Annotated in this window: 51 protein-coding genes, 3 tRNA genes, 1 other RNA gene and 1 pseudogene (1 of these 56 only partly in view); 42 read left to right on the forward strand and 14 right to left on the reverse strand. The window is 73.2% G+C overall.

What is annotated here, in order from left to right:
- The first annotated feature begins 63 nt into the window (after nt 1-63).
- Nucleotides 64-993 (forward strand): biotin--[acetyl-CoA-carboxylase] ligase, encoded by a 930-nt coding sequence (locus ACMXGY_RS07680; protein ID WP_483776260.1) that lies wholly within the window; start codon nt 64-66, stop codon nt 991-993.
- A gap of 64 nt (nt 994-1,057) precedes the next feature.
- Entirely contained in the window at nt 1,058-2,146 is a 1,089-nt protein-coding gene (locus tag ACMXGY_RS07685) for an adenylate/guanylate cyclase domain-containing protein (protein ID WP_483776261.1), read from the forward strand.
- Nucleotides 2,147-2,170: 24 nt separating this feature from the next.
- Here ACMXGY_RS07685 and ACMXGY_RS07690 read toward each other — a convergent pair whose 3' ends face one another.
- Nucleotides 2,171-2,938, reverse strand: a complete 768-nt coding sequence (locus tag ACMXGY_RS07690) for an SOS response-associated peptidase (RefSeq protein WP_483776262.1) — start codon at nt 2,936-2,938, stop codon at nt 2,171-2,173.
- A gap of 120 nt (nt 2,939-3,058) precedes the next feature.
- On the opposite strand from ACMXGY_RS07690, the gene ACMXGY_RS07695 reads away from it, so the two are divergent.
- The 3 genes from ACMXGY_RS07695 to ACMXGY_RS07705 all read left to right on the forward strand — a co-directional run bounded on the left by ACMXGY_RS07695 (nt 3,059) and on the right by ACMXGY_RS07705 (nt 8,106).
- Nucleotides 3,059-4,294, forward strand: coding sequence for a multidrug effflux MFS transporter (locus tag ACMXGY_RS07695; protein ID WP_483776263.1), 1,236 nt, complete (start codon nt 3,059-3,061; stop codon nt 4,292-4,294).
- A gap of 84 nt (nt 4,295-4,378) precedes the next feature.
- Nucleotides 4,379-6,616: an esterase-like activity of phytase family protein gene (locus tag ACMXGY_RS07700; RefSeq protein WP_483776264.1), complete on the forward strand. Its 2,238-nt coding sequence runs from the start codon at nt 4,379-4,381 to the stop codon at nt 6,614-6,616.
- A 164-nt stretch (nt 6,617-6,780) separates the two neighbouring features.
- On the forward strand, nt 6,781-8,106 hold the full coding sequence (locus ACMXGY_RS07705) for an LCP family protein (protein WP_483776265.1): 1,326 nt from the start codon (nt 6,781-6,783) through the stop codon (nt 8,104-8,106).
- Between the two features lie 75 nt (nt 8,107-8,181).
- On the opposite strand, the gene ACMXGY_RS07710 is transcribed toward ACMXGY_RS07705, so the two are convergent.
- Entirely contained in the window at nt 8,182-9,408 is a 1,227-nt protein-coding gene (locus ACMXGY_RS07710) for a pyridoxal phosphate-dependent aminotransferase (RefSeq protein ID WP_483776266.1), read from the reverse strand.
- 188 nt (nt 9,409-9,596) lie between these two features.
- On the opposite strand from ACMXGY_RS07710, the gene ACMXGY_RS07715 reads away from it, so the two are divergent.
- The 16 genes and pseudogenes from ACMXGY_RS07715 to ssrA all read left to right on the forward strand — a co-directional run bounded on the left by ACMXGY_RS07715 (nt 9,597) and on the right by ssrA (nt 22,674).
- A complete protein-coding gene (locus ACMXGY_RS07715) occupies nt 9,597-10,883 on the forward strand; it encodes a TadA family conjugal transfer-associated ATPase (RefSeq protein ID WP_483776267.1) in 1,287 nt (428 codons plus the stop codon).
- Nucleotide 10,884: 1 nt separating this feature from the next.
- A complete protein-coding gene (locus ACMXGY_RS07720; RefSeq protein ID WP_483776268.1) occupies nt 10,885-11,745 on the forward strand; it encodes a type II secretion system F family protein in 861 nt (286 codons plus the stop codon).
- A complete protein-coding gene (locus ACMXGY_RS07725) occupies nt 11,742-12,683 on the forward strand; it encodes a type II secretion system F family protein (RefSeq protein ID WP_483776269.1) in 942 nt (313 codons plus the stop codon). The genes ACMXGY_RS07720 and ACMXGY_RS07725 overlap by 4 nt, the downstream gene beginning before the upstream one ends.
- 72 nt (nt 12,684-12,755) lie before the next feature.
- Nucleotides 12,756-12,962: a hypothetical protein gene (locus tag ACMXGY_RS07730; RefSeq protein ID WP_483776270.1), complete on the forward strand. Its 207-nt coding sequence runs from the start codon at nt 12,756-12,758 to the stop codon at nt 12,960-12,962.
- Nucleotides 12,963-12,976: 14 nt separating this feature from the next.
- Nucleotides 12,977-13,360, forward strand: coding sequence for a TadE/TadG family type IV pilus assembly protein (locus ACMXGY_RS07735; RefSeq protein WP_483776271.1), 384 nt, complete (start codon nt 12,977-12,979; stop codon nt 13,358-13,360).
- Nucleotides 13,357-13,854: a TadE/TadG family type IV pilus assembly protein gene (locus ACMXGY_RS07740; protein ID WP_483776272.1), complete on the forward strand. Its 498-nt coding sequence runs from the start codon at nt 13,357-13,359 to the stop codon at nt 13,852-13,854. Before ACMXGY_RS07735 ends, ACMXGY_RS07740 begins: the two co-directional genes overlap by 4 nt.
- Nucleotides 13,855-13,913: 59 nt before the next feature.
- Nucleotides 13,914-14,339: a hypothetical protein gene (locus ACMXGY_RS07745; protein ID WP_483776273.1), complete on the forward strand. Its 426-nt coding sequence runs from the start codon at nt 13,914-13,916 to the stop codon at nt 14,337-14,339.
- A gap of 188 nt (nt 14,340-14,527) precedes the next feature.
- Entirely contained in the window at nt 14,528-15,142 is a 615-nt protein-coding gene (locus ACMXGY_RS07750; protein WP_483776274.1) for a hypothetical protein, read from the forward strand.
- Between the two features lie 282 nt (nt 15,143-15,424).
- On the forward strand, nt 15,425-16,471 hold the full coding sequence (locus ACMXGY_RS07755; RefSeq protein WP_483776275.1) for a hypothetical protein: 1,047 nt from the start codon (nt 15,425-15,427) through the stop codon (nt 16,469-16,471).
- An 80-nt stretch (nt 16,472-16,551) separates the two neighbouring features.
- Nucleotides 16,552-17,676, forward strand: a complete 1,125-nt coding sequence (prfB, locus tag ACMXGY_RS07760) for a peptide chain release factor 2 (protein ID WP_483776276.1) — start codon at nt 16,552-16,554, stop codon at nt 17,674-17,676.
- Between the two features lie 162 nt (nt 17,677-17,838).
- Nucleotides 17,839-18,519, forward strand: a pseudogene (gene ftsE, locus ACMXGY_RS07765) (cell division ATP-binding protein FtsE); the annotation flags it as partial.
- A gap of 215 nt (nt 18,520-18,734) precedes the next feature.
- Nucleotides 18,735-19,646 carry a permease-like cell division protein FtsX gene (ftsX, locus tag ACMXGY_RS07770; RefSeq protein WP_483776277.1) on the forward strand — a complete coding sequence of 304 codons (912 nt, stop codon included), beginning with the start codon at nt 18,735-18,737 and terminating at the stop codon, nt 19,644-19,646.
- A 1-nt stretch (nt 19,647) separates the two neighbouring features.
- Nucleotides 19,648-21,009, forward strand: a complete 1,362-nt coding sequence (locus ACMXGY_RS07775) for a peptidoglycan DD-metalloendopeptidase family protein (protein WP_483776278.1) — start codon at nt 19,648-19,650, stop codon at nt 21,007-21,009.
- Nucleotides 21,010-21,151: 142 nt separating this feature from the next.
- Complete coding sequence (gene smpB / locus ACMXGY_RS07780; RefSeq protein ID WP_483776279.1) at nt 21,152-21,622, forward strand: SsrA-binding protein SmpB; 471 nt, start codon at nt 21,152-21,154, stop codon at nt 21,620-21,622.
- A gap of 115 nt (nt 21,623-21,737) precedes the next feature.
- Nucleotides 21,738-22,151 carry a hypothetical protein gene (locus ACMXGY_RS07785; RefSeq protein WP_483776280.1) on the forward strand — a complete coding sequence of 138 codons (414 nt, stop codon included), beginning with the start codon at nt 21,738-21,740 and terminating at the stop codon, nt 22,149-22,151.
- Between the two features lie 156 nt (nt 22,152-22,307).
- Nucleotides 22,308-22,674: a transfer-messenger RNA gene (ssrA, locus tag ACMXGY_RS07790) on the forward strand.
- Between the two features lie 61 nt (nt 22,675-22,735).
- Here ssrA and ACMXGY_RS07795 read toward each other — a convergent pair.
- On the reverse strand, nt 22,736-23,101 hold the full coding sequence (locus tag ACMXGY_RS07795; RefSeq protein ID WP_483776281.1) for a hypothetical protein: 366 nt from the start codon (nt 23,099-23,101) through the stop codon (nt 22,736-22,738).
- Nucleotides 23,094-24,080, reverse strand: coding sequence for a DUF4349 domain-containing protein (locus tag ACMXGY_RS07800; RefSeq protein WP_483776282.1), 987 nt, complete (start codon nt 24,078-24,080; stop codon nt 23,094-23,096). The genes ACMXGY_RS07795 and ACMXGY_RS07800 overlap by 8 nt, the downstream gene beginning before the upstream one ends.
- Before the next feature lie 109 nt (nt 24,081-24,189).
- Between ACMXGY_RS07800 and ACMXGY_RS07805 the strand changes: the two genes are divergently transcribed.
- The 9 genes from ACMXGY_RS07805 to ACMXGY_RS07845 all read left to right on the forward strand — a co-directional run bounded on the left by ACMXGY_RS07805 (nt 24,190) and on the right by ACMXGY_RS07845 (nt 34,098).
- Nucleotides 24,190-25,059 carry a PfkB family carbohydrate kinase gene (locus tag ACMXGY_RS07805; RefSeq protein ID WP_483776283.1) on the forward strand — a complete coding sequence of 290 codons (870 nt, stop codon included), beginning with the start codon at nt 24,190-24,192 and terminating at the stop codon, nt 25,057-25,059.
- Nucleotides 25,060-25,130: 71 nt separating this feature from the next.
- Complete coding sequence (locus ACMXGY_RS07810; protein WP_483776284.1) at nt 25,131-26,291, forward strand: ROK family protein; 1,161 nt, start codon at nt 25,131-25,133, stop codon at nt 26,289-26,291.
- 258 nt (nt 26,292-26,549) lie between these two features.
- Nucleotides 26,550-27,878, forward strand: a complete 1,329-nt coding sequence (locus ACMXGY_RS07815; RefSeq protein WP_483776285.1) for an extracellular solute-binding protein — start codon at nt 26,550-26,552, stop codon at nt 27,876-27,878.
- A 103-nt stretch (nt 27,879-27,981) separates the two neighbouring features.
- A complete protein-coding gene (locus ACMXGY_RS07820; RefSeq protein WP_483776286.1) occupies nt 27,982-28,947 on the forward strand; it encodes a carbohydrate ABC transporter permease in 966 nt (321 codons plus the stop codon).
- The gene (locus tag ACMXGY_RS07825) at nt 28,944-29,861 is read left to right on the forward strand and encodes a carbohydrate ABC transporter permease (RefSeq protein ID WP_483776287.1); all 918 of its coding nucleotides are present in this window, start codon (nt 28,944-28,946) and stop codon (nt 29,859-29,861) included. The genes ACMXGY_RS07820 and ACMXGY_RS07825 overlap by 4 nt, the downstream gene beginning before the upstream one ends.
- A 1-nt stretch (nt 29,862) precedes the next feature.
- Nucleotides 29,863-30,903 carry an ROK family protein gene (locus ACMXGY_RS07830; RefSeq protein WP_483776288.1) on the forward strand — a complete coding sequence of 347 codons (1,041 nt, stop codon included), beginning with the start codon at nt 29,863-29,865 and terminating at the stop codon, nt 30,901-30,903.
- Nucleotides 30,903-31,685 (forward strand): glucosamine-6-phosphate deaminase, encoded by a 783-nt coding sequence (nagB, locus tag ACMXGY_RS07835; protein WP_483776289.1) that lies wholly within the window; start codon nt 30,903-30,905, stop codon nt 31,683-31,685. Before ACMXGY_RS07830 ends, nagB begins: the two co-directional genes overlap by 1 nt.
- A gap of 212 nt (nt 31,686-31,897) precedes the next feature.
- On the forward strand, nt 31,898-32,233 hold the full coding sequence (locus tag ACMXGY_RS07840; protein ID WP_483776290.1) for a DUF3039 domain-containing protein: 336 nt from the start codon (nt 31,898-31,900) through the stop codon (nt 32,231-32,233).
- Between the two features lie 89 nt (nt 32,234-32,322).
- Nucleotides 32,323-34,098 carry a DEAD/DEAH box helicase gene (locus ACMXGY_RS07845; RefSeq protein ID WP_483776815.1) on the forward strand — a complete coding sequence of 592 codons (1,776 nt, stop codon included), beginning with the start codon at nt 32,323-32,325 and terminating at the stop codon, nt 34,096-34,098.
- A 403-nt stretch (nt 34,099-34,501) separates the two neighbouring features.
- Here ACMXGY_RS07845 and ACMXGY_RS07850 read toward each other — a convergent pair whose 3' ends face one another.
- Nucleotides 34,502-35,914 (reverse strand): nicotinate phosphoribosyltransferase, encoded by a 1,413-nt coding sequence (locus ACMXGY_RS07850; protein ID WP_483776291.1) that lies wholly within the window; start codon nt 35,912-35,914, stop codon nt 34,502-34,504.
- Nucleotides 35,915-36,027: 113 nt separating this feature from the next.
- Here ACMXGY_RS07850 and clpS point away from each other — a divergent pair, with 113 nt between their 5' ends.
- The 6 genes from clpS (at nt 36,028) to rdgB (ending at nt 40,234) form a co-directional block, all read left to right on the forward strand.
- The gene (gene clpS, locus ACMXGY_RS07855) at nt 36,028-36,315 is read left to right on the forward strand and encodes an ATP-dependent Clp protease adapter ClpS (RefSeq protein ID WP_483776816.1); all 288 of its coding nucleotides are present in this window, start codon (nt 36,028-36,030) and stop codon (nt 36,313-36,315) included.
- On the forward strand, nt 36,312-37,019 hold the full coding sequence (locus ACMXGY_RS07860) for a DUF2017 family protein (RefSeq protein WP_483776292.1): 708 nt from the start codon (nt 36,312-36,314) through the stop codon (nt 37,017-37,019). The genes clpS and ACMXGY_RS07860 overlap by 4 nt, the downstream gene beginning before the upstream one ends.
- Before the next feature lie 107 nt (nt 37,020-37,126).
- Nucleotides 37,127-37,930, forward strand: a complete 804-nt coding sequence (murI, locus tag ACMXGY_RS07865; protein ID WP_483776293.1) for a glutamate racemase — start codon at nt 37,127-37,129, stop codon at nt 37,928-37,930.
- Entirely contained in the window at nt 37,930-38,760 is an 831-nt protein-coding gene (locus tag ACMXGY_RS07870; protein ID WP_483776294.1) for an MBL fold metallo-hydrolase, read from the forward strand. The genes murI and ACMXGY_RS07870 overlap by 1 nt, the downstream gene beginning before the upstream one ends.
- A gap of 44 nt (nt 38,761-38,804) precedes the next feature.
- Nucleotides 38,805-39,578: a ribonuclease PH gene (gene rph, locus ACMXGY_RS07875; protein WP_483776295.1), complete on the forward strand. Its 774-nt coding sequence runs from the start codon at nt 38,805-38,807 to the stop codon at nt 39,576-39,578.
- Nucleotides 39,575-40,234 carry an RdgB/HAM1 family non-canonical purine NTP pyrophosphatase gene (rdgB, locus tag ACMXGY_RS07880; RefSeq protein ID WP_483776296.1) on the forward strand — a complete coding sequence of 220 codons (660 nt, stop codon included), beginning with the start codon at nt 39,575-39,577 and terminating at the stop codon, nt 40,232-40,234. Before rph ends, rdgB begins: the two co-directional genes overlap by 4 nt.
- Before the next feature lie 79 nt (nt 40,235-40,313).
- On the opposite strand, the gene ACMXGY_RS07885 is transcribed toward rdgB, so the two are convergent.
- Nucleotides 40,314-40,775: a DUF3054 domain-containing protein gene (locus ACMXGY_RS07885; RefSeq protein WP_483776297.1), complete on the reverse strand. Its 462-nt coding sequence runs from the start codon at nt 40,773-40,775 to the stop codon at nt 40,314-40,316.
- 76 nt (nt 40,776-40,851) lie between these two features.
- Here ACMXGY_RS07885 and ACMXGY_RS07890 point away from each other — a divergent pair, with 76 nt between their 5' ends.
- Nucleotides 40,852-42,474, forward strand: coding sequence for an ABC-F family ATP-binding cassette domain-containing protein (locus ACMXGY_RS07890; RefSeq protein ID WP_483776298.1), 1,623 nt, complete (start codon nt 40,852-40,854; stop codon nt 42,472-42,474).
- A 37-nt stretch (nt 42,475-42,511) separates the two neighbouring features.
- Here ACMXGY_RS07890 and ACMXGY_RS07895 read toward each other — a convergent pair whose 3' ends face one another.
- The 5 genes from ACMXGY_RS07895 to ACMXGY_RS07915 all read right to left on the reverse strand — a co-directional run bounded on the left by ACMXGY_RS07895 (nt 42,512) and on the right by ACMXGY_RS07915 (nt 47,535).
- Entirely contained in the window at nt 42,512-43,054 is a 543-nt protein-coding gene (locus ACMXGY_RS07895) for a flavodoxin domain-containing protein (protein WP_483776299.1), read from the reverse strand.
- 124 nt (nt 43,055-43,178) lie between these two features.
- Nucleotides 43,179-43,883, reverse strand: coding sequence for a Pr6Pr family membrane protein (locus ACMXGY_RS07900; RefSeq protein ID WP_483776300.1), 705 nt, complete (start codon nt 43,881-43,883; stop codon nt 43,179-43,181).
- Nucleotides 43,880-44,449 (reverse strand): NUDIX hydrolase family protein, encoded by a 570-nt coding sequence (locus ACMXGY_RS07905; protein WP_483776301.1) that lies wholly within the window; start codon nt 44,447-44,449, stop codon nt 43,880-43,882. The genes ACMXGY_RS07900 and ACMXGY_RS07905 overlap by 4 nt, the downstream gene beginning before the upstream one ends.
- Nucleotides 44,450-44,486: 37 nt before the next feature.
- Nucleotides 44,487-46,154: a pyridoxal phosphate-dependent decarboxylase family protein gene (locus ACMXGY_RS07910; RefSeq protein WP_483776302.1), complete on the reverse strand. Its 1,668-nt coding sequence runs from the start codon at nt 46,152-46,154 to the stop codon at nt 44,487-44,489.
- Nucleotides 46,117-47,535 (reverse strand): MFS transporter, encoded by a 1,419-nt coding sequence (locus tag ACMXGY_RS07915; protein ID WP_483776303.1) that lies wholly within the window; start codon nt 47,533-47,535, stop codon nt 46,117-46,119. The genes ACMXGY_RS07910 and ACMXGY_RS07915 overlap by 38 nt, the downstream gene beginning before the upstream one ends.
- Before the next feature lie 121 nt (nt 47,536-47,656).
- Between ACMXGY_RS07915 and trxA the strand changes: the two genes are divergently transcribed.
- The gene (trxA, locus tag ACMXGY_RS07920) at nt 47,657-48,040 is read left to right on the forward strand and encodes a thioredoxin (RefSeq protein WP_483776304.1); all 384 of its coding nucleotides are present in this window, start codon (nt 47,657-47,659) and stop codon (nt 48,038-48,040) included.
- 60 nt (nt 48,041-48,100) lie between these two features.
- Here trxA and ACMXGY_RS07925 read toward each other — a convergent pair whose 3' ends face one another.
- The 3 genes from ACMXGY_RS07925 to bcp form a co-directional block, all read right to left on the reverse strand.
- Complete coding sequence (locus ACMXGY_RS07925; protein WP_483776305.1) at nt 48,101-51,364, reverse strand: glycosyl hydrolase; 3,264 nt, start codon at nt 51,362-51,364, stop codon at nt 48,101-48,103.
- Nucleotides 51,365-51,594: 230 nt separating this feature from the next.
- Nucleotides 51,595-51,679: transfer RNA gene (locus ACMXGY_RS07930), tRNA-Leu, on the reverse strand.
- Nucleotides 51,680-51,781: 102 nt separating this feature from the next.
- A complete protein-coding gene (bcp, locus tag ACMXGY_RS07935; protein ID WP_483776306.1) occupies nt 51,782-52,258 on the reverse strand; it encodes a thioredoxin-dependent thiol peroxidase in 477 nt (158 codons plus the stop codon).
- 75 nt (nt 52,259-52,333) lie between these two features.
- On the opposite strand from bcp, the gene ACMXGY_RS07940 reads away from it, so the two are divergent.
- From ACMXGY_RS07940 to ACMXGY_RS07955, 4 genes are all read left to right on the forward strand, one after another.
- The gene (locus tag ACMXGY_RS07940; protein ID WP_483776307.1) at nt 52,334-52,726 is read left to right on the forward strand and encodes a GroES family chaperonin; all 393 of its coding nucleotides are present in this window, start codon (nt 52,334-52,336) and stop codon (nt 52,724-52,726) included.
- Between the two features lie 161 nt (nt 52,727-52,887).
- Nucleotides 52,888-52,963: transfer RNA gene (locus ACMXGY_RS07945), tRNA-Lys, on the forward strand.
- Nucleotides 52,964-53,089: 126 nt separating this feature from the next.
- Nucleotides 53,090-53,162: transfer RNA gene (locus ACMXGY_RS07950), tRNA-Lys, on the forward strand.
- Between the two features lie 233 nt (nt 53,163-53,395).
- On the forward strand, nt 53,396-56,744 hold the 5' portion of the coding sequence (locus ACMXGY_RS07955; RefSeq protein ID WP_483776308.1) for a metallophosphoesterase. The gene runs 482 nt beyond the window's last position; 3,349 of the gene's 3,831 nt are visible here — the first part of the coding sequence; it begins with the start codon at nt 53,396-53,398; its stop codon lies off the right edge, out of view.

Genomic DNA, 56,744 nt, shown 5'->3' on the forward strand with positions numbered 1-56,744 from the left:
CGGTACGTGGTGTCGGTCGGGTCCGGGTGGGGTGGGCGGGGTGCGTGCGGAAGGATGGCGGGCATGACGAGCCAGAGCAGCGACGAGACCCGGGTCGACGGCGAGGAGCGTCCCGCGCTGCGGGCGGAGTTCCTGCGGGAGCTGCTCGTGGCGCCCGCCGGGCCGCTCGCGCGGCTCGAGGTCGTCGCCGAGTCCGGGTCGACGAACGCGGAGCTCGCGCGCGCCGTCGCCGCTGATCCTCAGGCGTGGCCCGCGCCCTCGCTGCTCGTCGCCGAGCACCAGCCTGCGGGGAAGGGGCGGCTCGGGCGGTCGTGGGGAACGCCCCCGCGGGCTGCGCTGCTCGGGTCGCTCCTGCTGCGACCCGACGTCCCCCGCGAGGCGCTGAGCTGGCTGCCGCTGCTCGCCGGGCTCGCCACCGCACGCGCCCTGCGCGCGACGGCCGGGGTGGACGCCGTCGTCAAGTGGCCCAACGACGTCCTCGTCCCCGACCCCGACGCACCTGCGGTCTCCGGAGGCACTGCGCTCGCGAGCGGAGACGGCACCGATCCCGGAGGTGCGCCGCCGCTGCGCAAGGTCGCCGGGATCCTCGCGGAGGTCCTGCCCGACGGCGGCGTCGTCGTCGGCGTGGGGCTGAACGTCTCCCAGTCCCGCGACGAGCTGCCCGTGCCCACCGCGACGTCGCTCGCGCTCGCGGGCGCCGCCACGACCGACCGGGAGGTGCTCCTCGTGGCGCTCCACGAGGCCTTCGGCGAGGTCCTCGCGCGCTGGCAGGACGCGGGCGGCGACGCGGGCGCCTCCGGGCTCGACGCCGACTGCGCCGAGATCAGCGCCACGCTCGGCACCCGCGTGCGCGTCGAGCTCGTGGACGGAACGGACGCCGTCGGGCTCGCAGTCGGGCTCGCCCCCGACGGCGGACTCGTCGTCCGCCACGACGACGGTACGACCCGCGTGCACCGCAGCGGCGACGTGCACCACCTGCGCCCGACGGACTGAGCGCTCCCGGCGCCGGTGCTGACGAGGCCGACCTCCCGCCGCGGCCGAGGACTAGGATCGCCGCGTGCCAGTGGACCCTGAGGAGAACGAGCTCGTCGAGGCGCCGCAGCCGGACGAGGACACCGCGGAGGACGTGGCGACCGACGGACCGGTCCCGACCGAGGCGGCGCTCGACGAGGCCCTGCTCGGCGGTCCTCGCACCCTCACCATCGAGCGGCTCGCGGAGCGCGCCGGCGTCGACGAGGACCGTGTCCGCGCCTACTGGCAGGCCCTCGGGCTGCCGCTCACCGAGGGCGAGGAGCACGCGTTCACCGAGAGGGACGCGCAGGCGCTCGCGGACGTGTTCGCGTTCTCGGAGGCGGAACGGCTCGACGAGCGGGCGCTGACGACGCTCATCCGGTCGACGGGGCACACGACCGAGCGGCTCGTGCTCTGGCAGGTCGAGGCGCTCGTCGAACATCTCACGCGGCGTTTCGACCTCGACGACACCAGCGCGCGGCTGCTCGTCCTCGACCGGCTGCCGGAGCTCGCTCCGGTGCTCGAGGAGCAGCTCCTGCACGCGTGGCGACGTCAGCTCGCGGCGGTCGCGGGGCGGTTCGCGGTCGAGTTCTCCACCGCGCGGACCACCGCGGTCGACGAGCACGAGCTGCCGCTCCCGCGCGCCGTCGGGTTCGCGGACATCGTGTCGTTCACGCAGCGCACGCGCGGCCTCGGGTCGAGCGAGCTCGCGGAGTTCGTGCAGCTCTTCGAGACGAGCGCGCGCGACGTCATCACCGCCGCGGGCGGCCGGGTCGTCAAGACGATCGGCGACGCGGTGCTGTACGTGGCCGACGACGTCGCGACCGGCGCGCGCGTCGCGCTCGGCCTGGCCGCGGCCGGGGGACGGGAGGAGGACGTCGACGTCCCGCCCGTGCGCGTGAGCCTCGTGTGGGGTCGCGTGCTCTCGCGGTTCGGCGACGTGTTCGGGCCCAGCGTCAACCTCGCGGCGCGCCTCGTCGACATCGCCGACCCGACGACCGTCCTCGTCGACCGCGACACGGCGGGCATGCTCGCGCGGGACCCGCGGTTCGCGCTCACCGCGCAGCCCGAGACGGAGGTGCAGGGCCTCGGCACGATCGAGCCCGTGCGCCTGCAGTGGGCGTACCGGGGCTGACGAGCACCCGGAGCGCCGGGGCGGTCAGACCGCCTCGAGCAGGCCGGGGCCGTCGTTCGTCACGGAGCTGACCAGGGGCGAGACCCTGCGCGCGACCATCGGCACGTCGTCGCGCGGGCCGCCGAGCCCGAGCAGGTCCGCGGCGCCGCGCGCGTCGACCGCCGGGTCGAGCCACGCGTCCCACGCGTCGGGCGGCAGGACGAGCGGCATGCGGTCGTGGATCTCCGCGAGGTAGGGCGCGGCGTCGGTGGTGAGGATCGTCGTCGACACGAGCCAGCGGTCGGGGTCGTCGTCCGCCTTCGTGCGGTCGCGCCAGAACTCGTAGAGCCCGGCGAACGCCGCGCTGCGGCCGTCGCCGGGCGCGATCCAGTACGGCTGCTTGGCGACCTTGCCCTTCCGCGCGGGCGCGCTCCCGGCGCCGACCGGGGACTCGCCGTCGGGCAGCACGCGCCACTCGTAGTAGCCGTCCGCCGGGACGAGGCATCGGCGCACGCCGAACGGCTTGGCGAACGCGGGCTTGTCCAGGACCGACTCGGCGCGCGCGTTGATCATGCGAGCACCGCCCTTGGGGTCCTTCGACCATGACGGCACGAGCCCCCACCGCGCGACGCGCAGCGAGCGGCTGATCGCACCCGTCTCCTTCGCGGCGCGCTCGACGACGATGCGCACCGGGTCGGTGGGCGCGAGGTTCCACGACGGCGGCAGGAGGCGAGCGTCGTCCGCCACATCTGCGACGGCGAACTCGTCCGCGAGGTCCTGGGCGTCCCGGAAGGAGGCATAGCGTCCGCACATGGGACCAGCCTGCCGCACGCCACCCACACCGGGCGCGGTGGTCCTTACCTCGCCGAAGGAGAGGCGGCTCACGTCCTCCGCGGCGGCGACCACACGGATCGAATCGATACGATGGGAGCCATGCCCTCCTCCTCGGTCGACCCCGTCATGCCCCGACCGAGGACCTCCGCGCGCTGGGTGCTGCTCCTCGGGGCGCTCGCGACGCTGCCTGCGCTCACCGTCGACATGTACCTCCCGCTGCTCCCCGAGGTCGGCGCGGACCTCGGCGCCCCGGACTCGTTGGCGCAGCTCACGCTCTCGGCCATGCTCATCGGCGGGGCCGTCGGGCAGCTCGTCATCGGCCCGCTCTCGGACCGGTACGGGCGCCGCCTACCGGTCCTCGTCGGCCTGTCGCTGCACGTCGTGACCTCCATCCTGTGCGCGATGGCACCCAACATCGGGATCCTCATCGGCCTGCGCGTGCTCCAGGGCTTCTTCAACGCGTCCGCGTCCGTCGTCGCGATCGCCGCCATCCGCGACCGCTTCACCGGCTCCGACGCCGCACGCGTCCTCTCGCGGCTCATGCTCGTCATCGGCCTCGCGCCGCTCCTCGCCCCGTCGCTCGGGTCGTTCATCGGCGCGCACGCCTCGTGGCACGCCGTGTTCTGGGTGCTCGCGATCGCCGGCATCGCGCTCGGCGCCGTCGTCCTTCTCTGGATGCCGGAGTCGCTGCCGGTCGAGCGCCGCCGGCCCGCCGGAGCCCGAGTCGTCCTGCGGGGCTACGCGAGCCTTCTGCGAGACAAGCACTTCGTCGCCCTCGCGGTCCTGCCCGGCCTCGGGCAGGCGGTGCTCATGAGCTACGTCGTCGGGTCGCCGTTCGTGCTCCAGGAGGGCTACGGGCTCAGCCACAGCCAGTTCGCGCTGCTCTTCGCGATCAACGGCATCGGCCTCGTGCTGTCCGCGCAGGCGAACGCCTCCCTCGTGCGCCGTGTGGCGCCGGTACGCCTGCTCCGGGTCGCGCTCGTCGTGCAGTGCGTGTTCGCCGTCGGCCTCCTGGTCGTCGCCGTGACCGGCGCTGGCGGCATCGTCGGCATCGTCGCCGCACTGTTCCTCGTGCTGTCGATGCAGGGACTGATCCCCGCGAACGCGTCAGCGCTCGCGCTCACGCGGCACGGCGAGATCGCGGGGACGGCCGCCGCCGTCATCGGGGCGTTCCAGTCGGGCGTCGCCGGCCTGGTCAGCCCGCTCGTCGGCGTGCTCGGCGGCGACGCGGTCGCGATGGCGACCGTCATGCTCGGTGCCGTCGTCGCGTCGCTCCTCGTGCTCGCGCTCGCCACCCCGGCCTTCCGCCGCGGGGGCTGGCACACGCCGGTCTGAGGTCGACGGGCGTTCACGCGACCGACACCTGACGGTCCTCCCGTGTGCATGCGAGCGTCCCGGTCCGGGACTTCGATGGGTCGTATGAGACTCACAGGAGCACGCCGGGCCACCGCCGCCCTGGTCGCCGCAGCACTGACGCTGCCGGTCACCGCAGCCGTCGCCTCGTCCGCACCCGCCCACCGCCCGTCCGACGAGCGGCGGAGCACCGCCGTCGTCCCGACGCTCGTCGCCCGCGCGACGCTGTCGGCCGACCACCTCGAGGAGGGACCGCCGTCGGGCGCCCTCGTGACGCCCGCCAACGGTCGCCAGGGGCCGTTCCCCGGGCAGGTGATCCCCGGATTCTCGGCCATGGTCGACAACGGCGACGGGACGTTCTGGGCCCAGCCCGACAACGGGTTCGGCGCCAAGGGCAACTCCGCCGACTTCCTCCTGCGGCTGTACCGCGTGACGCCGCAGTGGCAGACGGCGGACGGCGGCCCCGGCGAGATCGAGGTCGGCGAGCACCTCTCGCTGCGCGACCCCAACCACCACGTCGACTTCCCGATCGTCCACGAGGACACGCCGGAGCGGCTGCTGACCGGCGCCGACTTCGACATCGAGTCGCTCGTCCGGGCGAAGGACGGCACCTTCTGGATCGGGGAGGAGTTCGGGCCGTTCCTCCTGCACGTCGACGCGACCGGTGCGCTCCTCGCACCGCCCGTGCCGTTCCCCGACGGCAAGTCGCCCGCCAACCCGTACCTCGCGCCGGGGGAGACGCCGCTCGTCGGGTCGAGCCGCGGTTTCGAGGCGCTCGCCGGGTCCCGTGACGGCCGCTACCTGTACCCCGTCCTCGAGGGCGCGCTCGTGGGCGACGACCCGCGCGACCGCGTCGTGCGTCAGCTCGACACCCGCTCGGGCCGCTACACCGACCGCACCTGGACCTACCGCGTCGACACCGACGCGAACGTCGTCGGCGACGCGTTCATGGTCGGCCAGGACGAGCTGCTCCTCGTCGAGCGGGACGACTTCGACGGGCCGCAGTCCGTGACGAAGCGCGTCTACCGCGTCGACCTCAGCGAGAGCGACCGGTCGGGCCACCTCGAGAAGGAGCTCGTGCTCGACACCCTGAAGATCGCGAACCCGTACGGCATCGGGGCCGGCGACGGCTACGGGACCGGCGACCCGTTCTCGCTGCCCGTGCAGTCGTTCGAGACCGTCGTCCAGCTCCGCGACGGGCGCCTGCTCATCGGCAACGACAACAACTACCCCGGCAACGACGCGCGCGTGCCCGGGACGCCGGACGACACGGAGATGGTGCTCGTCGACCTGCGTCGCGAGCGCGTCGCGACCGACGACGTTACGGTCGTCGGGCACCGCGGTGCGAGCGGCTACCGCCCCGAGCACACGCTCGCCGCGTACGAGCAGGCGATCCTGCAGTGCGCCGACTACATCGAGCCGGACGTCGTCTCGACGAAGGACGGCGTGCTCGTGGCCCGTCACGAGAACGAGATCGGTGGCACGACGGACGTCGCGAACCACCCGGAGTTCGCCGACCGCCGCACGACGAAGACGATCGACGGGACGGCCGTCACCGGCTGGTTCACGGAGGACTTCACGCTCGCCGAGCTGCGCACGCTGCGCGCGAAGGAGCGCATCCCGGCTCTGCGCCCGCAGAACACCGCGTTCGACGGCCTCTACCCGATCCCCACGCTCGCCGAGGTGCTCGACCTCGCGCGCCACTCCGTGACGTGCGACGGGAAGCAGGTCGGCGTCTACCCGGAGACCAAGCACCCGACGTACTTCGACTCGGTCGGGCTCTCGCTCGAGGAGCCGCTCGTCGCCGCGCTCCAGGCCGCCGGGCTCGACTCCCGCAGGGCGCCCGTCATCGTCCAGTCCTTCGAGACCGGCAACCTGCGCGAGCTCGACCGGATGACGAAGGTCGACCTCGCCCAGCTCGTCAGCAGCTCCGGCGCTCCGTACGACCTCGTCGCCGCGGGCGACCCGCGCACCTACGCCGACCTCGTCACGCGCACGGGCCTGCGCGAGATCGCGCGGTACGCGGACGGGGTCGGGCTGGAGAAGAACGTCATGATCCCGCGCGAGGCCGACGGCACGCTCGGCGAGCCGACGTCGGTCGTCCGCGACGCGCACCGCGCGGGCCTCGAGGTGCACGGGTGGACCTTCCGGGCGGAGAACCAGTTCCTCCCCGCCGAGTTCCGCTCAAGCGCCGACCCCGCCGCGTACGGCGACCTCGCGGGCGAGATCCGCGTCTTCCTCGACGCCGGCATGGACGGCTTCTTCACCGACCAGCCGGACCTCGGAGTCGCCGCGGTGGGCTGACCGTCTCGGGTACGGGGCGCCGTCGGGCAGCGTGCCCGACGGCGCCCCGCGCGCGTCCCACGATGCCGTTCGCGGGCTTCCGGCGGTGCGATCTTCGCGGTGCCTTCACGTTCCCGCCCGGTCGTCGCGCGCGGTGCTCCGCACGAGGGCTCTACTCTTCTCGGGTGCCATCGTCCCGCAAGCCGTCCGCGGACCGTCCCGCGGTCGGCCCTCACCATGCACGTGCGCTGCGCTCGCACCGCGTCGCGCGGACCGTCGGGCTCGTTCTGACCGGAGCCCTCGCCTTCGTCGCGGTGGGTGCGGGTGCCGTGTACCTCGACCTCAAGTCGAAGATCACCGTGAGCGACGTGTCCGGGCTCGTCGTCGGCGGCCCGACGCAAGAGCCGCCCAAGGATCCGTCCGACCCGTTCGCAGGCAGGGCGCTCAACATCCTCGTGATGGGCACGGACTACCGCGACGCCGAGAACGCCGCGATCGCCGGCGACGAGCCCGGCATGCGCTCCGACACCACCTTCATCGTGCACGTGTCCGGGGACCGCACGCGCATGGAGGTCGTCTCCATCCCCCGCGACTCGCTCGTCGACCTGCCGGCGTGCAACCTGCCCGACGGGTCGATGTCGTCCCCCCGACGCAGCCAGATGTTCAACTCGGCGTTCGAGACCGGGTCCGGTGGCGTCGACGACCTCACCTACGCCGCCGCGTGCACGATCACCGCCGTCCAGGACCTCACGGGCGTCACGATCACCAATCACGTCGTCGTGAAGATGACCGGCGTCATCGGCGTGGTCGACGCGATCGGCGGCGTCCGGATGTGCTTCCCCGAGCCCGTCAAGGAGAACCCGAACTACGGTGAGCTCGACCTGCCGGCCGGTGAGGTGACGCTCAACGGCCGTACGTCGATCAACTACCTGCGGGCTCGCCACGGCACGGGAATGGGCCTGGACATCGGCTCCGACCTCACGCGTATCGCCCGCCAGCAGGCCTTCATCGACTCCGCGATCCGCGAGGTCCTCTCCAAGAACATCATCACGAACTCGCCCCAGCTCTACGGCGTCATCGAGGCCGTGCTGAGCTCCATCAGCGCCGACCCCACGATCGCCGACCCGACGGCCCTCGCCGGCCTCGCCTTCAGCCTGCGCGGCATCGACACGTCCCGGATCGCGTTCACAGAGCTCCCGGTCGTCCAGGCCGAGAGCGACCCGAACCGCGTCGAGTGGACGTCGGCCGCGGACGAGATCTGGCAGCGCATGATCGACGACACCCCGGCGCCCGGCCAGGAGGCCCCCGCCGACCCGCGCGACGACGCGACCGCGCCCGCGGACGGGACCGCACCGCCCGCCGACACCGGCGGCGAGGCGACGGACCCCGGTGCCGGTGCGGGCGACCCGGGCACGGCCGACCCGGGCACGACGGACCCGGGGACGGGGACGCCCGAGACGCCGGTCGCACCCCCGGTCGAGGAGCTGCTCCCCGGCGTCTGCCCCTCCTGAGCGGACGGAGGCGGGCGACCTCCGTCGCCTCGCATCGCGTCCCCTGGACGTGCCCGGGGCGTCCCCGCGGCAGCCTCAGCGCGTGCGGGACGCCTCCAGACGCGAGAGCCGACGGACCGCCTCGTGCAGGACGTCCTCGCGCTTGACGAACGTGAAGCGCACGCGCGAGGCCAGGGCGTGCGCCGTCGTCGAGCCGGGCGTGCAGAACGCGCTCACGGGCACGGCGACGACCCCCGCGCGCTCGGGCAGCTCACGGCACAGGGTCGTGCCGTCGTCGAAGCCCAGGGGAGCGCCGTCGGCGACGACGAAGTACGTGCCCTGGGGGACGACGACCTCGAACCCGGCCCGGACGAGGCCCTCGCACAGCAGGTCGCGTCGTGACGCCAGGGAGTCGGCGAGCGCGCGCGGCGTCTCGTCGTCGGAGAGGGCGTCGGCGATCGCCGGCTGGAACGGCGCGCCCGACGTGTAGGTGAGGAACTGCTTCACGGTCCGCACCGCGGTGACGAGGCGCTCGGGACCGTGCAGCCAGCCGATCTTCCAGCCGGTGAACGAGAACGTCTTGCCCGCCGACGAGATCGTGATCGTGCGGTCGCGCATGCCCGGGAGGGTCGCGATCGGGACGTGCCGGACGTCGTCGAACGTCAGGTGCTCGTAGACCTCGTCGGTGACGACGAGGGTGTCGTGGCGGCGCGCGACGGCGGCGATCGCGTCGAGCTCGTCGAGGTCGAGCACCGTCCCCGTCGGGTTGTGCGGGGAGTTCACGACGATCATCCGCGTGCGGTCGGTGACCGCGGCGCGCAGGGCGTCGACGTCGAGCCGGAACCGCTCGCGACCGGGGACGAGCGGGACGGTGACGTGGTGCGCGCCCGCGAGCGCGATGCACGCGGCGTACGAGTCGTAGAACGGCTCGAGCGTCACGACGTCGTCGCCCGGGCCCGCGAGCGCGAGGATCGTCGCGGCGAGCGCCTCCGTGGCGCCGGTGGTCACCAGGACCTCGGTGTCGGGGTCGGGGTCGAGCCCGTAGTGGCGGTACTGGTGGCTCGCGACGGCGTTGCGCAGCTCGAGGATCCCCGGCCCCGGCGGGTACTGGTTGTGCCCGTCCTCGATCGCACGGATCGCGGCGTGCTTCACGGTCGCGGGGCCGTCGACGTCGGGGAAGCCCTGCCCGAGGTTGATCGCGCCGGTGCGGCGCGCGAGGTCGGTCATCTGCGCGAAGATCGTCGCCTCCGCCGTGCCGTCCGGGGCGAGCAGGCCCGTGGCGCGCGCCGCGTCCTGCCAGCGGCCGGGCGGGAGGTCGGTCATGGCCCGACCCTAGCCGTGCGCGCGCCCACGATGTGGGACGTCCGGGAAGGGTTTCGGCGCTGCGACGAGGATTCCGCGCCGTCGTCCACAGGGACGGTTCCCGTGAGGCGTCGGATGCCCTACTCTCTGGCACGGAACTTCGGTCCCGGCGACGACGGCCGGCCGATGGAGCAGGGGGATTGCTCGACATGTCTGTGGACGCACACGCCGTCGGCGTGCTCGAGAGCGAGGTGCGCGAGCTCGTGCGCCGCCGGGGCGTGGACCCCGCACGCGACCGGGCGGCGGTCGACCAGCTCGTCGCCGACGTCGTCGCGGACTACGAGACGCGCAGCGCGATCGGCGTGGTCACGCCGCTGGCCGACCCGGACGCCGCAGGACGCGCCGTGATCGACGCCGTCGCCGGGCTCGGGCCGCTCCAGCCCTACCTCGACGACCCGGAGATCGAGGAGATCTGGATCAACTCTCCCTCCCAGGTGTTCGTCGCGCGCGGGGGACGGTCGGAGCTGACGACGACCATGCTCACCGCCCAGCAGGTGCGTGACCTGGTCGAGCAGATGCTGCGCTCGTCCGGCCGTCGTCTCGACCTCTCGAGCCCGTTCGTCGACGCCTCCCTGCCCGGCGGCGAGCGGCTGCACGTCGTCATCCCGGACGTCACCCGGGCCGAGATGGCCGTGAACATCCGCAAGCACGTGGTGCGGGCCGCGCACCTCGACGACCTGGTGCGGCTCGGGTCGCTGACGCCGCAGGCCGCGCTCTTCCTCGACGCGGCCGTCCGGGCCGGGCTCAACGTGCTCGTCGCGGGCGCGACGCAGGCGGGCAAGACGACGATGCTCAACGCGCTCGCCGGGTCCATCCCGGCGACGCAGCGTGTCATCACGTGCGAGGAGGTGTTCGAGCTGCGGTTCGCGGTCCGGGACATCGTCTCGATGCAGTGCCGGCAGCCGAGCCTCGAGGGGACGGGAGAGATCCCGTTGCGACGCCTCGTCAAGGAGGCGCTGCGCATGCGCCCGGACCGCATCGTCATCGGCGAGGTACGCGAGGCGGAGAGCTTCGACCTGCTCATCGCTCTGAACGCAGGGGTTCCCGGCATGTGCACGATCCACGCGAACTCCGCGCGTGAGGCGATCTCGAAGATGTGCACGTTGCCGCTGCTCGCTGGCGAGAACGTGTCGGACCGCTTCGTGGTCCCCACCGTAGCGTCGGCGGTCGACCTCGTCGTGCACCTCGGGGTCGACGTCGAAGGCCGCCGCGGGGTGCGCGAGATCCTCGGGGTCTCGGGCCGGGTCGAGGAGGGCGTCGTCGAGGCGTCGGAGCTGTTCGTGAGGCGAGGCGACCGCCTCCTGCGTGCCGACGGCTTCCCGCCCGGCACCGACCGGTTCGCCCGCGCAGGGATCGACCTCGCCACCATCCTGCGGCCGGAGCGGCCCCACGAGCAGCTGCCGCTGCCCGACGGCGCGTGGTCGGGGGTGCGCTGACATGGGCGTCGTCGTGGGGTTCCTCCTCGGGGCCGGGCTCTTCTGCGTCTGGTGGTCCTTCTGGGAGCCCGGACCGCGGCGGGAGCGCAAGACCGACGGGTGGTCGGCGCGCACGCAGGATCTGCTCGTCCAGGCCGGCGCTCCGGCGGTGACGCCCGGAGCGCTCGTAGTGACCAGCATCGGGGTGGGTCACGTCGTGCTGCTCGTCGCGACCGTTCTCACCGGGTCGGTGACGATCGCCGCGTGCTTCGCCGCCATCGCCGCGTCCGCGCCGTCCGTCCTCGTGCAGTCCCGGGCCCGACGACGTCGCGCGCTCCTGCGCGACGTCTGGCCCGAGATCCTCGACCACCTCGCGTCCGGCGTACGGGCGGGTCTCGCGCTGCCCGAGGCGGTCGGGCAGCTCGGCGACCGCGGCCCCGTCGAGCTGCGAGAGCCGTTCGCCAGGTTCGCGCAGGACTACCGGGCCTCCGGGCGGTTCGGGGACAGCCTCGACGCCCTCAAGGAGCGCCTCGCCGACCCGGTCGCGGACCGCATCGTCGAGGCGTTGCGGCTCACGCGGGACGTCGGCGGCACCGACCTCGGCCGACTCCTGCGCACGCTGTCGACCTTCCTGCGCGACGACGCCAGGACGCGCGGCGAGCTCGAGGCACGCCAGTCCTGGACCGTCAACGGTGCCAGGCTCGCCGTCGCAGGCCCATGGGTCGTCCTCGGCTTCCTTGCGACGCGCCCTGAGACGGCGGCGGCGTACAACTCCGTCACGGGTGCGCTCGTGCTCGCCGGCGGTGCCGTGTGCTCCCTCGTCGCGTACCGCCTCATGATCCGGATCGGGCGGCTGCCCGAGGAGGAGCGGGTGCTGCGATGACGGGGATCGACGTCTCCTGGCTGGGTGCCGGGGCCGGAGCGCTCGGCGGGCTCGGCGTGCTGCTCGTCCTGGCGGGCGTACGCGGCCGGGCCATCCGCCTCGACGAGCGCCTGGCGCCCTATCTGCGCACGCAGGACTCGACGTCCGTGCTGCTGCGCGACCAGCCCGTCAGGACGCCGTTCCCCACCTTGGAACGGCTCGTCACCCCGTGGCTCGCCGACGCCGGGCGCGCGCTCGAACGGCTCGGCTCCACGGGGTCCGACGTCCGGCGGCGTCTGGACCGCGCCGGGTGGAACCGCACGGTGGACCAGTTCCGCGCGCGCCAGCTCGTGTGGGGCGTCCTGGGCCTCGCGGCGGGCACCTTCCTGGCCGTCGTCCTCGCGGCGACCCGCGGGTCGTCCGTCGTCTCGCTCGTCCTGCTCGCCCTGCTGTGTGGGGTGGGCGGGGTCCTGGCCTGCGACCAGATGCTCTCGCGCGCGGTGCGTCGGCGTGAGGAACGGATGCTCGCGGAGTTCCCGACGGTCGCGGAGCTGCTCGCGCTCGCGGTGGGTGCGGGCGAGGGGCCCGTTGCCGCGCTCGAGCGTGTGGCGTCGACCGCGCACGGCGAGCTGTCCGGCGAGCTGGCGGCGACGCTCGCGTCGGTACGGGCGGGCACGCCGCTCACGAGGTCGCTCGAGCAGCTTGCCGATCGTACCGGCCTGCCGAGCCTGACGCGGTTCGCCGAGGGGGTCGCCGTGGCCGTCGAACGCGGTACTCCCCTCGCCGACGTGCTGCGCGCCCAGGCGCAGGACGTCCGCGAGACCGGGCGCCGTGCACTCATGGAGGCCGGCGGCAAGAAGGAGGTCGCGATGATGGTTCCGGTGGTCTTCCTCATCCTGCCGGTGACGGTCGTGTTCGCGGTCTTCCCGTCGATCGCGACCCTGCGGATCGGTTTCTGAGCAGCTCGACGACATGAGACGACACCAGCACGTCCAGAGACGACACGACGAAGAGGGAGACCGATGCGGGGGATGGTTCGTTGGGCAGGGAGCACGCGGCGGGTGCTGCGGGGCGGGGTGCGACGGCTGGTCCAGGGCGCGCCCGAGCGCGGGGACGTGCCCGGCTGGGTGCTCATCACCCTCATGACCGCCGGGCTCGTCATCGCGCTGTGGGCGGTCGCGGGCCCTGCTCTGACGCAGGCGTTCAGCAACGCGATCAAGAGCGTCGGCGCGCCCTGACCGTGGGGTGTCGCGTGCTGGTCGAGGACCGTGAACGGGGGTCGGCCGTCGTGGACTTCACGCTCGTGTCGATCCTGGTCCTCGTGCTGTTCCTCGGCGTCCTCCAGGTCGCGCTCGCGGTGCACGTGCGAGCCACGCTCGTCGACTGTGCGGCAGAAGGCGCGCGCGTCGCCGGGCGTGCCGACCGCGGCCCGGCCGACGGCGTCGCCCGGACCCGGGAGCTCGTCATCGCCTCGCTCTCGGCCCGCTACGCGCAGGACGTCGTGGCGCGACAGACGGTCGTGGACGGCCTGCCCGTCGTCGAGGTGACGGTCTCCGCGCCGCTCCCGGTCGTCGGGCTCCTCGGTCCGACGGGGATGGTGACGGTGGAGGGCCGAGCGCTCGAGGAGGCGCCATGACCCGCCGGTTCCGTGGGACGGTGCGCCGTGCGTGCGCTCGGCTCCGGGGGGAGGGCTTAGCCGATCAGCGTGGCAACGCGATCGTCGAGTTCCTCGGTGTCGCACTCGTCCTCCTCCTTCCCGTGATGTACCTCGTGCTGACGGTGGGCCGCATCCAGGCGGCGACGTTCGCCGTCGAAGGGGCGTCGCGCGAGGCGGCCCGGGCGTACGTCACGGCTCCCTCCGGTGCCGACGGCGCGCGCCTCGCGGCCGTGGCCGTCGCTCTCGCCTTCGAGGACCAGGGCTTCGACGACGCCGCGCCGGCGGAGTCCCTGACGATCAGCTGCTCGGCGTCGCGGTGCCTCGAACCTGGCAGCGAGGTCACCGCGCACGTGCGCCTCGACGTCTCGCTGCCGCTCGTGCCGGGCTTCGTGCGCTCGGCCGTGCCGCTGTCCGTCCCGGTCGAGGCGAGGCACGTCGCGTCCGTCGACGAGTACGCAGCGAGGCGACCGTGACCGGCCGCGCGCTGCGACGCCTCCGCGGATCCGAGCATGCGCGGGACGGCGGACAGATCATGCTGCTCACGACGGCGTTCGTGGCGTTCGCCCTGCTCCTCGTGACGGTCGTCGTGAGCGCGACCGAGGTGCACCTCGAGCGCAAGCGCCTGTACGAGCTCGCGGACGCGCTCGCACTCACCGCCGCCGACTCCATGACGCACGAGACGTTCTACGACGGGGCCGCCGACACGCCCGTCGAAGGCGCCGTGCTCACCCTGACGGACGCGTCGATCAGGGCGGACGTCCAGGACTATCTCGCGCGCAATCCCCAGGCGCTCAGCGGCCTGCACGACGTCGCGGTGACGGAGGCGTCGACGAGCGACGGGCGGACGGCGGGCGTCGCTCTCGCGGCGCGCGCACGACCCGCGATGATCAGCTGGGTGACCCAGCTCTGGAGTGATGGCATCATCGTGCGTGCAGAGTCACGTGCCAGAGCGTGGTGAGCACCTGTTGCTGTTCGACGACGAGCATCCGGGGAGGAATGGCCGCAACGACGCACGAGCGTGCTCCCGCGTCTTTGTTCACTTTCTTAACTTTGGATGGCCACTTCTGTCGTGACCCTGTGAAAACCCCAGGTTCGCCGCTATGGTGATCCGGTCCGACAACAACTCCAACGATGGAGAGCTACAACATGAACGCACGAGCAACGAAGAAGCTCGTCGCCGGGGGTGCCCTCGGTGCGATGCTCATCGGCACGGTCGCCCTGGCGTCCGCTGCCACCGCAGACCAGGTGGGCGACGACACGAACGTGGACGTCTCCGTCGAGATCGAGGGTGACGTCGACCCCGGCAACCTCGCCTTCAGCGTCGCCGCGGGCTCGACCACCCTGACGGAGGCGGAGGAGTCGACCGTCGAGGGGACCCGCGAGTTCAACGGCGCGCTCCCCGAGGTCACCGTTGCCGACACGCGTACCGAGGTGCCCGAGGGTGCCTTCTGGTACGTCCTGGGCAGCGCCTCGGACTTCACCGGTGACGCCGGCACCATCGGCGCGGAGAACCTCGGCTGGGCTCCGACCCTCGTCGACGGCGGCGAGACCGGTCTCGTCTCCGAGGGCGAGCCGGTCGAGCCGGTGCTCGAGGACGGCCCGGGTCTCGTCGACCAGGAGCTCCTGGTCTCCACGTTCGACTCGACCGAGGTGAACCCGGGCACCTTCACGGCTGGGGCCAACCTCACGCTCCGTACGGCCGAGGACGTCGCGCCCGGCGCGTACAACTCGACGATCACGCTGTCCCTGTTCGAGGACTGAGCCGTCCCGACGTCCCGGTGATCGGCTGCGGCCGAGCACCGACCGAGTAGTCATACGACGGGTCGCTCCGTCCGGCACGACCACGGTCGCGCCGGAGGGGCGACCCGTCGTCGTACGGAGAGAAGCAGCGTGATCCCCGCACCAAAGCACCCCGTCCACCGCCGTTCCCGTGCTCGTCGCCACCGTGCACGCCGGCTCCTCCTGTCGACGGCCGCCCTCGCCGTCGCTCTCGCGCCCGTCACGGTGCTGGCGGCTCCGGCCTCTGCAGTACCGGTGCCGGCAGTGCTGCACCTCGATACCGAGGACCGCATCACCTGGGGCGTCAAGCCCGCGAACGCGGACGGCCCCGACGGACGCCGCGGCGTCGACCTCGTCGCCGACCCGGGCGAGACGATCGAGGAGCACATCGCCGTCTCGAACTTCGGTGACGTCGCGGCGACGTTCGCCCTCAAGGCAGCGGACGGCTACCTCACGGCGAACGGGCGCTTCAACATGCTTCCGTCGGACCAGGAGTCCGTGGACGCCGGGACGTGGTTCACCGTCCAGGAAACGGTCGACGTCGGCCCGGGCGAGACGGTCGTCGTCCCGTACACGATCACGGTCCCCGAGAACGCGACGCCCGGCGACCACCCTGCCGGCATCGCAGCGTCGGTCACCAGTACGGGTACCGGCGAGGGAGGCACGAGCGTCGGCGTCGAGAGCCGCGTCGGGTTCCGGGTCACCACCCGCGTCACGGGCGAGGTCGAGCCCGTCCTCGCGGTGAACGACGTCAAGGCGTCGTACGCGCCGTCGTGGAACCCGTTCGCCGCGGGCGACCTGAGCGTGTCGTACGACGTCGCGAACGAGGGCAACGTGCGCCTCGGCGCACAGGGCGACGTGGCGACGTCGGCGTTCTTCGGTCTCGCGAGCGCGGACCGTGAGGCGGAGCCGCTCACCGAGGTGCTGCCCGGCGGGTCGTTGCGCAGCACGGTCGCGATCGACGACGTCTGGCCCCTGGGGCCCGTCACGACGACCATCACGGTCACACCGACCGCGGTCGCCGACGACGAGATCGACGCCCCGCTCGAACCGGTGACCGTCACGGTGACGACCTGGGCCATCCCGTGGCCGCAGCTCCTGCTCATCGCGATCGTCCTCGTCCTGGTCCTCGGCGTGCGTGACGATCGTCGCCGCCGCCGCAAGCGCCTCGAGGCGATGCTCGCCAAGGCGCGCGACGAGGGCCGCCAGCAGGCGAGCACCCCGGGGGCCGACGCGACGCCGTCGGGCACCACGTCGGGTGCCGCATCGTCCACCGCGTCGAGCGCTCCGAAGGGCGACCCGACGAGCTGACGCGCGCGTCCGCCGTCGGGCCTGGTACGACCCGGCCCGACGGCGCGGAACGCGCAGCAGGTCGCGTAACCTTGAACCTCGTGGCCACCATCGACTTTCCCGCCGAGATCAAGGCGCTGCGCAGCACGCTCGAGTCCATCGAGAGCGTGAGCGACCCGGAGGTCCTGCGCGCGAAGATCGCCGACCTGTCCGAGAAGGCGTCGGCGCCCAACCTGTGGGACGACCCGGACGCCGCGCAGAAGGTGACGTCCGCGCTGTCGGCGACGCAGTCGGAGCTGGACCGGGTGAAGAAGCTCGGGCAGCGCATCGACGACGTCGAGACGCTGGTCGAGATGGGCCAGGAGATGGGTGACGACCCGGACCTCGCCGCCGCGCTCGACGAGGCCGAGCAGGAGATCGCGGCAATCCGCAAGGACCTCGACCTGCTCGAGGTCCGCACGCTGCTGGCCGGCGAGTACGACGCGCGCGAGGCCGTCGTGACGATCCGCTCGGGCGCCGGAGGCGTCGACGCCGCGGACTTCGCCGAGATGCTGCTGCGCATGTACCTGCGCTGGGCCGAGCGCCACGGCTACCCGACGACCGTCCTCGACACCTCCTACGCGGAGGAGGCGGGCCTGAAGTCCGCGACGTTCGAGGTCAAGGCGCCGTACGCGTTCGGGCACCTGTCCGTCGAGGCGGGCACGCACCGTCTCGTGCGCATCTCGCCGTTCGACAACCAGGGCCGCCGCCAGACGTCGTTCGCCGCGGTGGAGGTCATCCCGCTCATCGAGCAGACCGACTCGATCGAGATCCCGGAGTCGGAGATCAAGGTCGACGTGTTCCGCTCGTCGGGCCCGGGCGGGCAGTCCGTCAACACGACGGACTCCGCGGTGCGCATGACGCACATCCCGACCGGCATCGTCGTGTCGATGCAGAACGAGAAGTCGCAGATCCAGAACCGCGCCGCCGCGCTGCGCGTCCTCCAGTCCCGCCTGCTGCTCGTGCGCCAGGAGGAGGAGAACGCGAAGAAGAAGGAGCTCGCGGGCGACATCAAGGCGAGCTGGGGCGACCAGATGCGCTCGTACGTGCTGCAGCCGTACCAGATGGTCAAGGACCTGCGCACCGAGCACGAGGTCGGCAACCCGTCCGCGGTGTTCGACGGCGACATCGACGACTTCATCGAGGCCGGGATCCGCTGGCGTCGCGGGGCGCAGCTCGAGGCCTGACCCGCTCCGCAAGGCCCGGAGCTGTTGTTCTGGGCAACGGATTGGAGTGCCCGGTGGCGGCGTGTCAGCCCGCCGTGACCGGATGCGCGTGCCTACCCTCGGGATCGTGCGACGAACCTCGTTCGTCCACGGATCGGTCCCCGACCCGAGGAACGTACCGCTGTGATCCGCTTCGAGAACGTGACCAAGGTCTACGCGCGCGGCGCCAGACCGGCCGTCGACGACGTGTCGCTGGAGGTCCGGCGCGGCGAGTTCGTCTTCCTCGTCGGGGCCTCCGGTTCCGGCAAGTCGACGTGCCTGCACCTCGTCCTGCGCGAGGAGCGCCCGACGAAGGGCAAGGTCTTCGTCGCGGGCCGTGACCTGGGGTCGCTGTCCAGCTGGAACGTGCCGAAGCTGCGCCGCCAGATCGGCGTGGTGTTCCAGGACTTCCGCCTCCTGCCCAACAAGACGGTGTTCGAGAACGTGGCGTTCGCACTCCAGGTGATCGGCAAGCCGCGGCACACGATCGCGATCACGGTCCCCGAGACGCTCGAGATGGTCGGGCTCGCGGGCAAGGAGAAGCGCCGGCCCCACGAGCTGTCCGGTGGTGAGCAGCAGCGCGTCGCGATCGCGCGCGCCATGGTCAACCGGCCGCCGATCCTGCTCGCCGACGAGCCGACCGGCAACCTCGACCCGACGACGTCCCTGGGGATCATGCGCCTGCTCGACCGCATCAACCGCACGGGCACGACCGTCGTCATGGCGACGCACGACGAGGAGATCGTCAACCAGATGCGCAAGCGCGTGCTCGAGCTCGAGACCGGCACGCTCGTGCGCGACCAGGCGCACGGCGCCTACGGCGCGCGCGGCCAGGTCATCCCCGACCCCGCGGGGACCGCCCCCACGTCGGTGCCGACCGCCGTCGTGCACCGCGCCGCGGCCGACCCGGGACACGACGACGCCCCGCACCCTGGCGACGTGCCCGTCCCCCTCCCGGGCGCGGACGACGAGCCGGCGGCCCTCCCGGCGCGGCGCTCCGTGCGCCGGCACGCCGAGGCGTCGGCGGGGGAGTGATCGGCGTGCGACTCCAGTTCATCCTCGCGGAGCTCGGGCAGGGCCTGCGCCGCAACGTGTCCATGACCGTGTCCGTCGTGCTGGTGACCTTCGTGTCCCTGACCTTCGTCGGCGCCTCGATGCTGCTGCAGGCGCAGATCGACAAGCTCAAGGACGACTGGTACGACAAGGTCGAGGTCTCCGTCTTCCTCTGCCCGGTCGGGTCGCCGTCGCCCACGTGCGCGGGCGGCGAGGCGAGTCCCGAGCAGATCTCGGCGCTCGAGGACGTCTTCGAGTCCGAGCTCGCCGACGAGATCCAGACGGTCTACTTCGAGTCGAAGGACGACGCGTTCGCGGCGTTCACCGAGCGCTACCCCGACGGGTACCTCGGCACGCAGCTCACGGTCGACGACATGCAGGCGTCGTTCCGGCTCAAGCTCACCAACCCGGAGAACTACGAGGTCGTCAACGACGTCGTGACCGGGCGGGCGGGTGTCGAGGTGGTCGAGGACCAGCGCCGCATCTTCGACTCCCTGTTCCTCGCGCTCAACCGGGCGTCGCTGCTCGCCGCGGGGCTCGCCGCCGTCATGCTGCTCGCGGCCGTCCTGCTCATCACGACGACGATCCGCCTGTCCGCGCTCAGCCGACGGCGGGAGACCGGCATCATGCGGCTCGTCGGCGCGTCGAACCTGTTCATCCAGCTCCCGTTCCTGCTCGAGGGGGCGATCGCCGCCGTGCTCGGGGCGCTGCTCGCCGTCGGCGGGCTGTGGGTCGGGGTGAAGTACCTCGTCACGGACTGGCTCTCGCAGTCGGTGACGTGGGTGGCCTACGTCGACGAGACGGACGTGCTGCGCATCGCGCCCGTCCTCGTCGGTATCGCGTTCCTGCTGGCGGCCGTCTCCTCGGTCGTCACGCTCAACCGGCACACGAGGGTGTGACATGACGTCGAAGCTCCGCCGCCACGTGGCGGCCCTGGTCGCCACGTCCCTGCTCGTCGTCGGGTGCGTCGCCTCGGCGTCCGCCGACGACATCGACGACCGCCGCGCCGCGGCTGAGCGGCGCCAGTCCGAGATCCTCGGCAGCCGCGAGACGCTGCAGTCCGAGCTCGAGGACACCGACGCCGAGCTCGCCCAGGCGGTCCTCGACCTCCAGGAGATCGAGGCCCGCCTGCCCGTCGCGCAGGCCGAGCTCGAGGCTGCCGAGGCGGAGCTCGAGCGCACCCAGCGCGAGGCCGAGCTCCTCGCGCAGCGGCTCGAGGCCGCGCTGGGGCAGGAGGCGGCGATCAGCGCGGAGATCCAGCAGGGCGCGACCGAGGTCGCGGACGCCAAGTCGAGCATCGCGGAGATGGCGCGCCAGGCCTACCGCGGTCAGGGTGACGTGTCGAGCCTCGGGATCGTGACCGGGGCGCAGAGCACCGAGGAGTTCATCGAGGAGTTCGCCGTCTCGTCGACGGCCGCCCGCAGCCAGTCCCGCTCGCTCGAGGACCTGCTCGAGGCGGAGTCCGTGGCGCGCAACCGCGAGGCGCGGCTCGCGGCGGTCCGCGAGACCGTCGCCGACCTCAAGAAGCAGGCCGACGAGAACGTCGTCGCCGCAGAGGCGGCACGCAAGGCCGCGGCCGACCGCAAGGCCGAGGTCGAGAACCTCATCGTCGAGCAGCAGGCGAAGAAGGCGACGATCGAGGAGCGCAAGGCCGCGGCGCAGGCGCAGATCGAGCAGAACGCGGCGGACCAGGCGGCGCTCGAGGCGGAGCTCAAGACGATCATCGCGGAGCAGGCCGAGCGCGACCGCAAGGCGGCCGAGGAGGCCGAGCGGCAGCGCCAGGCGCGGGCCGCCCAGCAGCAGCAGGGCGGTGGGGGAGGCGGCGGCAACGCGGCGCCTCCGCCGCCCCCGCCCCCGTCGAGCGGCACGACGCTCGGGTACCCGACGGCGGTCCCGCACGTGACGTCCAGCTACGGCATGCGCCTCCACCCCGTGCTCGGGATCTGGCGGCTGCACGCCGGCACCGACTTCCGGGCGTACTGCGGCACGCCGATCATGGCGTCGGCGTCCGGGACGGTCGTCCACGCGCAGCGTCGTGGCGGTTTCGGCAACCAGGTCCTCGTCAACCACGGCATCGTGGGTGGCGAGAGCCTCATGACGAGCTACAACCACCTGACGAGCTTCGCCGTCTCGTCCGGGCAGTGGGTCGACAAGGGGACCGTGGTCGGCTACTCCGGGAACACCGGTCTGTCGGGAGCGTGCCACCTCCACTTCGAGGTGTACGTCAACGGCGGGACCGTCAACCCCATGTCGCGCCTGTAGCGAACGCGACCGCAACCTGCGGGATAATCGGTACCGAGCGTCGTCGGGCCCCCGTACGCTGGGGCGCCGCGGGTGCGCCGCACGACGGCCGCACCGGCGGACCGCCAGACACGAGCACGGACCGAAGGACGGTAGGACACCGATGGCGAAGGACACGGGCCGCAAGGTCGTCGCCAGCAACCGCAAGGCACGTCACGACTACGTCATCGAGGACGTGTACGAGGCGGGCATCGTCCTGTCCGGGACCGAGGTCAAGGCGCTCCGCATGGGGCGCGCGTCGCTCGTCGACGGGTACGTCGCCGTGGACCGCGGCGAGGCCTGGCTCGAGAACGTGCACATCCCGGAGTACACCGAGGGCACGTGGAACAACCACGCGCCGCGGCGCAAGCGCAAGCTGCTCCTGCACAAGGAGGAGATCCTGCGGCTCGAGGCGAAGGTCCGCGAGAAGGGGCACACGATCGTGCCGCTGTCGCTGTACTTCCTCGACGGCCGGGCCAAGGTCGAGCTCGCGCTCGCACGCGGCAAGAAGGAGTACGACAAGCGCCAGGCGCTGCGTGAGAAGCAGGACAACCGCGAGGCCCAGCGGGCGATCCGCCAGCGCGAGCTGCGCTGAGGCCGGCCACCCCGAGCGTCGCGGCTCGGGCTGGTGGGAGGGCCCCGCTGGACGTACGGTCGAAGACGTGGCCGCGCCGCGCGCGGTCGTCCCCGCCGGTCGATCTGGAGGTCCCATGGTCAAGCTCCGCCAGTACATCCCGCGTGTCGCCGCAGGCGCCTACATCCTCAACTCCGGGCTGAACAAGCGCGGCGCCGACGAGCAGACGGCGCAGGGCATCCACGGCATGGCGGCCGGGACGTACTCGTTCCTCGAGGACGTCGAGCCGCAGCAGTTCACGAAGGCGCTCTCGACGGCCGAGATCGCCCTCGGGACGGCTCTCCTCCTGCCGTTCGTGCCGACAGGGCTGGTCGCCCTCGGGCTGGGGACGTTCTCGGCGGGGCTCGTCGGCATGTACCTGAAGACGCCGGGGATGACGCAGGACGACGGCGTACGCCCCACCGAGCAGGGCACCGGCCTCGCGAAGGACGTCTTCCTGCTGGGCATCGCCGGGGGGCTGCTCGCAGACTCCTTGAGCCGCAAGCGGTAGCGCCCGGAAATAACGGTGCGACCGGCGCTGTTGATCCCGTAGTCTGGACCTGCTGCACGCGCCGCACGGACCGTTCCGAGAGGGATGATCCGGTGGCACGGTTCCCGGAGCTCCTCGTGGGCGTCGGTCGCCGGTGCAGTGGGTGACAACTCCACAGGGGGTGATCGGTTTCGACGGTGGTCGTGCTTCGAGGAGAAGCGGGCCGAGGATGCAGGCTTATCTCGTAAACGATGTCTGCAAACCACAGGTGCCGATAACAAGCGCACCGACTTCGCCCTCGCCGCCTGAGCGAGCCCCGAAGTCCGTCAGCCCGAGCTAGCTCTCGACTCGGATCCTGGCGTCATCTAGAGAGCCACTGCTCGTAGTCCTCGTCACCGGGGCTACGGGGACTTTTAGGTGACTGAGCCCGTCCGCATCTTGTCTGCGTGAGTGCGGGGGCCGAGAAAAACGACAGCAGACTGCGCCCGGAGAAGTCCTTGATCGGCGTCACCGGACCGGGGTTCGATTCCCCGCACCTCCACCCCTGCGGCCGCGGCCCGCACCCCACCCGGGTGCGGGCCGTCGTCGTTCCAGAAGACGGTGGTTCACCAGCCGTGGACCGACCACACGGCGTCCGCGTCCGCGCCGTCGAGCCACTCGACGGTGAGCTCGACGCCGTGCACGACGACGGATCCCGGAGCCCCGTCGAGATCCAGGGCGGGTGCGGCGGCGTCGTCGCTGTACACGTCGTCGAACGGGTTGGCGCCGGAGACGTCCGCGTCGAGGTGCAGGCGCCACTGCACGCGCGGCTCGGGGTTCACGTGCGCGGGGAAGGCCTGCGGACCGACGGTGTCCCAGTGGGTGCACCTCCGGGTGACGACGACCCCGACGACCCTCGCCGTGCCGTCGGTCTCGCGCCAGAGGCGGCCGACCTTCTCGGTCCCGCGGTGCGGTGGAGCAGCGTCACTCACGCGTCGCCCCGACGAGCGGCCTGCCGGCCGCGGGCGAGTCGTCCGGCGAGTCGTCCGGCCCCGGTGCCTCCCCGGGGGAGGGCGGTGCGCCGCCCTCGGCCCGTCGGCGCGCACGCCGTAGCACCCACCGCACCACGAGCGCCACGGCACCCGCGACGACGAGCCACGGCAGGAGCGCGCCGAGGACGATAACGAGGCCGTTGAGCGTGGTGAGCAGAGCGTTCCAGCCGTTCTGCAAGCCGCCGAGGAAGCCGCCCGGCGCGAGCCGCTCGACGGGCGCGACCTGGACGATCGACACGTGCAGGGTCGACATCGAGACCTGGTCGGTGAGCGCTGCGCGCTGCGACTGGAGCGACTCGAGCTCGGCCTGGCGGGTCGTGAGCTCCTGCTCCGCCGCGAGAAGGTCCTCGGTCGTCGCGGCCGAACCCATGAGGGCCTGCAGTCGGTCGACCGACGTCGAGAGCGCCTCGACGCGGGCGTCGAGGTCGCGCGCCGTCCCGGTGACGTCGACCGCCTCGATCGACAGGTCGCGCACCTCGCCGACCTGGTCGAGCGCGTCGACCGTCGCGGTCGTCTGCGCGGCGGGCACGCGGATCGTGAGCTCGGCGCTGGGGCGCACGTCGCCGTCCGCCTCGGTCTGGCGGCGGGTCTCGACACGACCGCCCGCGCTCTCCGCGAGGCCGACCACCTGGTCGGCGGCGGCGGCCGGGTCGTCGGCGACGACCGTCACCGATCCCGTCGTGATGATCTCGCGGTCCGCCTCCGCGGGAGCGCTCGTGTCACCGGCAGCGACCCCGGTCTCTCCCTGGGCGGCCTGCTCCTCGAGCGCCGCGTCGGCCTCCCCGGCGGACGCCTCCGAGCGTGCTCCGCCGTCGTCGACCGACGCCGCGTCCCCCGCTTGACCGGAGCAGCCCGCCAGGAGCGTCGCGCCGAGCAGGAGGGTCGCGACGAGCGCGAGGGGTCGACGAGTGGTCCGCATGCTGCGAGCGTAGGGGGCCAAGCGTGCGAACCAGACAGGCGGTGCGACATCGTGACCGTCTTGTGAACTGGCCGTGATCCCACCGCAGCCTGCACGGCAGGATGGGTGCGTGCTCGTGTGCTGCGGTCTCGTCACGCTCGACGTCGTCCAGGTCGTCGACCGGATCCCCGGTCCCGACGAGAAGGTCGTCGCGCGCTCCCTCGCCGCGACGTTCGGCGGTCCCGCCGCGAACGCCGCGGCGACGGCGGCCGCCCTCGGGGTACCCACGCGGCTCGTCACGGCGGTGGGCGACGGGCCCCTCGCGGCGGCGGTCCGCGCCGAGGTCACGGCGTGCGGGGTCGACCTGGTCGACGCCGCGGCGGGGGAGGGCGGGCAGCTCGCCGTCTCGACCGTCCTCGTCACCGAAGGCACCGGGGAGCGCGCGGTGGTGAGCACGAACGCCGCGGGCTTCGCGGACGTCGCGGCGCGCGCCGACGCCGATCTCCTCCTGGGTGACGTCGGTCCCGGCGACGTCCTGCTGCTCGACGGGCACCTGCCCGCGCTCGCGCTCGCGACGGCGCGGCGGGCTCGCGAGCTCGGGTGCGCCGTCGTGCTCGACGGCGGCTCGTGGAAGCCCGACGCCCCGGAGATGATCGCGTTGTGCGACGCGGTCGTGGTCTCCGCCGACTTCCGCCCGCCCGGGGTGCAGGTGGCCGACGTGCTCGACGACGTCGCGGCGCGTGGTCCGCGGTTCGTCGCCCGGACGAGGGGCGCCGAGCCCGTCGAGGTCCTCGAGGCGAGGGAGCGGTCGTTCGTCGACGTGCCCCGGCCAGTGCGCGTCGTCGACACGCTCGGGGCGGGCGACGTCGTCCACGGGGCGTTCGCCGCGGCGGCGGCGGGCGGCGCCTCGTGGCGCGCGGCGCTCGAGCAGGGGGTCGCGGTGGCGACGCGCTCGGTCGAGCACGCAGGCGCGCGAGGATGGATCGCCGCGCGCGGCTGATCGGCTACATTTCGGTCACGAAGCGCTACGGAAGTTGACAGGCACTTAGTAAAGGCAGTCTACTAACAAACATGACAACGGCAGTCACCGGGACCGGCGCACCGAGGAGGCGACTGAGCACAGGGCTCAGGCCGACCTCGAAGGTGCTGCCCGAGCACGCTCGGGCGCACAACCGCTCCCTCGTGCTGCAGCACCTCTTCCACGAGGGTCCGACCTCGCGCGCCGACCTCGCCCGCGCCACGTCGCTCACCCGTGTGACCATCTCCGACCTCGTCTCCGTGCTCATCGCGGAGGGCCTCGTCGAAGAGCTCGGCGTGCGGCCCGGCCAGCGCGTCGGCAAGCCCGCCATCCTCGTCGGGATGCGTACGAGCGCGTACCAGATCGTCTCGGTCGACCTCACCGACGACGAGGTGCTGCGCGGCGCCGTCCTCACGCTCACCGGTGACTTCGTCGTGCGGCAGAGCCTCGCGGTCGACGGCCGCACGGGCACGGAGCTCGTCGACCTCCTCATGCGCTTCTGCCGGGGCCTCATCGCCTCCGCCACCCAGCCCGTCATCGGGGTCGGCATCGGGTCGCCCGGTGTCGTCGACGCCGAGGGCCGCGTCATCGAGGCGCCGAACCGGCGCTGGTACGACGTTCCCCTCGCCGCCCAGCTCACCGAGCGGCTCGGCCTCGCCGTGCACGTCGCGAACGACGCGAACATCGCCGCGCTCGGCGAGTTCACCTTCGGGGGAGCGGCCGGCGACGGTCTGCTCGTCCTCACCGTGGGCGAGGGCGTGGGCGCCGGCATCATGGTCGACGGCGGGCGCGTGCGCGGGCACGCCGACGCGGCCGGAGAGCTCGGCCACGTCACCGTGGTCGACGGCGGCGAGCCGTGCGCCTGCGGGCGCCGCGGCTGCCTGGAGACCGTCCTGTCCGTGCCGGCGCTGCGCCGCGCGGTCGAGGGACTCGACACCGAGGCTTCCGACGCCGTCCTGGCGTCGGTGGGCAGGACGCTGGGCATCGCCCTGGCCCCTGTCGTCAGCGCGCTCAACCTCGCGGAGGTGCTCGTCAGCGGTCCGGCGGACCTGCTGGACGGCGCTCTGCGCGAGGCGGCGTTCGAGACCATCCGTTCCCGCACCATGCCGGTCATCGGCAGCGGGCTCCAGGTGCGGATGGCGACGCTCGACGAAGACGTGGTCCTCGCAGGGGCTGCAGTCCTCGTCCTGTCCGGACAGCTGGGAGTCTCATGAGCCGTTCGCGCACCTGAACCCCCGCAGCCCGAACGGCGCCAGGACATCACGGGTCCTCGGCGCCGGCACCACCCCGGGAACCCCCAGCGAAGCCCCTCCCGGGCAGCATCAGACGCACGACCCTCGCACGACCTGAGTTACGCAGGACCCCTGCACACACGACAGCAGCCCTGCACGGCCGGAGTTCGGCAGGAGTCCTGCACACCTCGGGTGGCGTCACCGACGCCGCCACACAGAATCACCGAGAGGAAGCACCCAGTGAAGAGGAACCGTCTCGTCGCCACGTCCGTGGCGTCGACGATCACCCTGGCGCTCGCGCTGACCGCCTGCGGCAGCGGCGGCACCGGCAACGACGACACCGACTCCGGCGAGGGCACCGCGGAGGCCGCGGAGATCACGCTGTGGCTCGCCGGCCCCGACACGCCGGACGCGCTCCGCGAGTACCTCGTGGACACGTTCGAGTCGGAGAACCCGGGCTCGACCCTGAAGATCGAGCAGAAGGAGTGGCCGGACCTCGTCCCGACCCTCACCACCGCCCTGCCTGACGCCGAGAACACGCCCGACGTCGTCGAGATCGGCAACACGCAGTCCTCGACGTTCACGACGGTCGGCGCGTTCCGCGACCTGACGCCGCTCTACGAGGAGCTCGGGGGCGACAAGCTCCTCCCGTCCTTCGTCGAGGCGGGCAAGGTCGGAGACCAGAACTTCGCGCTCCCGTACTACTACGGCTCGCGCTACATGTTCTTCCGCAAGGACATCTGGACGGCTGCCGGCCTCGAGGTGCCCCAGACCCTCGCCGAGTTCACCGAGTCGGCCAAGAAGCTGCGCACCGACACGCAGTCGGGCTTCGCGATGGGCGGCCAGGACTGGCGCAACGGCATCTCGTGGGTCTTCGCGAACGGTGGCGAGCTCGCCGTCGAGGAGGACGGCGAGTGGGTCTCCACGCTGAGCGACCCCAACACGATCACGGGCCTCGAGCAGTGGCAGGAGATCTTCCAGGGCGCCTCGAACGTCCCCGCGACCGCGATGGACGTCGCGTACTGGGAGTTCCTCAACGACGGTGCCGACGGCGCCCCGGCCGAGGCGGCGACGATCATGGCTCCGGGCTGGGCCCGCTGGTCGATCGGTGAGCTCACGACCAACGACGAGGGCGAAGAGGTCCGCGACGGCATGGTCGACGACACCAAGTACGACATCTTCCCGCTCCCGGGTGTCGACGGCGGCCTGGCCCCCGTCTTCGCCGGCGGGTCGAACATCGGCATCTCGGCGAAGTCGCAGCACCCGGAGCTCGCGGAGAACCTGCTCCGGATCATCTTCTCCGACACGTACCAGTCGATGCTCGGCGAGAACGGGCTCGGCCCGGCGAACAGCGACTTCAACGACACCCTGGGTGACGACAAGTTCGCGACGACGATGATCTCCACGGCCGCCGACTCCAAGCTCACGCCGCCGGCGCCGGGCTGGGCCGCGGTCGAGGGCGCGCTCGTGTACGAGCAGCTCTTCCAGGCCATCGCCGAGGGTGGCGACGTCACCGCGCTCGCCGCGGAGTACGACGAGAAGATCACCCCGATGCTGAACAACGGCTGACGACACCCTCGTCGACCCGAGTCCGAGCGGCTCGCGCCCGGGCGGTCCTGACGGCACCCCGTCAGGACCGCCCCGGGCGGGACGCGCTCGGGAGGAGCCCTGAATGAACACCACCACCTCGCCGCCCGTCGCGGCGACCGTACCCCCGGTCGTCGGCCCGCCGCCGGCTCCGCGCCGTCGGCGGCCCAGGTCCCGGGCGCCGTACTTCCTCCTCGTCCCGGCGGTCCTCGCGATCCTGCTCGGCATGGGCTACCCGGTCTACTGGCAGATCATCACCTCCCTGCAGGAGTTCGGTCTCGCACAGCAGTTCGGCCAGCCGCCGGCCTTCGTCGGTCTCGACAACTACGCACGGCTCTTCACCGACAGCGCGTTGTGGGCCGTCGTGATCCGCTCCGTGGTCTTCTGCCTGGTGAACGCCGGACTGACCGTTGTCCTCGGCATCCTCTTCGCGCTCCTCATGAAGGCCGCGTCGAACGTCTCGCGCATCGTCCTGCAGGTGTCGATGCTGCTCGCCTGGGCCATGCCCATGGTCGCCGCCGTGACGGTCTTCAAGTGGCTCTTCGACTACCGCGTCGGCGTCGTGAACTGGCTGCTCGTGCAGATCGGCCTGGACCAGTACCAGGGCTACGCCTGGCTCGCCCAGCCGCTCACCTTCTTCTTCGTCGCGACGCTCGTCATCGTCTGGATGTCGGTCCCGTTCGTCGCGCTGTCGGTCTACGCCGCCCTGACCCAGGTGTCCGACGAGGTCCTGGAGGCGGCGTCGCTCGACGGCGCCAACGCCTGGCGCACGTTCTGGAGCATCATCCTCCCGACGATCCGTCCGGTCCTCGCGATCGTCCTCCTGCTGCAGATCATCTGGGACCTGCGCGTCTTCGCGCAGATCCGGCTGCTGCAGGACGGCGGCGCCCCCGTCTCCGAGACGAACCTCCTCGGCAACTACATCTACGAGCTCGGGGTCGCCAAGAGCGACTTCGCCAGCGCTGCGGCCGTGTCCATCTTCGTGCTGCTCCTGACGATCGCGCTGAGCTGGCCCTATGTCCGCAGCCTGCTCAAGGAGGACGAGTCATGACCGCCGCAACCTCGACCCGTGGGCCGGTGCGCCACCGTCCCGGGGCGGAGACCAGCACGCGGCAGCCGGCGTCACGCCGGCGGTTCCGCCCTGGCGTCGTCGGCGCGTCGGTCGGTGCGGTCGTCGTCGCCCTCGTGTGGGTCTTCCCGGTGTACTGGATGGTCAACACGTCGCTCCTGCCGCGCACGCAGGTCCAGTCGCGCACGCCGACGTTCTTCAGCCTCGACGCGGGGTTCTTCAACTTCGCGAGCGTCCTCGACGGCGACTCGTTCCTCAACGCCCTGCGCATGAGCGTCGTGGTCACGCTGGGCACCGTGGTCTTCGTGCTGGTCTTCGCGTTCCTCGCGGCCCTCGCGATCAGCCGGTTCCGGTTCCGCGGCCGCAAGTCGTTCATCATCGCGATGCTGTTCATCCAGATGCTCCCGGCCGAGGGCCTGTTCATCGCCCAGTACCGGATGCTGTCGGGCGCCGATCTGCTCAACTCCGCGATCGGCGTGACGGTCCTGTACACGGCGGCGGTCATCCCCTTCACCGTGTGGATGCTGCGCGGGTTCGTCGCCGGCGTCCCGGCCGAGCTGGAGGAGGCCGCCATGGTCGACGGGCTGAGCCGTACCGGAGCCTTCATCCGGATCACGTTCCCCCTGCTGGCCCCCGGTCTCGTGGCCGCCGGCGTCTACGCGTTCCTCCAGGCGTGGAACGAGTTCACGATCGCGCTCGTCGCGCTGCCGTCGAACTCGGCGCAGACGCTCCCGCTGTGGCTGCGCGGGTTCCTGAACTCGAGCGTGAGCCAGGGCGTGAACTGGGGCGAGGTGATGGCGGCGTCGACCCTCATCGCGGTCCCGGTGATCATCTTCTTCCTCCTCGTCCAGGGTCGGATGACCGGTGGCCTCGTCTCGGGTGCGGTGAAGGGCTGACGTGAGCGACCTGAGCACGGCCGCCTCGCCCACCGGCGAGGCGGCCGCAGCCCCGGCCGGGCTTCCTGGCCCCACGGCCCCCGCACCCGCGACGCGCGAACCGGCCCCGACCGGTCCCGGCTCGACCGTCGGCCTCGACATCGGCGGCACCAAGGTGCTCGCGACACTCCTCGGGCCCGACGGCGTCGCGCGCGAGACCCTGCGCCTGCCGACCGTCCGTGGTCCGGAGGGTGTCGTGGCGAGCGCCGCGCGCGCCGTGCGCGAGGTCGCCCGCCGGGCGGGCGTCGACCTGGCGTCGCTCGACGGCGTCGGTGTCGGGGTCCCGGGGCTGGTGGACCCCGACGACGGCTCCGTGACACATGCCGTGAACCTCGGTATCGAGGGCGGGCGGTTCCCGCTCGCCGCGGTGCTGTCGGCCGAGCTCCGCGGCGTGCGCGTGCACGTCGACAACGACCTCAACGTCGCCGCCCTCGGCGCCTCGCACCTGCGGGGTGCCGACGGCGCGGACCTCGCCTTCCTCGCGCTCGGGACCGGCCTCGCGGCCGGGATCGTGCTGGGCGGAGAGCTGCGGCGCGGGGTGAGCGGCGCGGCGGGCGAGATCGGGCACATCCCGATCGACCCGCACGGGCCCGAGTGTGCGTGCGGGCAGCGCGGCTGCGTCGAGGTGTACGCCTCGGGATCCGCGCTCTCCGCCCGCTGGCCGTCGCAGCACGGGCGCCCCGCCCCCGCAGAGCTCTTCGCGGCGGCGGCCGCGGGCGACCCGGAGGCCGTGCGGATCAAGGCGGAGTTCGCGTCGGCGGTCGCGTCCGCCGTGCGTATCCTCGAGCTGACGGTCGACGTCCGGCACGTCGTCCTCGGGGGTGGGGTCTCGGCGCTCGGCGAGCCGCTGCTCGAGGCCGTCCGGGCCGCCCTCGAGGCACAGTCCCGGAACTCGCCGTTCCTGTCCTCGCTGCGTCTCGCGGACCGCGTCTCCCTCGCGCCCGCCGACGTCCCCGTCGCCGCCGTGGGCGCTGCCCTCGTCGGCCGTCGAAAGGTGTCCTGATGGAAGTGGTGATCGCTCCTGCGGAGCGGTTGGCGGTGCTGGCTGCGGACGCGGTCGAGGCGTTGGTGCGGTCGCGTCCGGAGGCGGTGCTGGGCCTGGCGACGGGGTCGAGCCCGTTGCGGGTGTACGACGAGCTGGCGCGCCGGCACGCCGAGGACGGGTTGTCGTTCGCGAAGGTGCGGGCGTTCATGCTGGACGAGTACGTGGGCCTGCCGGTCGATCATCCGGAGCGCTACCGGAACGTGATCGAGACGGAGATCGCGTCGCGGGTGGACTTCGCGCCGGGTGCGGTGCAGGGCCCTGACGGCAACGCGGACGATCTGGTGGCGGCGTGCGCGGCGTACGAGGAGTCGATCACTGCGGCGGGGGGTGTGGACCTGCAGCTGCTGGGGATCGGGACGGACGGGCACATCGCGTTCAACGAGCCGGGGTCGTCCCTGGCGTCGCGCACGCGGATCAAGACGCTGACGGCGCAGACGCGGGAGGACAACGCGCGGTTCTTCGACGGTGACGTGGAGCAGGTGCCGCGGCACTGTCTGACGCAGGGGCTGGCGACGATCATGTCGGCGAGGCACCTGGTGCTGCTGGCGTCCGGGAAGGGCAAGGCCGAGGCGGTGCACCAGCTCGTGGAGGGCCCGATCAGCGCGTTGTGGCCCGCGACCATCATGCAGCTGCACCCGCACGCGACCGTGCTGGTCGACGACGCCGCGGCCTCGCGCCTGCAGCTCGCGGACTACTACCGCCAGACCTACGCGTCCAAGCCCGACTGGCAGGGCCTGTAGACAGCCTCCTCCCGGACCCGGGCCGGCCGCTGACCGACTCCGCGCCGCGACCGCAGCCGCCCGCCGTCGCCGACCCACGCCCCTGGGTCGTGCGACGGCGGGCCTTCGTGTGCGTGCAGCCGTCCGGCGGGCGGGGCTCCGCACCGACGGCGGCTCGACAGGCGATCCCGGTCCCGACCCGGCTGTCAGCCGCGAGACGTAGACTTCCGACCATGATCGAACCGCACGCGAGCACGCCCCCCGGTGGGCCCGAGGACCCGTTCCGCAGCCCGTCGACCGAGCCGTCCACCGGCACGTCGACCGGTGTCCTCGAGCGCGAGGAGACGCGCGAGCAGGCGCAGCCGGGCGACCACGAGCGCTTCGCGCACTACGTGCGCAAGGAGAAGATCATGGAGTCCGCGCTCTCCGGCAAGCCGGTGATCGCGCTGTGCGGCAAGGTGTGGGTGCCGGGCCGCGACCCGAACAAGTTCCCCGTCTGCCCCACGTGCAAGGAGATCTACGACGGTCTGCGAGACCCGCAGGACGGCGAGGGTGACTCCGGCAAGTGAGCGCCGAGCACCACACGACGTCCACCGGCCCCTCCGCCTCCTCATCACAGACCCCCGCATCCCGTAGCAGGCCCGGCCCGCCCGCGCCCCTGAGCCCGTCGTCCGCCGCGGCCTCGCACCTCTCGCCCGCCTTCCCGCGCCGCGCCCCCTGGGGCTCGGCGTCGAAGCTGCGCGCCTGGCAGGCCGAGGCGCTCGAGCTGTACCGCACGCGGTCGCCGCGGGACTTCCTCGCGGTCGCCACCCCGGGCGCCGGAAAGACCACGTTCGCGCTGCGTGTTGCGACGGAGCTGCTCGAGCAGGGGATCGTGCGGCGCGTGACGGTCGTCGCGCCGACCGAGCACCTCAAGCACCAGTGGGCCGACGCCGCGGCGCGCGTCGGCATCCGTATCGACCCGAACTTCCGCAACAGCCAGGGACGGCACGGCGCCCACTACGACGGCGTCGCGCTGACGTATGCGCAGATCGCGGCCAAGCCGGCGCTGCACGCGGCACGCACGACGGCCGACCGCACGCTCGTCATCCTCGACGAGGTGCACCACGGCGGGGACGCGCTGTCGTGGGGCGACGCGGTGCGCGAGGCGTTCGAGGACGCCGAGCGGCGTCTCGCGCTGACCGGCACGCCGTTCCGCTCCGACACCGCGGCGATCCCGTTCGTCGAGTACGAGCGCGGTCCCGACGGCATCCGCCGCTCGCGCGCCGACTACACCTACGGCTACGGCGACGCGCTGCGCGACCACGTCGTGCGTCCCGTGATCTTCCTGTCGTACTCGGGCAACATGCGCTGGCGCACGAAGGCCGGCGACGAGGTGAGCGCGCGTCTCGGCGAGGCGCTCACGAAGGACATGACGGGTCAGGCGTGGCGCACCGCACTCGACCCGAACGGCGAGTGGATCCCGTCCGTCCTCGCGGCGGCCGACAAGCGCCTCACCGAGGTGCGGCGCGCGATCCCCGACGCGGGCGGTCTCGTCATCGCGACCGACCAGACCGACGCGCGGGCCTACGCCGGCCATCTCGCGCGACTGACGGGGAAGTCGCCCGTCGTCGTGCTCTCGGACGACGACGGCGCGAGCAGCCGCATCGAGGAGTTCGCGGACGGCGACGCGCGCTGGATGGTCGCGGTCCGCATGGTGTCCGAGGGCGTCGACGTGCCGCGGCTCGCGGTCGGCGTCTACGCGACCTCGACGGCGACGCCGCTGTTCTTCGCGCAAGCCGTCGGGCGGTTCGTCCGCGCGCGCAAGCGCGGCGAGACCGCGTCCGTCTTCCTGCCCAGCGTGCCGCACCTGCTCGAGCTGGCCAACGGGCTCGAGCTCGAGCGCGACCACGCGCTCGACCGACCGCTGACTGCCGAGGAGCAGGGCGAGGGGTTCAACCCCGAGGACGCGCTCATGGCCGAGGCGAACCGCGAGGACAAGGCGTCGGGCGAGCTCGTCCAGGGCTCGTTCGAGGCGCTCGAGGCACAGGCGTCGTTCGACCGAGTCCTGTTCGACGGCGGCGAGTTCGGCACGGGCGCGGACGTCGGCTCCGACGAGGAGCTCGACTTCCTCGGGCTCCCCGGCCTCCTCGACGCCGACCAGGTCACCACGCTCCTGCGCCAACGGCAGGCGGACCAGCTGAGCGCACGGTCGAAGAACACGCAGTCCGCCGAGCGCGAGCGCTCCGAGCTGGAGCACCGGCGCGCGGCGGAGCTGCGCAAGGAGCTGCAGCAGCTCGTCTCGGCGTGGGCACGACGCAGCGGCCAGCCCCACGGCACCGTGCACAACGAGCTGCGCCGCCGGTGCGGCGGCCCCGAGGTCCCGCTGGCCACCGTCGAACAGCTCGACGCCCGCGTCGCCCTCGTCCGCGGGTGGTTCGTCGGGAAGCGATAGCCCCCCGACCCCGGGTCCGGCGTGCTGTGGTCGGGTCGCGGCAGTGCTCGGGCCGGGGTTGGGCGTGCTGTGGTCGGGTCCGCGGGTGGGGCGGCGTCGGTGCTCGGGCGACGTCCGGCCGCGGCCATGCCGAGGTAGAACCGCAGTCTGCCCATGTAGAACCCTGGTCCGCCGAGGTAGAACCGTGGCCGCGCGAGGTAGAACCGTGGCTCGCAGACGGCGGTCCCCAAGTCTTGTGCGGCGGCGCGGCACGGGGTCGTGCCGCTCTCGTGGTTGACCATGCGGTTCCGGCCGGTGGAGCGGTTCTACTTCGGCAGACCATGGTTCTACCTCGCGTGACCGCAACCGACCGGGGTTCTACCTCGCGGGACCGGGGTTCTGCCTCGGGCGGCGACCCGCCGTGTCAGGCGAGCTGCTCGACGACGGTCGGGATCGCCGCGTCGCCCGCGGAGAGGCGGCGTGCGCCGCGCGGCAGCTCTGCGCGCGCCTCGCGGTGCCGGTTCGCGGCGTTCTGGACGCCGTACGACCCCACCCAGCGGGAGTCGACGGCGCCGTCGACGACGAGCGGGACCTGCAGGGGGCGGGTGTCGCCGTCGGGCTCCCACGTCCGGAGCGCCGCGTCGTGGCCGGTGACGACGACCTCCTCGACCGCGCGGCCGTCGTCGCCGTAGCGGCGGGCGGCGAGCTTGCGGCCCCCGGTGCTCGTCTTGGCGGTCGACGCCTTCGCGACGGGCTGGAGCACGCCCGAGGAGTCGGCGCGGGCGACGAGCTTGTAGACCATGCCGCACGTCGGGGCGCCGGAACCGGTGACGAGCGACGTCCCGACGCCGTAGGTGTCGACGGGCGCGGCGGCGAGCGACGCGATCGCGTACTCGTCGAGGTCGGACGTCACGACGATCTGGGTGTCGTGCGCGCCGAGGGAGTCGAGCTGCCGCCGTACCTCGACAGCGAGGACGCCGAGGTCGCCCGAGTCGAGCCGCACCGCGCCGAGCTCCCCTCCGGCGGCACGGACCGCGTTCTGGACGCCCTTGCGCACGTCGTACGTGTCGACGAGCAGCGTCGTGCCAGGCCCCAGGGAGGCGACCTGCGACGCGAAGGCCGACTCCTCGTCGTCGTGCAGGAGCGTGAACGCGTGGGCCGCCGTGCCGATGGTGGGCAGGCCGTATCGCCGGCCGGCCTCGAGGTTGGAGGTCGCGGCGAAACCGCCCACGACGGCGGCCCGCGCGGCGGCCACCGCGGCCTGCTCGTGCGCGCGCCGGGCGCCCATCTCGAGGCACGGCCGCTCGACGGCGGCACTCGTCATGCGAGACGCCGCGGACGCGACGGCCGAGTCGTAGTTGAGGATCGACAGCACGAGCGTCTCGAGCAGCACTGCCTCTGCGAACGTGCCCTCGACCGTCATCACGGGGGACTGGGGGAAGAACACCTCGCCCTCCGCGAACCCGGTGATCGACCCGGTGAACCGGTAGTCCGCGAGGAACTCGAGCGTGCGGTCGTCGACGACGGACTCCGCGTGCAGCCAGTCGAGCTCGTACGCGGAGAACCGGAACGACGACAGCGCCTCGAGCACGCGGCCCGTGCCGGCGAGCACGCCGTACCGCCGTCCGGTCGGGAGGCGGCGGGTGAACACCTCGAAGAGGCAGTGGCGGTGCGCGGTGCCGTCGGCGAGCGCGGCCTGCAGCATCGTCAGCTCGTAGCGGTCGGTGAGGAGCGCGGTGGACGCCGCAGGCAGGTACGGCTCGCGCTGCGCGGAGGGCGCCGCGGCAGCGCTGTCGGTCGCGGCGAGGGCAGCGCTGCCCGGGTCGGTGGGGCTCATGCGGAAAACGTTAGGCCAGGGACCCCGAAGACGGCACGCGACAGGCCCACGAATACAGTGGTGGCGTGAGTGCCCAGCCGATCTTCACCCGCGCCCCGGCGGTCCGGGCGTCCGTGACCGTCCCCGAGGAGGCGACACGGACCGAGAGCGTCGTCGAGCCGGACCGCCCGTGGGTCACCCTCGTGTGGAACGACCCGGTCAACCTCATGAACTACGTGGCGTACGTCTTCGAGTCGTACTTCGGGTACTCGTCGGCCCGCGCGAACGAGCTCATGCTGCAGGTACACCACGACGGCCGGGCGGTCGTGTCGAGGGGCGACCGTGAACGCATGGAGGTCGACGTGCAGGCGATGCACTCGTTCGGGCTGTGGGCGACGATGCAGCGGGACGGCGAGCAGTGAGGCCGTTCCGGAGCGAGGCGGACGGGTACGTCGCCGAGCTCGAGCCGCCCGAACGTATCGTGCTCGCCCAGCTCGCGGGCGACGTCGCGCAGATGCTGCAGGACCAGGTCCCCGACAGGGCCGGTGAGCTCGGCGGGCCGGGCGGGGGACCGGGCGGCCCGTCCGACGGCGCGTGGTCGCCGCCGGGGTGGACGGGCCCCGTGCCACCGGTCCCCGCGGCCGACGAGCCGGACGACGCCACGCACGTGACCCCGCCGTTCGACCCGGCGGTGCGGCGCCTGCTGCCGGACGCGTCCGACGACGCGGACGTCGCCGCCGAGTTCCGCCGGTTCACGCAGGACGACCTCGCGACCCAGAAGGTCGACCGCCTCGTCCTGCTGGGCCGGATGCTCGTCGACGGCGAGCCGGCCGTGGCGGCGCCCTTCGTCGTCGGGCGCGAGGAGGCGCACGCCGTCGCCGCCGCGCTGACGGACGTGCGGCTCGTGCTCGCGGACCGGCTCGACCTGCGGACCGACGCCCAGGTCGAGGGCCTGTACGACGAGCTCGACGCCGAGGGCGACGACGGTCCCGAGGACCCCGACGACGGCTCGGCCGCGCGCCGGTTCCTCGTCAGCGTGTTCCTCCTCACGGGCCTGCTGCAGGAGTCGCTCGTCGACGGGATGCTCGCGGACCTGCGGGCAGGCCGCGGACACCCGCGCTCCTGACCCCCCGTCCGCCGTCGGGCCCGACGCACCGGCCTGTGGGCGCTGCCACAGCGGGGGAGCGCGGTTCGGTGCGGCCCCGGCACGAGGGCGCCAGTAGGCTCGGGCGGGTGAACGACGCTCCCATCGGGATCTTCGACTCGGGCGTGGGCGGGCTCACGGTCGCCCGCTCGATCCTCGACCAGCTTCCGAACGAGTCCCTCCTGTACCTCGGGGACACGGCCAACGGCCCGTACGGGCCCAAGCCGCTCGCGGCCGTGCGCGCGATGGCGCTGGCGATCATGGACCAGCTCGTCGACGACGGCGTGAAGATGCTCGTCATCGCGTGCAACTCGGCGTCGTCGGCCGTGCTGCGCGACGCGCGCGAGCGGTACACGCAGCGCCACGGGCTCCCGGTCGTCGAGGTGATCCTCCCGGCCGCGCGCCGGGCGGTCGCCGCGACCCGGTCCGGGAGGATCGGCGTCATCGGGACCCGCGCGACGATCACGTCGCGGTCGTACGAGGACGCGTTCGCCGTCACGCCGGGCCTGACGCTCACGACGCAGGCCTGCCCCGAGTTCGTCCCGCTCGTCGAGCAGGGCGTGACGTCGGGGCCCGAGGTGCTCGACGTCGCGCACCGCTACCTCGACCCGGTCAAGGCGGCCGGGGTGGACACCCTCGTGCTCGGATGCACGCACTACCCGCTGCTCACCGGCGCGATCTCGTACGTCATGGGCGAGGAGGTCACGTTGGTCTCGAGCGCCGAGGAGACCGCCAAGGACGTCTACCGCACGCTCGTCGCGCACGACCTCGAGCGGTCGCGCGACGCCGGACCGCCACGTCACCGCTTCCTCGCGACGGGCAGCACCGAGCCGTTCGAGCACCTGGCCCGCCGGTTCCTCGGCCCCGAGGTCCTCACCGTGGAGGCCGCCTGATGCGCCTCGTCACGGTCGGCTGCTCGGGGTCGTTCGCCGGCCCGGAGTCACCCGCGTCGTCGTACCTCGTCCAGGTGCCGGCCGCGGAGGCCGAGGCGGCGGGGTTCGAGCCGCGCGACTGGAACGTCGTGCTCGACCTCGGCAACGGGGCGCTGGGCGCGCTCCAGCGGTTCGTCGAGCCCCTCGACCTCGACGCCGTCGCGCTCTCGCACCTGCACCCCGACCACTTCGCCGACGTGTGCGGGCTGTACGTGTACCTCCGTTACCACCCCGGTCGCGGGTCGGCGCGCACGGGCGTGCCGAGCAGGCTGGCGGTCCTCGGGCCGACCGACACGGCGGCCAGGATCGAGGCGGCCTACGGCACCGAGCCCGGTGACGGGCTGCGCGCGGAGCTCGACGTCCGGGTCTGGGAGCCGGGAGCGCCCGTGCAGGTGGGGCCGCTCACGCTCGAGCCGTACCGCGTCTTCCACCCCGTCGAGGCGTACGGCGTGCGCGTCACGGGGCCGTCGTCGCTGCGCCCGGGGGAGACGGCCGTCCTCGCGTACACGGGCGACACGGACGCGTGCGACGGCGTCGTCGAGCTCGCCCGTGACGCCGACCTGCTGCTCTCGGAGGCGGCGTTCCACGAGGGTCGCGACGACGACGTGGAGCGCGGCATCCACCTCACCGGCCGGCGCGCGGGCGAGATCGCGACGGCGGCCCGTGCCGGGCGCCTCGTGCTCACCCACCTGCCTGCCTGGAACGACCCGGAGCGCTCGCGCGCCGAGGCCCGTGAGACCTACACCGGCCCGGTCGACGTCGCCACCACCGGGGCGGTCTTCGACCTCTGACCGTGAGTGCGCTCAGCCGGGCGGGTGGTCGGTAGGGTGGCGGCATGACCATCCCCACCCCTTCCACGGCTACGCCCGCGCCCGTCGTGCGGGCCGACGGCCGCGCGCCCGACCAGCTCCGCCCCGTGACGATCACCCGCAACTGGCTCGACCAGGCCGAGGGGAGCGTCCTCGTCGAGTTCGGGCGCACGCGCGTGCTGTGCGCGGCCTCGTTCACGGAAGGCGTGCCGCGCTGGCGGAAGGGGTCGGGCGAGGGCTGGGTCACCGCCGAGTACGCGATGCTGCCCCGCGCGACCAACGAGCGCAGCCAGCGCGAGTCCGTGAAGGGGAAGATCGGCGGGCGCACGCACGAGATCTCCCGCCTCATCGGCCGGTCCCTGCGCGCGATCATCGACGTCTCGGCGCTCGGGGAGAACACGATCGTCCTCGACTGCGACGTGCTCCAGGCCGACGGCGGCACGCGCACCGCCGCGATCACCGGCGCCTACGTCGCGCTCGCCGACGCCGTCGCGTGGGGCCAGCGGCACGGGCACGTCAAGGGCGGCAAGCCCGTGCTCACCGACTCGGTCGCGGCCGTGAGCGTCGGGATCATCGACGGCGTCCCGATGCTCGACCTGCCGTACGTCGAGGACGTCCGTGCGGAGACCGACATGAACGTCGTCGTCACCGGATCGGGCACCTTCGTCGAGGTGCAGGGCACCGCCGAGCACGCGCCGTTCGACCGCGCCGAGCTCGACGCACTCCTCGACCTCGCGGTCGCGGGGACCGCCGACCTCACCGCGATCCAGCGGGCCGCGCTCGCGACGGAAGCACCGTGACCGTGCCCGACGGCGCACGCCTCGTCCTGGCGACGCACAACCGCGGCAAGATCGCGGAGCTGCGGGCGATCCTCGCCGCCGAGCTCGACGCGCACCCCGGTCTCGCGCTCGCGCCCGGGGCGATCGTCGGAGCCGGCGACGTCGGTGCGCCCGAGCCCGTCGAGGACGGCGCGACGTTCGCCGAGAACGCCCTCATCAAGGCACGCGCGCTCGTCGCGGCGACGGGCCTGCCCGCGGTGGCCGACGACTCGGGTCTCGCCGTCGACGTGCTCGGCGGCGCGCCCGGCATCTTCTCGGCGCGGTGGGCCGGACGCCACGGCGACGACGTCGCGAACCTCGAGCTCCTGCTCGCCCAGCTCGGCGACGTGCACGCCGAGCACCGCGCCGCCGGGTTCGTGTGCGCAGCCGCCCTCGTCACCCCGGACGGCCACGAGGTCGTCCGGACGGGCGAGATGCGTGGGACGCTGCTCACGGCGCCGCGGGGCGAGAACGGGTTCGGCTACGACCCGATCCTGCTCCCCGACGACCAGCCGGCTGGCGGCTCGCCGCGCTCGGCCGCCGAGCTGACCCCGGAGGAGAAGAACGCGATCAGCCACCGCGGCAAGGCGTTCCGCGCGCTCGCCCCCGACGTCGTCGCGGCCCTGGCGCCGAGGTAGCACCCAGGTCCGGGGGTGCGGTGCCGTCGCCAGGACACCTCGGGTGGTCCCTGCGCCCGCGTCGGCGGTAGCGGCGCCGCTAGCGCGGCGGGCCGTCGGCGTCGCGCGGTGAGCGGCCCGCGAGCACCGCGGCCCGGCGACGCCGGTCGGCGGGGAGCAGCACGCCGACGAGCGCGACCACGCCGCGCCAGCCGAGCATCGTGAGGGCGAGGAACCCGAACGACACGAGCTGGAACGCGGGCGCGACACCCTGCCCCGTGAGCACGCGCAGCAGCACGCCGAGCGCCCACGCGCAGCCCCACACGACGACCCCCGCGGGCCACAGGCGCCAGGGACGTCGCCACGCCCGCGAGACGAGCCAGCCGACCGCGGCACCGGCCGCGAACGGCCAGGCGACGACGACGAGCCGGGACAGGCCCTCGTCGGCGGCGTGCGTCGCCAGACCGCCGGTGGCGAGCGCGAGGACGCACAGGAGGTCGGCGAGCGCGGCGAGGACGACGGTCACCGGGCGTACGTGACCGGCCGGCGGGGTGGAGCTCATGGTCCCGACCGTACCTCGCCCGCGGGGAACGTCGGCACGTGCCGGACGAGGGCGCCCGCCGCCTAGGGTTGTGCCCGTGCACCTTGCCGCCGACGACCTCGCCTTCGCCTATCCCGGGCGCCCCGTCCTCGACGGTGTGGGGGTCCGGGTCGCGCCGGGCACACGGCTCGGGGTGGTGGGGGAGAACGGCACGGGCAAGTCGACGCTCCTGCACGTGCTGTCCGACCGTCTGGTCCCGAGCCGTGGCGAGGTCCGGCGGTCGGGGTCGCTCGCGCTCGTCGAGCAGGAGCTCGCGGTCGAGCCCGGGCAGACGGTCGGGACGCTGGTTGCCGCGACCCTGAGCGGCTTGCGCGCGGTGGCCGCGGAGCTCGAGGCGGCGGCGCGGGACTTCGACCACGAGGCCGGCGACCTCGCGGAGCTCACCGAGATCCTCGCGCGGGCCGAGCACCTCGCGGTGTGGGACGCGGACCGCCGCGTCGACGTCGCGCTGTCCCGCCTCGGCGCGTGCCGCGACCGGGACCGGGAGCTCGCGACGCTGTCCGTCGGCGAGCGCTACCGGGTGCGCCTCGCGTGCCGCCTCGCGGAGCGCGCGGACCTGGTTCTGCTGGACGAGCCGACCAACCACCTCGACACGGGCGGTATCGACTTCCTCACGGGCGAGCTCGTCGCCTGGCGCGGTGGTGTGGTGATGGTCACCCACGACCGCCAGCTCCTCGACGACGTCGCGACGGAGATCCTCGACCTCGACCCGGCGATGGACGGCAGGCCCGTGCTGTACGGGCAGCCCGGCTACCTGGCGTACCGGTTCGCGAAGAACCAGGCGCTGCACCGCTGGCGCCAGCGCTTCCGTGCCGAGCAGAAGCGGGCGGAGAAGCTCGCCGCGGTGCTCGACGCGTCGTACGAGGGGCTGTCCGACGAGTGGCGTCCGCCGAAGGGCAGCCAGAAGCACCGGCGCGCGACGCGTGCGCGCATCCACGTCAAGGCCGCGGACCGCCGGCTCCAGCAGCTCGAGGCCGAGGCGGTCGAGGTGCCGGTCCCGCCGCTCGAGCTCGTGTTCCCCGAGCTGCCCGCGATGGCACCGGGGTGGGACCCGGGCGACCCGGTCGTCGAGCTGCGCAGCCCGCGCGTCGGCGCGCGCCTCGACCTGCCCGGTACCCGCATCGCGATCCCACCCTCGGGCCGGCTCCTCGTGACCGGACCGAACGGGAGCGGCAAGTCGACGTTCCTCGCCGCCCTGTCCGGGCTGGTCCCGCTCGACCGGGGCGCCCGGTCCGCGGTCGACGGGCTCCGGCTCGGCGTCGTCGACCAGGAGGGCCCGTCGCTGCCCCCGGGTGCCGAGGACCGCACAGGGTTCGACGAGTACGCGCGTGAGGCCCTCGAGCTCCTCGACGCGGGCCGGCTCGACCCCGACCACCTCGTGCCCGTCGCGTTCCTCGGCCTGCTCACGGAGGAGGACCTGGAGCGCCCGCTGCGCGAGCTCTCGGCGGGGCAGCGACGCCGCTTCGACCTCGCGCGGGCGTTGCTCGCCGCTCCGCACGTGCTGATCCTCGACGAGCCGACCAACCACCTGTCGATCGACCTCGTCGACGAGCTCACGCAGGCGCTGCGCGTGACGCCCGCAGCGGTCGTCGTCGCGACGCACGACCGCCGGATGCGCGAGGACCTCGAGGACTGGCCCCGCCTCGACCTCGCCGTCTGACGGCTAGTCGACGCCGACCCGTAACCCGGCCGGTGGTTCAGCGAGCCCCGGTCGTCCGCGGAGCGGGCGCGATCGCCTCGCCCAGCGCCCGGCCCCACTCGCGCGCGCGGTCGAGCTCGCCCTCGTCGAGCGGTCCCTCGACGTCGCCGACGTAGAACGACGCGGGTGCCGTGACGAGACGGAAGCCGGCGCGGCGCAGCACCTTGGCCGCGCCCCGTGCCGCGGAACCGGGGAGTGGCTTGACCTTGCTCACGCGCGTGTCGAACGTCGCAGCGAGGCGCGGCTCCGGCTGCCGCCCCACGGACCCGAGCCACTCGCGCAGCCCGCGCGTGCGGCCGGAGACGGTGCCGCTGGCGCGCAGGACGGCGTCGGCACGCGTCGTCGGGCGCGTCATGCCGAACGCGTGCGTCGGCCCGCCCGCGACGATCAGGTGGACGTGCCGGAGCGCGTCGTGCGAGGCGGCGGGGTCCTCCACGTCGACGACCATGACGCGGACGTGGTCGCACAGACCTTCCGCGATCGCCCGTGCGACCTGCTCGCTGTTGCCGTACATCGACTCGTAGACCACGGCGGCATCCATGACCCGCTCCTTCGTCGCCTCGCCCGCCCTCGCTGACGGGACCCCTCGTTCCTACGGTCGGACGGGCGGGGCCCCGAGGGCGAGGGCCGTCGGGCACGGCCGAGAGGGCCGTTGGTCCTGCGCCTCAGGGAGCCGGCCGCAGCCGCGCGTCGACGAGTCGCACGAGCCACGCCAGTGCGAGGAAGACGACCGCGACGACGGCGGTGTTGACGAGCGCCCGCGCGAGGCCCAGGTCGCCCACGTCGAGGAACGGGTAGGGGTACCAGCCGACGACGGCACCGCGCACGAACGTGTACGCGATCCACGCGAGCGGGTAGGCGACGGACCACCACACCGTCGTGGCGTCGACGCGCGGCCGGGGCCCGACGAGCCCCCACGCCGCCACGGCGAGCAGCGGGGCGAGCAGGTGGAGCAGGGTGTTGGACACCTGGCCCGCGGCGCTGAGCTCGCCGAGACCGCGCAGCACGGTGTTGTAGACGATGCCGGTGACGGCGATGCACAGCAGCGCGTCGAGACGCGCGACGCGGAACACGCGGCCGTCGCGGTCCGGCCGCAGCACGAGGAGCACCGAGACGACGCCGATCAGCAGGTTCGACTGGATGGTGAAGTAGCTGAACAGCCGCACGAGGCGCTCGGTCTGGTTCGGCGCCGCACCCGGGCCGTCGACGACGGCGATCACGAGCTCCATGACGACGCCGGTGAGCGCGACGAGCGCCACGAGCGCGTGCAGCACCCGGGCTATCGCCAGGCGCGAGCGGACCTCGGCGCCGGACGGGCCGTCGTCCGTCGTCCCGACCTGCTCGCCCGTCGCCCCCGGCGACCCGGTCACGGGAGCCGGCCCACGTGCGCCATCGCCTGGCGCAGCAGCACGCCCTGCCCGCCGCGCATCTCGAGCTGGACCTCGTCGCTGCACGCCTGCTCGGGCGTGAGCCAGGCGAGCTCGAGCGCGTTCTGCTGCGGCCGGCAGTCACCGTTGACCGGCACGACGTAGGCGAGCGAGACCGCGTGCTGCCGGGGGTCGTGGTAGGACGTGATGCCCGGCGTCGGGAAGTACTCGGCGACGGTGAACGGCTGCGGCGACGCGGGAACCTGGGGGAGCGCGACCGGGCCGAGATCCTTCTCGATGTGCCGCAGGAGCGCGTCGCGGATCCGCTCGTGGAACATCACGCGCCCGGACACGAGCGCCCGCGTCATCATCCCCTCGGGCGTGACGCGCAGGAGCAGCCCGACGGCGACGACGTCGCCCGAGTCGTCGACGCGCACGGGGACGGCGTCGACGTAGACGAGCGGGAGCTGGGCGCGCGCGACCGCGATCTCCTCGGGGCTGAGCCACCCGGCGGGCTGCGGGTTCTCGTGCGAGAAGTCGTCGGGCGGGAAGTCGGCGGTGTCGGTCACGCGACTGTTCTACCCCGTGGCGTGGGCGGGAGCGAGTTCACGACCCGTGGGCGACGCCACGGAGCGGCTCGGCGGGCGGCCCGTCGAGCGCAGCCGCGAGAGGCTCGGAGACCCGCGCGACGATCTCGACGAGCGCACGCTCCGCGACGGCGGCGGGCAGGACCTCCATGACGGCCATGAGCGGCGCGAGCCGGTCGGGGAGGACGGCGCCCGCGGCCCCCGCTCCGTCGTCCTCGCTGCCGGTGGCGAGCGTCGTGCGCAGGGCCTCCCAGACCTGGTCGGACGTCGGGACGGCCGACCCGTCGGTCGCTGCGCGGCCGAGCGCGCCCGTGAGCGCCCCGAGGACGTCGGACACGTCGGGGCGCGGGGTGCCCCGCACGTCGTCGGCGCTCGTGACGAGCGCAGGGACGAGGCCCGTCAGCCCGGCCTCGGTGACCGGCGTGACGGTGAGGTGGGTCGTGTGGGGCAGGCGTGTCCCGTCCTCCTGCACGAGGCCGGGCTGCGGCTGCAGGACCCAGCCGCGCGTGCGCACCGCGTCCGCCCAGACGTGCGGGTCGACGCGCCGCCCCGGCGGCACCGACTCGTCCGTCGCCACCGCGATCAGCGGGCCCACGGGCCGGCCGACGACGCGCAGCCCCTCGATCGCGTCGACCGCCTCGTGCAGCGTGCGCGTCGCGCGGACGCAGCGCGCGGTGAGCGCGGTGTACCCCGCGGTGCCGAGCGCCTGGCTCACCGCCCAGGCCGCGGCGAGCGGGGCGGCCGAGCGCGACCCGGACGCCGTCGCGTTGACGACCGGGTACCCGGGCCAGCCGGTCGTCGCGAAGAACTGGTGCCGCTGGCGGTCGCGCCCGCGCACGAGCAGGACCGACGTGCCCTTGGGGGCGTACCCGTACTTGTGGACGTCGGCCGAGATGCTCGTCACGCCCGGCACCGAGAAGTCGAACGCCGGGACGTCGTCGCCGCCCGCGGCCTCCCAGAACGGCAGCACCCAGCCGCCGACGCACGCGTCGACGTGGACCGGTACGCCGCGCTCGTTCGCCGCCGCCGCGACCTCGGCCACCGGGTCGACGACCCCGTGCGGGTACGACGGCGCGGAGACGACCACGAGCGCGACGTCGGTACGCCCCGAGCCGGGGGAGGAGCCGGGACCACGGCCGTCGCCGATCGCGGCGACGAGGGCGCCGGGCGCGGGGAGGCCCGTCGCGGGCTCGACGGGGACGAGCGTGAGGTCCACGTCGAGGTACTGCGCGGCCTTGCGGAACGCCGCGTGGACGCTCACGGGTGCCACGACCCGCGGCCGGACGCCGGGGTTCGCCGCGCGGAAGACGTCGCGCGCCACCTTCACGGCGAGGACGCAGCTCTCCGTCCCGCCCGAGGTCACCGAGCCGACGACGGCGTCGGGCCCGTCCGCAGGGCCGTTCAGCATGCCGCGCGCGAACGCGACGAGCTCGCTCTCCATGACGGCGACGGAGGTGAACGTCGTCGGGTCCAGGCCGTTGACCGACTGCACGGCACGCGCCGCGGCGGCGGCCAGCTCGTCGAGCTCCGCCAGCCCCGGGTCGTACACGTACGACAGCACGCGTCCGCCGTGGGTCGGCGCGTCCGCGGCCCGGAGGTCGGCGAGCCGGTCGAGGATCCCGTCGGTGCGCAGGGGGACCGCGGAGCGGTCAGTCGCGGGCTCGGTCGGACGGGGTGCGGTGGTCACGCGGCAGCTCCGGTGCAGGGTCGTCGATGTCCCCCCTGCGCAGACCGTACCGCACCAGCGGGACGAGGCTCACGAGCACCAGGACCGCCGGGACGACCGAGAAGGAGAGCGCGATCCCGTCGACCGCGGCGGCCGGTTGGGCGGCGATCTCGCCCGCGCGCGTCGAGACGTAGCCCGAGATCCCGAGCACGGCCGAGAGCACCGCGGCGCCGAGCGCCATGCCGGTCGTCTCGCCCGCCGTCCACACGCCGCTGAACGCACCACCGCGCCCCTCACCGTGCGACCGCGCGTCGTGAGCGATGACGTCGGGCAGCATCGCGAGCGGCAGCGCCTGCATCCCGGCGTAGGCGACGCCCGCGAGCGCCGTCGGGACGTAGACCCAGGCGCCCGGAGCCCACAGGAGCGGCAGCATGCCGAGCGCTGCGACGGCGAACAGGACGGTCGCGACGACGAACCCGCGCTCCTTGCCCCGGCGCCGGGCGAGCCGCGTCCACAGCGGCATGCAGAGCAGCGCCGGCGCGATGAGCGCGGCGAAGAGGTAGCTCACCGCCGCCTCGTCGTGCAGGACGTACCGCGCGACGTAGGCGGCACCCGCGAGCATGAGGCCCGTCGCGACGGCCTGGAGGACGAACGCCGCGAGCAGCGTGCGGAACGGTCGCGACCTGCGCAGTGCGCCGACGGCCTCACCCACCGCGACGAGCCACGCGCGCGCCGCCGTCGCGTCGGGCTCCATCGTCGAGCCACGCGGGATCGGTGCCGAGCGGGGGGCGACGCGGGAGGCGACGAGCATCCCGGCGCCGATGACGAGACCCGAGACGATGCCCATGAGGAGGTAGCCCGACGCCGAGTCACCGCCCCCGCGCAGCGCCGGGCCGCCTGCCCCGAACAGCAGGATGGCGAACGCCAGGGCCGCGACGCGCCACGCGAGCAGCCGCGTGCGGCCGTCGTACGTCGTGTCGAGCTCCGCGGGCAGGGCGATGTACGGGACCTGGAAGAGCGAGAACGACGTCGCGGCGAGCAGGAACGCGACGAGGACCCAGAGCGCCGACGCCGTCGGGCCCGCCGAGCCGGGGGCCGCGAACGTCAGCGCGAAGAACACGGGGATCGTCAGCGCGCCGATCGTCATGAAGCGGCGGCGTGAGCCCGTGCGCGCGAGGTCGCGGTCGGACCCGTACCCGACGAACGGGTCGACGAGCACGTCCCACACCTTCGCGCCCGTGACGATGAGGCCGGCGACCGCCGCGGGGACGGCGAGTGAGTCCGTCAGGTACACGAGGAGCACGAGCCCAGGCAGGGTGCCGAAGCCACCGGTGCCGACCGAGCCGGCGGCGTAGCCGGCGATCGTCCGACGCGAGAGCCTGGGCGTGGTGGCGTTCGTCACAGGGTCAGCGTAGGGGCAGGTGGGCAGGCGCACGGGCACCCGGCGGCGTGGCCCGGGGAATACCCGGCCCCGGTCGGTTGCTGCACCTGGCAGAACCCCAACCGTCCTTGGAGGATCCCCCATGGCCACGCAGGCACTCACCGAGTCCACGTTCGAGCAGACGATCACCGACAACGACATCGTCCTGGTCGACTTCTGGGCCGACTGGTGCGGACCGTGCAAGATGTTCGCGCCCGTGTTCGAGAAGTCGTCGGAGGAGAACCCCGACGTCGTCCACGCCAAGATCGACACCGAGGCCGAGCGCTCGCTCGCGGCCGCCGCGAACATCACGTCGATCCCGACGCTCATGGCCTTCCGCGAGGGCATCCTCGTCTTCTCCCAGCCCGGTGCCCTCCCGGCGCCCGCGCTCAAGCAGGTCGTCGACGCCGTCAAGGGCCTCGACATGGAGGACGTGCGCCGTCAGATCGCCGCCGCGAACGACGGGACACCGGCGCAGGACGCCTGACAGAGGACTCTCGCGAGAGGCTCCGCCCGACCGGTCCGGTCGGGCGGAGCCTTCTGCGTGTCAGGCGCAGTCGAGCGCGGTGAATCCTGTCTCGCTCGCGGCAGCGCGCCCGCCGCCGGTCGCGGCGGTCCGCGCCACGCCGGCCGTGACCTGGGGTGCGCGCACCGCGAACGACTGGTAGGCCGCGGTGCCCGGCTGGACGCCCGTCACCGTCCGCGTGCCGAACGGTGTCTCGAGCGTGAAGTCCACCGGGACGGTGTCGTCGTTCGTCGCGCGGACCGCGACGTACGCCCTGCCGGCCAGGCACCGCGTGAAGGACGTGGTCGTCACGGCGAGAGCCGCCGGCTCCTGGTCCGCGGGCTCGAGCGGGACCGTGAGGGTCGTGTCCGGACCCGTCGTGAGCGTCGGGCGCCCGGAGCCGAGGACGCTCCACACCTCGACCCGCACGGTCCCGCCGTCGAGGTCGCCGAGGTTCCCGGTCGCGGTGACCGGCCGGTTGACGCTCGTGTACGACTCCGGGCCCGGAACGGGGTCCGTCGCGAAGTACGCGTACGTCTCCGTGCGGTCCCAGGACCCGTCGCCGGTGAGGTCGTAGCTCACGCGGGCCTGGACCGCGAGACCGACGGTCGTCCCCGCGTCCACGGGCAGCGTGAACGCGGTCGCGCCACCGTCGTAGGACGCCGTGACGTCCGTCGCGAGGAACGTCGCGGGCTCGTGCGGCGTGCCGTCGCGGTTCTGGCCCCCCGCGGACGCGAGCTGCACGGTCCCGGCTGCTCCGGCGGTGGCCGAGAGGGCCCCGTCGGCGGCAAGGTGCAGCGTCGAGGCGAAGTCTCCCGGATCGGGGTCCGGATCCGGGTCCGGGTCCGGATCAGGGTCGGGGTCGGGGCCGGGACCCCCGACGGCGCCCCCGCCGCTCCACGTGTGGGCGCCCGCGGTCGCGGTGGTGCCGCCCGCGACGTCGAGCGTCCTGCCGTCGGAGAAGGTCACGGTCACGTCCTCGGCGCTCACGTTGGACGCCACGTACGTGCGCGCGCCGTCCTTCGTGAACGTCGCGGCCAGCGGGTGGTCGGCCGAGACCGCGGCGTCGACCGTGCCCAGTGCGGCGAGGTTCGCCGCCCAGTGGAACGTGTGCGCGCGCGACTCGCCCTCCTCGGGCGTCGGGTAGCCGCCGCGGACCTTGTCGAGCGCGGCCTCGCCGTCGCCCAGGGCGAGGAAGCTCCACACGATGTCCTGCCACGATCCCGGCGACCCGCCCGCGACCGTCTCGAGGTGCCCGTACAGCTCGCGGACCCGCTCCGGGCGGTACCCGAGGTACAGGTGCGACCCCGTGACCGGCAGGTAGTTGATGCCCTGGATCTTCGCCGGGTCGGCCGTGAACCACGTGGCGTACGCGCCGCCGTCGCCCCACACCATGCCGACGGTCTCGTGGTCGAACCCCTCGGGGAAGGTCGTGCCGTCGGCGTCGAACCAGTACGCCTGGATCGCGGCCGCCTGCGTCGTGTACAGGAAGATGCCGGCGTCGCGCGCCTCCGTGTTCCCGGTCGCCTCGCCCCACTGGACGAGTGCGCCCGCGAAGTTCATCCCCTCCGATGACGACTCCTGATTGTTGCCCGCGGCGAACGCGCCGTGCCCCGACGCCCAGTCGTGACCCGCGTAGACGTCGAAGTCGCGCAGGTAGGGGAAGCGCGTCTCGGTGCGGTCGTAGCCGTTGGCGTCGCTGACGAGCAGGTCGACCATCGGGCCGTACTCCTGCGCCCACTGCGGGTCGAACCGCGCGAGCGTCGCGGCCGCGGCCACGTAGTAGCCGTAGTGGAAGTGGTGGTCGTTCAGCTCCTGGTCCGAGCCGTACGACGCCGGGTAGCCGATGAGCGTGCCCCAGTCCTCGTCGTACGCGAACACCCGCTCCGCCTTGCCGGGCGTCGCGGTGAACCAGTCCGTCAGGAGCGCGCGGACCTGGCCGAGGGCGGCGTCGCGCTGTGCCGTGCGCCCGAGCTGGTCGGCGATCTCGACGATGCGCGTCGCGCGGCCGAGCGCCTTGCCCGTCCAGTACGTGTCGTTGCCCCGCTGGTCGAGCGGGTCCGCCGCGACCTGGTCGAGGTAGGCCTCGAGCTGCGCCCGGTCGGGGCTGCCCGGGACCCCCGTCGCGACGGCGGGGACCTCGGTCAGCACGCCACGGAACGTGTCGACCGTGGTGAACGAGTCGATGCCCGCGAGCACCGTGAGGTCCCCGCGGGCCGACGTGTACGTCGCGTCCAGGGGCTCGGTCCCGGGCGCGGAGCCCGCGAGGTGCGCCGCCTGGTGCGGGTACAGCGCGGCGACCGTGCCGGTGGAAGCACCGGTGCCTGGCCACGGCGTCGTCTCGAGCGCGTAGGTCGTCGTGACCTGCGACGTCGTCTCGTCGTAGGAGTAGTCGGCCGTCGTGCCGGTGACGGGGGAGTAGGCGGCGCCCGTGAAGGCGTCGGCGAGGCCGGCGCGCGCTGCGGGGTCGGCGTCGGGCAGGACGGCGACCGAGAAGAAGCCGTCGCCGTCGAGCGGAGCGGTGAACGTGTCACCGGAGCGGGACCAGTCGGTGCCGGGGGGTGCGAACGCGACGTAGTCGTGCCCGTTCACCTCGAGGCCCAGGCGCGCGCCGTCGTCCAGCCAGACGTCCGCCCCGTCGGCCGCGGTGAGCACGGCGTCGCTGCCGGTCGCCTCGAACCAGGCGAACGGCAGGCCGTGGCCGATGGTCGCGCGCAGGGACTGCGCGCCGTCGTCCCACCGGGGGGTGACGGTCCAGTCCGTCCAGTCGTCGACGTCGACGTCGGGCGCCTGGAGCCCGGTGACGCCGGCGTGCAGGTCTTCGTGGTACGGGAAGTGGTACTCGGAGACCCCGGCGCCGCTCCCGGTGATCGTCGGGGTGGTGGTGTACGAGATGCCCATCCCCGCGGCGTCCGGCTGGTACGACGCCGGGTGGGCGTGCAACGGCGCGCTCCACTGGCAGTCGAGGCGCTTGAACGCGAGCGAGGACCACCAGTCGTTCGTCGGGAGCGGGGTGCTCGGTGCGTCCTCGGTGACGAAGGCGCGCGCGTCGGCGTTGATCGCCGCGCAGCCGCTCGGCGTCGGCCCCGGGGGGACCGTGGTGTAGCTGCCCGAGCCGACGTCGATCGTGTCCGCCGCGGCCCCGGTGGCCGGGAGGGCCACGAGACCGCTCGCCGCGAGCACGGCCGCGAGGACCCCCGCGGCCAGCCGACGTCTTCGGGGCCGACGGCGGCCGGGCCCGCGCGCGGCGGCGTCGCCCGTGACGGGCGGTACGGACAGGGGCGTGCGTGCTGTGTCGTCGGGCACGACGTCTCACCTCGGTGGGTCACGCGCGGCACCTCGTCGTCCCGCGCTCGTCCGGTCGGCGGCTCTGCCGACCGCGGAAACGTGGAAGCGCTCCCACGACCACGATAGAGCGTTCTCTCGCCGGTGCCAAGAGGAACCGCCACGAGCGGCGAGTCGAGGTGAGGTGGTCTACCGGGGGCCGAGCGGGCGGCCGCGCGGGAGGGCGCGAGAGGTGCGCGACAGGGCGCACGTGGTGCGCGAGGCGGGACTCGAACCCGCACGTCCGAGGACACCAGGACCTAAACCTGGCGCGGCTGCCAGTTACGCCACTCGCGCGCGGGGGTCAGTCTACGGCGGCACGAACGATGCACCTGCGCCCGAGAGCTGCACGTCGGAGTGCATCTCTCGGCCGCGGGTGCATCCCTCGAGGCGCAGCGCTTACTTCGGGTCGATGCCCAGGTCCCGGCGCAGCTTCGCGACGTGGCCGGTCGCCTTGACGTTGTACTGCGCGAGCTCGACCTTGCCGTCGGGGTCGACGACGACCGTCGAGCGGATGACACCGACGACGGTCTTGCCGTACAGCTTCTTCTCGCCCCAGGCGCCGTAGGCCTCCAGGACCTTCTTGTCCTCGTCCGCGACGAGCGGGAACGTCAGGTGCTCGGCCTCGGCGAACGCGACCAGCTTGTCGACCGGGTCGGGCGAGACGCCGACGACGGCGTACCCGGCGCCCTGCAGCGACGCGAGGTTGTCGCGGAAGTCGCACGCCTCGGTCGTGCAGCCCGGCGTGCCGGCCGCCGGGTAGAAGTAGACGACGACGTGCTGGCCGCGCAGGTCGGAGAGCGTGACGGTGGTGCCGTCCGCGGCGGGCAGGGTGAAGTCGGGAGCGGTGTCGCCGACGGTGAGGCGCGTGGACATGGATCTCCTTCGGTCCGGCCGGGGTGTCGTCCTCGAGGGTAGGTGAGCGTTCGTGGCGCGGGTAGCGTGGGGGCTGTGAGCAAGACGACGTCCGCCCCCTCGACCGCACCGTCCCCCGCCCCCTCCTCGGTGCGGTCGTCTCGGGCCGCCGCGCGCGACCTGCCCGTCCGGATGCTCCACGACCGCCTGCTCGTCGACCCCGAGGTCGACGCGAGCGAGCGCCAGAGCGCGGCGGGGCTCGTCATCCCGGCGACGGCGGTCGGGCCGAAGCGGCTCGCGTGGGCGGTGGTCGTCGCGGCAGGTGAGCACGTGCGCCAGGTCGCGGTCGGGGACCGCGTGCTCTTCGACCCGGACGAGCGGGCCGAGGTCGAGCTCGGCGGCAAGGACCTCGTGCTGCTGCGCGAGCGGGACGTGCACGCCGTGTCGCAGGAGGTCGAGGAGAGCGGGTCGACCGGTCTCTACCTGTGACGGCGGGGTCGTCGGCGTCCCTCGACGGCACTCGACGGCACCTGGACGGCACCTGGACGGCACCTGGACGGCGCAGCGTCCGGCGCTGTCGCCGACGTCACAGCGGCACCGGCGGAACGGATTTTCCCGGCGCGCCGGCGGCTGCTAGTGTTTTCTCTCGCGCGCCATTAGCTCAATTGGCAGAGCAGCTGACTCTTAATCAGCGGGTTCGGGGTTCGAGTCCCTGATGGCGCACCACCACCGATCGGGCCGTCCGTCATCGCGGGCGGCCTGAGCCGTGCCGGTCGAGAGCCGGGGCGGCGGACGGATGTCGGAGCCCTACGGGCCTCGCGACGGACGCCCGCTGGTAGTGTTCCCTCTCGCGCGCCATTAGCTCAATTGGCAGAGCAGCTGACTCTTAATCAGCGGGTTCGGGGTTCGAGTCCCTGATGGCGCACCCCCTCTGACCAGGCCGTCCACCCTCGCGGTGGGCGGCCTTCGTCGTCCCGCCGCACAGATCGTCGGCGCACCGGAACGTCGCCGGGCGTTCGGCTCCCGTTCGCGGCGCCTCGTCCGAGAGTTCACCTGTGCCCGGAATGGTCCGGTACGGGTGCGCGTGCCCCGGACGACCGTCCTCGGCCGTCCACGGCACAGCCCGCCTCGCCCTGTCGACGACGAAAGGACACGCCGATGGACACCATCGCGCACACGCCCCAGACCCGGAGAAGACGACGCGCGCTCGCCGCCGCGCTCGGCGCGAGCCTCGCCGTGGGGGCGGTCGTGCCGGTCGCCGCCGCGGCGGCGCCTCTCGGGCTGCCCACCGCGGCGCCTGCCGTCACGCGCACCGCCGGCCCCGCGTCGTGGGGCGCCGAGGAGCCGAGCGGCACGCCCGTGCTGCACCCGACGACCGGGACGTACGTCGACGGCACGGTGACCGTCTCGGCGGAGCCGGTCCAGGCCGGTGACCCCGTCGCGGAGCTCGCCGTGGACGGCGAGCCGCTGACCGCCACGCCGACCCCCGCGACCGCGCGCCTGCTCTTCGACGTCGGCAGCAACTCGATCGAGAAGCGCTACGGCAGCTTCGTCCTCGTCAACGGGACGCGCGTCGAGCTGGACCGCGACATGGTCTCCGAGCGCGTCGCGCTCGACGTGCCGAACGACCTGCTCGTTCAGGGCGCGAACGACGTGCGGTTCGTCGTCGGCGCGGTCGAGACGTCCTGCGGCTCGAACTACGACGACTTCGACGTCACCGAGGTCTCCCTCGAGCTGCTCGGCGAGGTCGCCGACGGCTCGGCGAACAGGTTCAGCTACCAGTTCGGTGACGGCTCCTGCGGTACGAACACCTCCCGGGTCCTCGCCGCCGACCTCTCGTTCACCGTCGCCCAGGACCCCGCCGCCACGACGGGACTCACCGCGGAGCTCGACACCACGACCGTCGAGAACGGCGCGCACACGCTCACCGCCACGACGGCGTCGGGCCTGTCGGCCACGAGCGCGGTGACGGTGAACAACTCGGCGCCCGGCGCTCCGGCCATCACGCCCGCCGACGGCGCCCTCGTCAACGGGACGCAGACGGTCCTCGCGACCCCGCCCGCCGAGGGCGAGGCGCCTGCGGGCATCGAGCTCGACGGCGCCCCCCTCGCGACCACGCCGACGCTCGGCGCGGGATCGTCGGCGTTCGTGTTCACGGTCGGGTCCAACTCGATCGAGGCGCGGTACGTCAACCACCTGCTCGTCAACGGCCAGCGCATCGACCTCGTCGACCGCGACTACGTGAGTGAGACCGTGCGGGTCGACGTCCCGAACGCGTACCTCGCGCCGGGACGCAACGTGATCCGCTTCGTCGCGGGGACCTATCCGACGGCGTGCGGCGACAACCGCGACGACTTCGCGATCTCCGGTCTCGGCCTCGAGCCGAGCCACGGCACGGCGACGGCCGTGGGTGTTGCCCCGTCGTACTCGCTCGGCGACGGCGACTGCGGCTCCAGCACGACGAAGCCGCGCGAGGTCGACCTCGCCTTCGACGTCGCCCTGGCTGCCGACGCGCCCGCTCCGGGCCTGCGCGCCGACGTCGACACCACGACGCTCGCCGACGGCGAGCACACCCTGACCTCTGCGACCGCCGCCGGCGCTGCCGCTCGCCGCACCATCACGACCGACAACACCGGTCCGGCGGTCGCGTCGAGCGCACCCGCCGCGGGTACCCAGCTCGCGACGGCGACGAGCCTCGCCGTCGAGCTGGCCGACGCGACGGGCGTGCTCGACGGCCCGCACGTCACGCTCGACGGTGCCGCCCTCGGGCTGGGCGCCCCGGTCGGCCCCGGCCTCGAGCCGGGCGAGCACGTGCTCGTCGTCACGGCCACGGACGTGCTCGGCAACGCGAGCACGCACGAGATCGCCTTCACGAGCCTCGGCGTCCCCGACGTGCCGACGGGCCTCGCGCCCGCGACCGGGACGACCGGCGTCGAGGGCTCGGTCGAGCTCGGCGCGCGCGTGAGCGCACCCGGCGGCGGCGACGTCACCGCGACGTTCTCGCGCGCAGAGGTGCGCTCGCCGGTCGTCGCGGCCCAGGGCGAGACCGCCCAGGTGCCGACCGACGTCCTGCACGTCGAGGGTGAGCAGCCTGCCGCCGTCGACGCGCTCGTCCCCGGCGACGACGCGACGCTCGACTCCGCGCAGGCTGCCGACGGCGCCTACCAGCGCTTCGAGATCCCGGCCGAGGGCGACGTGACGGGGCAGACGGTCCGCTGGGACGGCGAGATCGACCCCCAGCGCCTCGCCACCCTGCACGTGTGGGACGGCGGCGCGTGGGAGCCGCTCGCGTCGGCGCGCGGCGCCGTCGAGGGGGAGACGAGCCTCACCGCCACGCTGGCGGCGCGGCACGCGGCCGCGGGGACGGTGCACGTGCTGGTCACCGGCACCGACCCGTTCGCCGACGACATCGACGACGGCGTCGGCACAGAGGAGCCGACGTCGTTCGCCGACCGCGACGCCTACGACTTCTCGATGGTCCACTTCACCGACACGCAGTACCTGTCCGAGGGCGCCGTCGAGCAGGAGACCGCCGAGGAGCGCGCGGTCTGGGCGAAGACGTACACCGACCTCGTGCAGTGGGTCGTCGACAACGCCGACGAGCGTGGCATCGAGTACGTCGCGCACACGGGCGACATCATCGAGAACTACACGCGTCTTCCCGCGGACGAGGCGATGGAGACGCAGGTGCGGGGTGAGTACGAGTTCTCGTCGTCGGCGCAGCGGCTCCTCGACGAGTCGGGCATCCCGAACGGCGTCCTCGCGGGCAACCACGACAACCTCACGGGCTCCGACAACGGGCCGGGTGCGCTGTACAACGCGTACTACGGCCCGGGCCGCTACGAGACGCTCTCGGCCGGCTGGGAGGACGCGTCGTACGGCGGCCCCTGGCGCGAGGGCGACAACCAGAACCACTACGACCTGTTCACGGCCGGCGGCCTGGACTTCGTCGCGGTGTACCTGTCGTACGGCGTGACGGACGAGGAGGCCGTGTGGGCCGACGGCGTCCTGGAGCAGTTCGCCGACCGCAACGCGATCGTGCTCGCGCACGACTACCTCGCGCCGAGCACCAACCCCGACGGCCGCGGTGCGCCGTTCTCCACGCCCGACGGACGCCTGCTGTACTCCAAGGTCGTCGAGCCCAACCCGAACGTGTTCCTCGTGCTCTCCGGCCACGAGCACGGCGTGGGGATCAACGTGAAGCAGGACGTCGGCACGCCGGGCAACGGCGTCGTCGAGCTGCTCGCCGACTACCAGTTCTACGAGGTCACGGCCGAGGAGGCAGGGCTCACCGAGGTCGGGGGCTACGCGCCCGACCAGGGGCTGCGGCTGGGCGCGAGCTACCTGCGCCTGCTGCAGTTCGACGTCGAGCGCTCCGAGATGATCGTCGACACCTACTCGCCGTGGCTCGAGAACTTCGGCGCCACCGAGTACGACGACCGCCAGCGCTACAACGGCCTCGAGGACGACTTCACGGTCCCGGTCGACCTCACGACGCGCACCACGA

This window comes from Cellulosimicrobium sp. G4 BAM 1002 (assembly GCF_057126935.1).

Coding starts and splice junctions, on each gene's coding strand:
- ACMXGY_RS07680 (WP_483776260.1), top strand. CDS start 64: ATGACGAGCCAGAGCAGCGACGAGACCCGGGTCGACGGCGAGGAGCGT.
- ACMXGY_RS07690 (WP_483776262.1), bottom strand. CDS start 2,938: ATGTGCGGACGCTATGCCTCCTTCCGGGACGCCCAGGACCTCGCGGAC.
- ACMXGY_RS07695 (WP_483776263.1), top strand. CDS start 3,059: ATGCCCTCCTCCTCGGTCGACCCCGTCATGCCCCGACCGAGGACCTCC.
- ACMXGY_RS07700 (WP_483776264.1), top strand. CDS start 4,379: ATGAGACTCACAGGAGCACGCCGGGCCACCGCCGCCCTGGTCGCCGCA.
- ACMXGY_RS07710 (WP_483776266.1), bottom strand. CDS start 9,408: ATGACCGACCTCCCGCCCGGCCGCTGGCAGGACGCGGCGCGCGCCACG.
- ACMXGY_RS07715 (WP_483776267.1), top strand. CDS start 9,597: ATGTCTGTGGACGCACACGCCGTCGGCGTGCTCGAGAGCGAGGTGCGC.
- ACMXGY_RS07720 (WP_483776268.1), top strand. CDS start 10,885: ATGGGCGTCGTCGTGGGGTTCCTCCTCGGGGCCGGGCTCTTCTGCGTC.
- ACMXGY_RS07725 (WP_483776269.1), top strand. CDS start 11,742: ATGACGGGGATCGACGTCTCCTGGCTGGGTGCCGGGGCCGGAGCGCTC.
- ACMXGY_RS07730 (WP_483776270.1), top strand. CDS start 12,756: ATGGTTCGTTGGGCAGGGAGCACGCGGCGGGTGCTGCGGGGCGGGGTG.
- ACMXGY_RS07740 (WP_483776272.1), top strand. CDS start 13,357: ATGACCCGCCGGTTCCGTGGGACGGTGCGCCGTGCGTGCGCTCGGCTC.
- ACMXGY_RS07745 (WP_483776273.1), top strand. CDS start 13,914: ATGCTGCTCACGACGGCGTTCGTGGCGTTCGCCCTGCTCCTCGTGACG.
- ACMXGY_RS07750 (WP_483776274.1), top strand. CDS start 14,528: ATGAACGCACGAGCAACGAAGAAGCTCGTCGCCGGGGGTGCCCTCGGT.
- ACMXGY_RS07775 (WP_483776278.1), top strand. CDS start 19,648: ATGACGTCGAAGCTCCGCCGCCACGTGGCGGCCCTGGTCGCCACGTCC.
- smpB (WP_483776279.1), top strand. CDS start 21,152: ATGGCGAAGGACACGGGCCGCAAGGTCGTCGCCAGCAACCGCAAGGCA.
- ACMXGY_RS07785 (WP_483776280.1), top strand. CDS start 21,738: ATGGTCAAGCTCCGCCAGTACATCCCGCGTGTCGCCGCAGGCGCCTAC.
- ACMXGY_RS07800 (WP_483776282.1), bottom strand. CDS start 24,080: ATGCGGACCACTCGTCGACCCCTCGCGCTCGTCGCGACCCTCCTGCTC.
- ACMXGY_RS07810 (WP_483776284.1), top strand. CDS start 25,131: ATGACAACGGCAGTCACCGGGACCGGCGCACCGAGGAGGCGACTGAGC.
- ACMXGY_RS07820 (WP_483776286.1), top strand. CDS start 27,982: ATGAACACCACCACCTCGCCGCCCGTCGCGGCGACCGTACCCCCGGTC.
- ACMXGY_RS07825 (WP_483776287.1), top strand. CDS start 28,944: ATGACCGCCGCAACCTCGACCCGTGGGCCGGTGCGCCACCGTCCCGGG.
- nagB (WP_483776289.1), top strand. CDS start 30,903: ATGGAAGTGGTGATCGCTCCTGCGGAGCGGTTGGCGGTGCTGGCTGCG.
- ACMXGY_RS07840 (WP_483776290.1), top strand. CDS start 31,898: ATGATCGAACCGCACGCGAGCACGCCCCCCGGTGGGCCCGAGGACCCG.
- ACMXGY_RS07850 (WP_483776291.1), bottom strand. CDS start 35,914: ATGAGCCCCACCGACCCGGGCAGCGCTGCCCTCGCCGCGACCGACAGC.
- ACMXGY_RS07870 (WP_483776294.1), top strand. CDS start 37,930: ATGCGCCTCGTCACGGTCGGCTGCTCGGGGTCGTTCGCCGGCCCGGAG.
- rph (WP_483776295.1), top strand. CDS start 38,805: ATGACCATCCCCACCCCTTCCACGGCTACGCCCGCGCCCGTCGTGCGG.
- ACMXGY_RS07885 (WP_483776297.1), bottom strand. CDS start 40,775: ATGAGCTCCACCCCGCCGGCCGGTCACGTACGCCCGGTGACCGTCGTC.
- ACMXGY_RS07895 (WP_483776299.1), bottom strand. CDS start 43,054: ATGGATGCCGCCGTGGTCTACGAGTCGATGTACGGCAACAGCGAGCAG.
- trxA (WP_483776304.1), top strand. CDS start 47,657: ATGGCCACGCAGGCACTCACCGAGTCCACGTTCGAGCAGACGATCACC.
- bcp (WP_483776306.1), bottom strand. CDS start 52,258: ATGTCCACGCGCCTCACCGTCGGCGACACCGCTCCCGACTTCACCCTG.